Source organism: Sorangium sp. So ce131, from assembly GCF_051519095.1.
Classification (GTDB): Bacteria; Myxococcota_A; Polyangia; order Polyangiales; family Polyangiaceae; genus Sorangium.
On record NZ_CP150455.1, the window covers coordinates 10245573 to 10302906 of the forward strand.

A 57334-nucleotide genomic window follows, 5' to 3' on the forward strand; every position below is an offset into this window, starting at 1 on the left:
ACGCGCCGCACGCCTCGCACGCGGGCGGGGACTCGTCGGTCGTGACCGTGATGTGCGCGCACGATCCGCAGAAGAAGGCCGGGATCCGGTGGCCCCACCAGAGCTGGCGGGAGATGCACCAGTCGAGGATGTTCGACATCCAGTGGTCGTACGTCTTCGCCCACTCCTCGGGGATGATCTTGGTCCTGCCCTCGCGGACGGCGGCGAGCGCGGGCTCGGCGAGCGGGGCCATCTTCACGAACCACTGGGTCGAGATCATCGGCTCGACCACGCTGCCGTTGCGCTCGCTCCGGGGCAGCACGAGCTGGTGCGGCTTCGCGCCGCGGGCGAGGCCCTTCTCCTCGAGGGCGCGCTTCACCGCCTTGCGCGCGGCGAAGCGGTCCATGCCGGCGAAGCTCCCGCCCTCGGCGTTGATGGTGCCGTCGTGGTTCAGGATGGAGATGAGCTCGAGGTTGTGGCGCTTGCCGGTGGCGAAGTCGTTGAAGTCGTGCGCCGGGGTGACCTTGACCGCGCCGGTGCCGAAGCTCGGGTCGACGAGCTCGGCGTCGGTGATGATCGGGATGAGCCGGTCGACGAACGGGTGCCGGACGCGCTTTCCGTGCAGCGCCTTGTAGCGCGGGTCGTCCGGGTGCACCGCGACGGCGGTGTCGCCGAGCATCGTCTCGGGGCGCGTGGTGGCGACGACGATCTCGCCGCCGCCGTCCTCCAGGGGATAAGCGAACTCGAAGATCTCGCCGTTCGTGGGCTCGTTCTCGACCTCGAGGTTGGAGAGCACCGTGCGCGCCTCGCAGTCCCAGTAGATGAGGCGGGTGTCGCGGTAGATGAGGCCCTCGCGGTAGAGGCGCACGAACGCCTCCCGGACGGCGCGCGACAGGTCGGGGTCCATCGTGAACTTCGAGCGGCGCCAGTCGGCGCTCACGCCGAGCACGCGCTGCTGCTCGAGGATCCGGTCGCCGCTCTGCCGGCGCCACGTCCACACGCGCTCGATGAACCTCTCGCGGCCGAGCTCGTGGCGGCTCGTCCCCTCGCGCTGGAGCAGGCGCTCGACCACGGTCTGCGTGGCGATGCCGGCGTGGTCGGTGCCGGGCTGCCAGAGCGCGTTGTAGCCGCTCATCCGGTGGTAACGCGTGAGGATGTCCTCGATCGTGCAGAAGAGCGCGTGCCCCATGTGCAGCGACCCGGTGACGTTCGGCGGCGGCATGGGGAGCACGTAGGCCGGGCGCGTGTCGGCCGGGTCGTCGCTGGCGGCGAAGACGCCGTGCTCGAGCCAGTAGGTGTACCAGCGGGGCTCGACGTCCTTGGGGTCGTAGGCTTTGGCGAGATCGTTGCTCATAGGGCGCGGGATACGTCGGGGTCGTGGGTGGCGGACGGGCGGGCCCGCCCGCGCCGGGGGCCGAGGGTCGGCCCGCGCGATTGCTACACCGCGCGACCGCGGAGATCGAGCGCGGCGCGCTCCGGATCGGTCCGGCGGCCTCAGCGCGCGAGGAGCTGCCACGCCGCCGCGGCGAGCGGGGCCGCCGTGAGCACGGCGACGGCCAGCGCCAGCGCGTCGAGCGCCGCGAGCTCCCCGCGGCCGTCGGCGAGCAACGCCGCCTTCTCGCCCGGGATCACCTCGCCCGGGCCGAGCGGCGCCGGCGCCTCGCCGCGGTAGACGCCGCCCGACGCGCCGGGCGAGGCGCCGCCGCGCGCCGCCGCGGGAGCCTGCCCCAGGACCAGCACCGGCCCCGGCTCGAGCCGCAGCTCGGGCGCCGCGCGCACGGCCGGCTCGCCGCCGTCGAAGGTGATCCACCCGTCGTTGCCGAGCGCCCCGGGCGCCCCCGCGGCCACACGCCCGAGCTGCGCCGCCGCGCGCCGCCGCCGGCGCAGGAGCAGCGCCGCGAGCAACGCCCCGCCGCCCGCGCCCACCATCACGCCGTAGGGCGGGCTCAGGCGGTCGCGCACGCTGCGCACCTGGACGCCGCCGGGCGTCAGCGCCGGGCCCCGGAACGCGACGACATCCGCGCCGACGGCCACCCAGAGATCATGCGCCTCGTCCCGCTTGACGACGAGCGGGCCGGACCGCCTCACCGCGCTGCGGTCCTTGAACCGGCCGTGGTGCCAGGGCGCCGTCTGCGCGTCGGGGCGGATCAGGGCGAACGTGCACACGGGGCCTTCGCAGCGGCGCTCCACGTCGAAGCCGAGGCCCTCGACGGGGTCGCGGTACACCTGCGTCGTCGCGCCCCACGGCTCCCAAGCGAGCTCCGGCGGGACCTCGGAGACGGGCACCCCCGCGACCCGCGGCACCGTCGCCGCCACCGGCAGCGACGCGAGGTAGCCCTCGGGGAGGGGGTAACGCGCCGCGCGGGCGGCGGACCAGGCGAGCAGCGCCGCGGACAGCGCGAGCGCGCCCAGCGAGAGCCAGCGCACCGCGGCGGCCACCGCGGGCCGCCCCCAGGCGACGAACAGCGCCATCCACCAGCCCAGCGTGCCGCTCAGCGCGAACGCGACCGGCGCCGCCAGGGCCAGCACCGCGCCGTCCGGCTCCCAGGACATCTTCCCGGGCGCGGGTATGATCCAGTCGTCCAGCGCGCGCGCCGAGACGAGCCAGAGCAGCGGGGCGACCGCGAGGCTCGCCAGCGCGGCGGCGCCCCCCGCGCGCGGCACGCCCGCCGCGGCGGCGCGGCGGCAGACCGCCGCCACGGTCGCGACCTGCACCCACGCCATGAGCGCGGCGAGCGGCAACGTCTGGCCGGTGACGAGCCAGAGCACGCCGGCGACGACCGGCGCCGCGAGGGCGACCAGGCCGGCTGCCATGCCGAAGCCGAGGAAACGCGCGGGGGACGCGCACAAGTGAGGGCTGAACGGGAGGTCGTCGCTCGAGGAAGAGGACATGACAGGACCGCTCCGCGCAATGGCCGGCGAGCGGAACGCGCCGGCTGGCCCGGAGATCGTAAAGGAACACGACGGCAGACGCGAGCGCGATCCCCCGTCGCCGGCACCGGGCAGACGTTCAGCTGACGCTGGATCTCCTCCTCGGCGGCGAGGGGCTCCTTGCGCGGGTCACCTCGCGGCGGCCTTGTGGACGGGGCAGCCGCCGGTGAGCTGGCCGAGGAACTGGCTGTTGTCGTAGAAATGCTCGACCTCGAGGATGCGCAGGTCGTCGGCCACACGCGCCACGCTGACGCCGAACATCTCGATGCGCTTGCCGGTGGGGGCGAAGCCCTTGTAGGGCCCGGTGAAGGAGCCCCAGTGGCGCCACTTGAACGAGACCACCGGCGGGGGCGAGTAGACCTCCAGCACCTCCCAAAAGAAGCCGCCCGGGAAGGCCTCGTGGAAGACGTCGTGAGAGGACTCGAAGGTCTCTCCCTGCGCGTCGTAGAAGACGCTCTCGCCGATCATGAGGTTATAACTGCCCTTCTCCGCGATGTCCTCGGCGTTGGCCCAGGGGCCGCCGTTCACGCGGGTGCGGAACCGCTCCGTCACCGTGCTGAGCCACTGCGCCGGATCCTGCTTGTGCGAGACCTCCATCTCGAAGACCCGGACCAGATCCTCGACGACGGCCTCCAGCGAGCCGGCCGCGTGCTGGCAGGAGCGCTCCTTCGGGATCGTCTCGTTGGAGAGGTGGTAGTCCGGCGGGGCGCCCTTGCGCCACGCCACGCCCTCGCCGCGGGCGACCACGGCGTCCCGGCCCTGCAGGTACAGCGGCTGCTCCGTCGCGCTCTCGTTGCTCATTCCTTGGCTCTCCTGAGGTGGCGTTGCCACCCTGTAGGGAGGACGAGGCCGCGGGACCTCACGCACCTCACGAGAGGCAAACGCCCCGCCCAGAACACAATGGACCAGGACTCTCTCGCGGTGTCCAGGGGTGGCAAATCACGACGTGGGCACCCCCGGGCGGGCGCCGGCGGCGGGACCTCGTTGCACGAGCGCGCGCGCTCAGCACCGGGGCATGCCGGCTCCCCGCGCGCGTCCAGCAGCTCCCGGCGGTCACGGCGGCGGGGCACGACCGGATCGCAGGATCACGTCGACGAACCGTGGAGAGCTCGCCCCGGCCGACCCGTCCCTCGCGCCGCGCGCCGCACGCCGAAGGCGGTCTACTCCTGCGTTCCTCCGCCCCCTCGCTTGCGGATCGCGCTGGCGAGACCGGCCACGTAGTCCGGCTTGCCGAGCTCGACCCCGTTGTGGCGAAGGATGTCGTACGCCGTGACCAGGTGAAAATAGAACTGCGGGATTGCCCAATCCTTCAGGAAGGCGAGCCCCTTGAGCTCCAGCACCAGATCGTCGCGCAGCGGGACGGAGATCTCCCGGTCCTCCGCGCCCTCGAACGCGGCCGCGGGCGCCGCCTCGAGGCGAGCGATCGCCCTCGTGATCCGCTCCTTCAGCGCCTCCAGCGTCTCCTCGCCGGCGTCGGGGCGCGGCGCGTCCTGGCCCATCAGGCGCGCCGCGCAGTCCTCGGCGCCGTGACAGACGAACTGCACCTGCCTGAAGAGCGGGAACATGTCCGGCGCGAGGCGCGCGTTCACGAGCACGGCGGGATCAAAGCCCTTCGCGCGCGCGTGCGCCTCCCCTTTGGCCAGGATGCCGAGCAGGTTGCGCAGCATCATCACGAACGACTCGACCGCCATCGCATGCATCGGAATTTTCACGAGACCCTCCAGGAGCAGGGGGGCGTCTCCGCACCTGCGTGGAGCCGCCCTGAGCGACGATGACTAGCTCAGAACCGCGTCCACCGCGAGCCTCCGCGACAGGCCACCCGGCGGAGCCTACGTTCGCTGCGCGCCGCAACCACGGCTCTATCTGGTCTTCGGTCTGCCCGGCGGCCACCTCCAACGGGCGGATAAGCTGTTGGCCTGACGTCGCCCCGGAGCGTCAGGCGCGTCCGTACCGTCGCTGTCCGTGCACCACCACGGCGCGCGCCTCGCGCTCGGCGTCTTGCGCCTTGATGGCCTCGCGCTTGTCGTAGATCTTCTTCCCCCTCGCCAGCGCGATCTCCACCTTGGCGAGACCGCTCTTGAAGTAGAGCCGGGTAGCGACGGCGGTCATCCCCTCGCGGTCGATCGAGAGGTCGATGCGCTGGATCTCGCGCCGGTGGAGGAGGAGCTTGCGCGCGCCCTTCGGCAAGTGGCCGAAGGCGGCGTCGGCCATCGCGGCGATGCTCACGCCGTGCAAGAACACCTCGCCCCGAAGGACCGTGCAGAACGAGTCGGTCAAGTCGGCCTTGCCGGCGCGGAGCATCTTCACCTCGCTCCCCTTGAGGACGATCCCCGCCTCGAACCGGTCGCCAAGGTCGTAGTCGAAGCCCGCGCGCTTGTTGCGCGCGATGAGCGTCTCGCCCGGCCTGGCCCTTTCCTTCGGCACGTGTGGATCTTAGCACGACGCGCGCGCGCCGATGGACAGAGTCAATGCATGCGACGCAGGGCGGCGCCTGACGCTCGCTCGGGGTCGTGGTAGGCTCGCGCAGCGACATCATGAAAATCGCTGTTTACGGCTTCGGATCCATCGGCGGACTGCTCGGCGCCCGGCTGGCCACGGCCGGCTGCGACGTCAGCGCCGTCGCGCGCGGAGAGACCCTCGCCGCCTTGCAGAAACGCGGGTTGCGGCTGCAAACCCAGGAGACGATCACCAGCGTTCCTATCCGCGCCGCGCGGGATCCCGCCGAGCTCGGCGCGCAGGACGTCGTGATCATCGCGGTCAAGGCCACCTCGCTGACCGACGTCGCTGCGCGCATCGCGCCGCTGCTCCGCCCGGACACGATCGTCGTCCCCGCGATGAACGGCGTGCCGTGGTGGTTCTTCGCGCCCGACAACGTGCCGTATGCCGGCGCTCGGCTGAAGGCGCTCGACCCGGACGACGTCGTGCCGCGCGCCATCGGGCTCCGCCAGGTGGTCGGCTGCGTCGTGCACCTGTCGGGTTCCAGCCCGGAGCCGGGGCTGGTGCGGGTCGGCCTCGGCAACCACCTGCTCCTCGGCGAGCCGGCCGGCGGACACTCGAACCGGGTGGGCGCGCTGGTCAAGCTGCTGCAGCGCGCCGGCTTCGACGCCAAGGCCAGCGCCGATATCCGGACCGACATCTGGTACAAGCTGTGGGGCAACATGACGATGAACCCGGTCTCGGTGCTCACCGGCGCGACGTGTGATCGGATGCTCGACGACCCGCTGGTGCGCGGCTTCTGCCTCCAGGCGATGCAGGAAGCGGCGGCGATCGGCGAGAGGATCGGTTGCCCGATCGCGCAGAGCGGAGAGGACCGGATGGAGGTCACGCGCAAGCTCGGCGCGTTCAAGACATCGATGCTGCAGGACGCGGAAGCCGGCAAGTCGCTGGAGATCGACGCGCTGGTGACCGTGGTGCATGAGATCGGCAAGCTGACCGGCGTGCCCACGCCGACCATCGACAGCTTGCTCGGCCTGGTGCGCCTGTGCGGCCGCACGCGCGGCCTGTATCCCGGATGATCCGTGAGCGAAGCCCCGTGGCTGCGGGGTGAACGCGGCCGTCGCGCGGTCGCCGCCCGGGCGGGCGCGGCTCCTCGGCCGCGCCCGCCGGGGCCGCCGAGGGTCAGTGGACGCGCCCGATGCCGCGGCGGATGAACGCCGAGCGGCTCGTGGCCACGCCGGACCGCTCCGCGGTCGCGGTCGCGGTGCGCGCGAAGGTCGGGGCGGGCCCGCAGACCAGCGACCTCAGATCCTGGTTCCGGCGCGCGAGATCGTTCAGCTGGCGCGGCTCGCGGGACACGAAATCAGCGACTTCGATGCCGGTCATGAAGCCGGACAGCGCAGACTCGCGCCCGGGGTTCCTCGGGTTCACGTGCAGGAACGGCGTCCCGGTCTCGTCCACGCCGTGGCACCCGTTGCAGGTGTTGAGCGAGAACTTGTGCCGCGCCTCGTTGTCGAGGATGCCTGGAGCGGTCCACGCCGTGAGGTTGTTGATCGACGAGCCGGCGAGGAACGGGACCCCGTTGAGCTGGTCGGGGACCGTGTGCTGCTCCGCGATGATCGACGCCTGGTTCGCGTTCACGAAGGCCGCGAGCTCGGCCGTCCCGTCGAAGCTCAGATCCGGCGTCAGCTTGACCGTCGCCGGCTGCAGGAAGCCGGTCGTCGGCGAGAGGACGAACTCGCGCAGCTCCCACGGCCCCGCCAGCGCGATCTCGTTCGTACGGAGCTGCCCCAGGGAGCTCCCGTTCGGCTTGCCGGGCGCGGCGCTCCGGCCCGCGAAGCGCGTGGTGATCGCCTGGAGCGCGGCGTTGTACTGCTCGGACGGGAAGGGCAGGCTGCCGAGGGCGTGCCAGTCGTTCGCCCACTGGAGCACGTCGGCCTCGGTCGACGCGGGGAGCTTGTACTCGAGGATCACGGTGAACTGCTGCGGGAAGCCCTGGCTGAAGACGCCGAACACGAACCGCCCCTCGCCCGCGTGCCCCTGGTCGAGGTTCCGCACGTCGATCCTGTTGACGATGCCGAGCAGCATCAGCGGCGCCTGCCGGAGGTCGAGCGACCCGTCAGGGCTCCTCGGCCACTCGTCGAACACGACCTGTTGAATGGCCGGGCGCGCCGGCACCGTGAAGCCGTTGACGGCCTGATCGGTCAGCCAGGTGCTGAAGAGCTGCTCGACCATCGCCGGCGCGTCGGCCGGCGTGGGCGCCATGTCCTCCATGAGCCGCGCGAACGTCCACGCGCCCGTCCGGGGATCGCCGGTCGGCCCATCGAACGTCGTGCGGATGGGATCTTCGACCACGCTGAGGTGCTTCACGAAGATCTCGCGGCCCGTCCGGACGAAGCAGCCCGCCGGCTCGCCCATCTCGTAGGTGAGGTTCCCTGACGCGACGAAGAAGCCATCGGGCGAGTCGGGGTTGATCACCTCGTACGGGGTCAGGTAGACCCCGGGGTCCACGGCGACGTTTCCGGTCAGGGTGACCGGGAACGTCGCCGTGCTCCCGGGCTCGACGCCGCGGATGGCCGAGGGGTCCAAGGAAAAGCTGATCCCCGGCTGGCCGGTGATATTGAGGCCGTAATCCCGGGGGCTGCACTCCTCGGTATCGTTGTTGGTGACCGAGACCTGGTACGTCACCGGCGTGCCCGCGGCGACGGGGCCGCTGCTCTCCGGCGTGACGACGACCGTGGAGCGGTGCCTGAGGCAGATGAGCTGGGCGATCTGGGCGTCGGTCAGCGGGCTGGCGGAGAGCCAGACCTGGTCGATGACGCCCGCGAAGCGCTGCCGCTGCGGGTTGTTGCCGATATGGATGGGCGCGTTGATGTCGCGGATCGCGCCCGCCGCGCTCGCCTGGCCGGCCTGCTGGCCGTTGAGGAAGATCCGCACGCGTGTGCCGTCGTAGATGCCCGCGACGTGCGTCCACACGTTGGCCTGGATCGCGGCGCTGGCGGTGACCGTCCGCCCGTTGTTGAGGGTGACGCTGAACCTCGCCTGGTTGTTCTGAACGACGAGCGAGAAGCTCGAACTGCTGGTGTTCCGCTCCTGCACGATCGTGCGCGTCGTCGACCCCGACACCGAGGTGGGGTTGACCCACGCGGCGACCGCGAGGTTCTGCCCGAACGTGAAGCGGGCATCGTCGTTGACGGTGACGGTGTCGTTCGAGTTGTCGAAGGAGATACCGAGGCCGCTGATGCCCTGCGCGCAGGCCGCTCCGGTCGAGCGGGTGGCCGTCGCGCCGTTGCCCGTCGCGTCGAACAGCTCCGTCGTCGAGCCGTCGCATTCGTCGAACGGCCAGAAGCCGAGCGGCTGCGGGGCTTCCTCGAGCGCGGCGGCCAGGCCGGCCGCGCCGTCGCCGTCGCCAGCGCCGTCGCCGCCGCTGTCGCCGGACGCGCTGACCGCGCTCGCCGAGTGGGCCGGCTCGTCGGCCCCGTCGAGCGTGAGCTCCGCATCACCGAATGAGCCGTCGCCGACGCCGTGACTGCCGCATGCCGCGGCGCCCAGGGCGAGCAGGGCGAGGACCGCAGCCGAGCTGGTTTTTGTTACAAGAGGATGGGCGAGGCCGAAGGAGAAGTTCCGCATTGACCGTTCTCGTTGGGTGAGAGTTGACTGCACGAGCGCCAGCGGAGCGCAGCGCGCGCTGCGAGCGGCGACGGGAGCAGGTGTCCGTCTGACTCGACCGGGCTGTCCGGGGTTTGGCGCTTGTCCGAGCCGCGCGCGCAGCACCGCGCCGCGGCCGCGCTGACATCGAGCGCTTCCACCTGGCAGCTCGCGGTCCAGGCGACCGACGATGGCCGAATCCTTAGCGCGCTGAGCTGCTCAATTCAAGACTCCAACCCTCCCTGGAGCAAGAACCTGACACCGTTAACGAATCTTTACAGACCTCCAGTCCGGCGAGCCCCGGCTTGAGGCGAGCGAGCGAACAGCCCGAAGAGGCCACGGAAAAAAATAATTTGAAGGGCCGCGCCCCGTGGCGGCATCAAGCGCGATGAGCCGCCCGATCCGGGCGCTCGGGAGCACGCCAACGGGCAAGATCCGACGCAACCCTACCCCAGATTCTTCGGCAAATTCACGCCGTGGCGTCGTCGACGCCGTCGACACGAAGCAACGCGCCTGAGCTCGCGCTGCGCTCGCGTCGCTCATCCGACACGAGTTCAGGTCTTCTGTATGCGGTCGGTTCAGATGAGCTGCGACGGGTCGAGCGGCATTCAAACGGTCGGTTGTTTGCCGAGCGCGCCTCGCAGGGTAGATGAAGAGGGCTGAGCGATATGCGGTAAACAACAAGCATGGTGTGCCTGCGCCGCCATCGGGCTTCGTGATGTCGAAGCGCGAGCGACCTTCCCGAGCGGGGCGGGTCCGAGTCGGCTCGAGGGCCGAGCTCCCCGGAGGCCCGGCGCCGCGGCGCCGAGGCGGGCCGCCCCGGCGCGCCCAGAAGATGCACCAGGTGTACGAATTTTAGTGCACCTGGTGCATCGATACGATATACCAGGTGCATCATGTCGCCCCGGGCTCGAGATCCCATCGAATTCATCGAGAAATTCGGGGCGCTTTGGAAGTGCCTGATGGCCGTCTCCGACGAGACTTACGCGGACGAGAAGCTGTTCAGCGCGCAGGCCAGGTTCCTGCGCTACATCGGCGAGCACCCCGGCATCTCGCAGGCCGAGCTGGCGCGCGCCACGGACATGGCGGCGACGCTCACGGGGCGGCTGCTCCAGACCTTGCTGGAGCGGGGCTTCGTCGAGCGCGCGCCGAGCCGTGAAGACCGGCGCGAGTACGTGCTCACGCTCAGCCCCGCAGGCGAGCGCATGCGCCGGCGCGTCGTGGACGCGCGCGGGCGCTTCGCGGCGCGGGTGGTCTCCGTGCTCGACGAGCGGGATCTCGACGACTTCGATCGCATCTCCTACAAGCTGTTCGCGGCGTTCGGCGCCGCTCCCTCCCCGGGCGCGGCGACGCGCGGCGCCGAGCCTCGTCCGGGGCGGCCCTCCGGCTCTCAACCACGAAGGAAGGCCCGCAAATGAGCAAAAAAATCGCGATCAACGGATTCGGGCGCATCGGGCGCTGCATCGTGCGCGCCCTGTCGCAGCGCGGCGTTTCGGACATCGAGCTGGTGGCGCTCAACGACCTGACGAGCCCGGAGACGCTGGCTCACCTCTACAACTACGACACGGTGCACGGCCGCGCCGAGCGGCGCGCCGTCGCCGCCGAGGGACGTTTGCTGATCGACGAGCGCTCCGTTCGTGTGCTCGCCGAGAAGGATCCGGCCAAGCTCCCGTGGCGCGAGCTCGGCGTGGACATCGTGCTCGAGTGCACCGGTCTGTTCAGCGATCGCGACAAGGCGGCCGCGCACCTCGCGGCCGGCGCGCGCAAGGTGATCATCGGCGCCCCCGCCAAGGGCCACGACGCGACGATCGTGCTCGGCGTCAACACCGAGGACTACGACGGCTCGGCGCACACCGTCCTCTCGTGCGGGTCCTGCACCACCAACTGCCTCGCCCCCGTGGCCAAGGTGCTCCTGGAGACCTTCGGCCTCGAGCGCGGGCTGATGACGACCACGCACGCCTACACCAACGATCAGGTCCTGCTGGACGTGCCGCACCGCAAGGGCGACTTGCGGCGCGCCCGCGCGGCCGCGCAGAACATCGTGCCCACCTCGTCCGGCGCCGCCAAGGCGCTCAGCGAGTGCCTGCCGGCGCTCGCCGGCAAATTCGACGGGCAGTCGATGCGGGTGCCCACGATGGACGTCTCGCTCGTCGATCTCACGTTCGAGAGCACGCGGCCGCTCTCGAAGGACGGGATCCATGCGGCCATGAAGCGCGCCAGCGAGGGGCCGCTGCGCGGCATCCTCGGCTACACCGAGGAGCCGCTCGTCTCCAGCGACTACCTGGGTGATCCTCGCTCGTCGATCTTCGACGCGACGCTGACGCAGGTGATCGGGGATCGCTTCGCGAAGGTGTTCGCCTGGTACGACAACGAGTGGGGCTTCTCCAACCGGATGGTGGAGCTCGCCCAGCTCGTGGCGGCGAAGCTCTGAGGAGCGCCCCGGCGGCAACGGCGCTCCCCCTCGGCGCCCGGCGTGGGATCGGCCGGTGAGGCTTGAAACGCGAGGCCGCTTGGGGGCAGCATCGGGCGCATGAGTCCTGTCGAGTTTGTCGACGTCGCGACCGCGAAGGCGGCCCGCGGCGTCCGGATGGTCGCGTCGGGGATGGTGCCGAGCCCCTGGTCGGAGGCCGCGAAGGGGCTGTTCCGGCTCCAGGGCGTGCCGGTGCGCGTCGTGCGGTACTCGCGGGACGACGCGGAGCTCGCGGCGTGGATGCGCGCCGACAACGTGCCCGTCGTCTTCCACGACGACGAGCCCCCGCGCGTCCACTGGGCCGCGATCACGACCCTCGCCGCGCGCCTCGGCCCGCCGGGCGCCCTGCTCCCCGACGACCTCGATCACCGCGTCCGCACCGTCGGCCTGCTCAACGAGATCGCGGGCGAGGAGGGCCTCGGCTGGAACGCGCGCCTCCTCATGCTCCACGCCTCGATGACGAGCGGGGGCCAGCGCGGCTTCCCGCTGCCCGTCGCGCACTACCTCGCGGCGCGTTACGGCTACTCCGCCGCCATCGACATCGACCGCGTGCGCGCCCGCATCGCCAGAACGCTCGCCGCCCTCGCCGCCCGCCTCGACGGAGGCCGTGAGTACCTCGCCGGGGACCGCCCGGACGCGCTCGACGTGTACGCCGCCACCTTCCTGACCCCGCTCTGCCCGATCCCGGAGAGCGACTGCCCCCGCCTCCAGCCTTTGCTCCGCCAGGCCTTCGCGACCGCGCACGAGGCGATGGGCGACGCGGTGCCGCGCGCGCTCGTCGAGCACCGGCGCCGGATGTACGAGCGCCACCTCGGCTGGCCGATCGAGATCTGATAAGATCGGGCCCGGGAGGTTCTTCATGCGCACGCATCGACCTGTCTTGCTCGCCACGCTCCTATCGGCCGTCGCCGTTGCGATGTCCGCCGTGCCCGGATGTGGTGACGACGAGACGCAGGCGAGCAGCGGAGACCCGGAGCCGACAAGCAGCGATTTCCCCTCGAGGTATGCGAAGGTCCTCTGCGACCGCACGTTCGCGTGCTGCGACGCGGCGGCCCGGGCCTCGCGTGGCCTGGACGCGAGCTCCGCCGACGCGTGCGCCTCGAAGCTCGAAGCGATCCTCGTGGCCGTCAGCGGAGGCGAGGTGAAGGGCACCTTCGTCCCGGAAAAGGCGGAGGCGTGCCTCGCCGAGGTGGACGCGGCCCCCTGCGCCGAGCTTGAAATCGTGGGCGTGTTCTTGGGGGTGGACCCCAAGGTCACGCCGTCCTGCCTCGATGCGTGGGACGGCTCCGTGCCCGAGGGCGGGACGTGCGACACGGACTGGGACTGCGTCCGGGACCGCTGCGTGCGCACCACCGACGCGAGCGGGCAGACGACGTCGGCGTGCACGGCGTGGGCGGCGGCCGGAGAGCCGTGCACGTCGCCGTTCGACTGCGACGAGGCGCTCCGGTGCGACCAGCCCTCGTCGCCCGACGCGGGGACGTGCGCGCCACGGCTCGCCGCGGGCGGGTCGTGCAAGGGAAGCCGCGACTGCGAGGAGGAGCTTCGCTGTGGTCCGGACGGCACGTGCCAGGCGCGCGAGCAGGCGGGCGATCCGTGCGTGTCGGACGAAGACTGCGCGGCCGGCACGACGTGTGATGGCGGCGCGTGCGCGCCGCTCGGCGCCGCCGGCGCGCCCTGCTCCTACGATTCGGACTGCGCGTCGTTCGCGTGTGTCGATGCGACGGGCACCTGCGCCGACGTCTGCAAGGGCGGCTGATCGCAGGCCAAGACGGCCGCGGGACCAGGAGAGCGCGCCCCCCGCCGCCGCCTGGCGACGTTCAGAGGGTGACGGTGGCGGTCACCAGAAACCGCAGCCGCCGTCGAAGTCGAGGGGGGGCGTGGGCTCCGTGGACGACTGCGATTCACGACAGGCATTCTCGATGTTCTGTCGCAGCATCAACATCAGGTTGTTGTCGTCCTGGATGTCAGTGTCCGCGTACTCCCCGAGCCACCCCCCGACCGACGGCTTCATCATCTCGATGACCCCGAGCGAGCGCTGGCAGTCGCCCGCCTGGTAGAAGTCGAGCGCGCCGCGCAGCGCCAGGTACATGTTCAGCATCATGTACGGCTTGCCCGAGCCGCCGTCGGAGATGTTCCACCACATCGAGTCGGGGTTCTGCCCGGGAGGCAGCGAGTTGAGCAGCGTGGTGTCGACGTTCTGCGCGGCCCCGTCCTCCGCCGAGGTCCAGCCCGCCGTCACCTGGAAGGCCGCCTTGTCCGGCCCGATGTCGTCGCCGAGGGAGGCGTCGGCGAGCAGCTCCACGAACAGACCACCACCGCCGCCGCGGCGGCTGCCGCCCACGTCGGCCGCGCCGTCGCGCTGGCCGATGAACAGCGCCGGCATCTCCAGGGTCGCCCCCGCGGAGTCGGCGGTGGCCCGCTTCGTCCCGTAGATGCGCCCCACCTTGTAGCCGGCGGACGGGGTCACCTCCAGGTTGAAGTCCGTTGCCAGCGGGAAGAGCGTGGTCTTGCCCTCCTCCGAGAGCAGACCGCCGAGGTCGCCCGAGCTCAGCGCGTAGGCGTACGTGCCCGCGCCCATCGAGCCCAGCGCCGACGGGATCTTCACCAGGAAGCTCTCGCCCACGCCGATCACGCCGAACGCCGTGCCGTTCTCCACCAGCGCCTCGCCCAGACCGAGGATGTGGTCGGGATCCGTGATACCGCTGGTCGCGTGCCCGCTCGTGAGCAGGAGCACGCGGCGCGCGCCCTCGAAGCCCGCGGCGTCGCCCTCCTCGAACGCCCTCTCGGCGGCGGCGATCCCCTCGTAGAGGCCGACGAGCTCGCCGGCGCCGCCGCCGAGGCGCTCGTCGGCGATGAGGTTCGTGAGCTCCGCCGACGTCGGCGCTGCGAGGAAGGCGCGGCGCTCGGCCTTCTCGCCATAGCGGATGACGCTGACGCGGTCCTCGGGACGGAGGCTGGCGAGCAGCCCGCCCATTCCCGCGTCCAGCGCGTCCTCGTCGATGCCGGCGAAGCTGCTGCTCTCGACGGCGATCGCCAGGTGAACCGGCGGCCTCTCCAGCTTCGAAGGGTCGACCCCGGTGTTCATCGCGACGAAGGCCATCGTCCAGTTACCCCCGTTGAAGCGCGGCGCCACCGCGAGGAACGGGTGAATGCAGACGTCCTTGCCGCAGTCGGCGTCGGGCAGGTCGATCGCGTGCTCGGCGAAGAACCCGACCGGATCCAGCGTGTCGAGCGTGGGGACCTTCCCCGCCTTCACGAGAGCGCGGAACTGCGAGATGTCCTGCGCCCCGCCCTGGGCCACGTTGACCGACCCTGTGGGGACGTTGCCATCGCCGCCGCTGTCCTGGGCGCCGCAACCGACGGCGGCGACGCAGAGACCGAGTGAGATCAGCGTCATCTTCAACATGTGACTTCTCCTCATTCGTAAGCAATCAACAGGTCCGCGGACGTGTTGGGCGTCTGGTAGCCGGCGTCGCACTCGTCACGTCCGGCGAGCACGCGCTCGGCGCGGCCCACCCGGACGCGGAGGTTCGGCCCTTCGAGGACGTCTCCAGGGCTCAGCAGGGTCCTCGCGCCGCCGTTCTGCACCGCCACCACCGCGTCGGTGACGTAGGCGCCGCAGTCCAGCCGGTCGCCCTCGCACCCGGTCGCCTCGATCGAGGCGGTGAGGCCCGCGAGCTGGAGCTCGAAGCGGTTGCGATAGACCTCGAGCCGCTTCTTCGAGTCGATGGCCGAGACCTCGAGGAGGTCGCCCTGGTCGGACCATTGTATGGTTTCGCCCGTCGAGAACGGGAATTCTTCGATCGGGATGCACAGATAGTGAGCCTGAGGGGTGAAGCTCGGGTCCGGCTCGCCGCCGCCCTCGCCGCCGGCGCCCATTCCACCTTCGCCGCCGGCGCCCATTCCAACTTCGCCGCCGGTGCCGCCGGCACCCGCGCCGCCTGCGCCGCCGACGTCGGCTCCGCCAGCACCCGCGCCGCCTGCGCCCACGCCGCCTGCGCCCCCCGAGCCACCGCCGCCGTCCAACGGGGGATAACTCATGGTCAATTCGATGCAGCCGTCCGGCAGAGCATCGATGTCCGTGATCTCGCCGACCGCCAGCAGCTTCGGCCAGGGGGAGGTCCACTGGAAGGACGATTGCGGCGCGCCAGCGCACACCGAGGGCTCGACGTTCGTCTGCAGCGCGCCCGTCTTCACCTGTCCGGGCGCCACCACCGTGCGCGGCTCCAGCGCGACGCGCCCCGCCACCATCTCCGTGTCGTCCCAGAAATCGCTGTTGTCGTTCACGTTCTCGGGAACCTCGACGTGTTGCAGGTCGGACCACCATACCATCACAGGCCGTAGTCCATCCGTCTCGAGCAGCACCACCTCGCAACGATCTTCCGAGGTTGAGGCCGTCTCCTCGAAGTCGCCTGCGGCACGGCGGGCCGTGGCCCGGTTGAGCGGGAGCGTGTCCTGCGGGTCCAGCCGATACGTGGTGCCGAGGTTGAACGCGCTCGGCCCGAACATGCGTGTCGGATCGCCGGAGGTGACGGCAGCGCAATCGAGCGACGCGTCCACCCAGCGCACACGGACGTCCACGATCCCGGTCGTGACATTGACGAGATAGGCGTCCGTGAGGTAGCCGTCGGGTGGGGCGCTGGTCGCGGCGCAGGCGACGCCCGACACCCCGAGGATCATGCGCTCGAGCACCCAGGCCGTGCGCGAGCCTTCATCGGCGCGCCGGGCCGAGAGCTCCCGCCTGGAAGCAGCACGCGCCGAGAGGCGCCATGCCGGGACGAGGACCACGAGCGCCGCCAGGTCCGTCGGATCTTGCCAGATACGCCACGTGATCCCGGCGAGGCCCACGAGCCCCACGAGGAGCTGCGCGGCGGCGGCCGAGAGCTTGATCGCCGCGAACGGCGCGACCACCGCCGCGAACGCCAGCGCCCGCCCGCGCGACGTGCGCGCGTTCACGAGCGCCGCTGCGAGGACGGGGGCGACCACGAGGCCGGCGAGGTCGCTGAGCTTGCCCGTAAGGGCGCCTGGCAAGAGCCCGGCGCCTTTCAGGAGGTGGTCGTTGACCACCAGGAGCGCCAGGGCGCCAAGGAAGAGGGGGTGGCGGAGGACCACGAATCGCGACGAGGCCGGTCGCCGTGACCGTGACACCAACGTCAGAGCATCCGCGGGGCCGCCGGCGTTTCGCCGTGATAAGTGCAGCATCGCAGCGAGTCGACGGCAACACGCGTGCCACTCGCCGCGGGCGCACGTGTATTGCTCGATGGACGCACATTGCTCGCCGGACGCGCATTGCTCGGCGGATTCGTTTTTGCTTGACGAATTCGTTTTGCTCGTCGGAGGCGCGTTGCCCGCCGGACATGCTTTGCTCGCCGAGGTTGCTCGGGCCCCGGCGTGCTACAGCACCCCCGCGCCCTCGCGCCTCTGCGAGCCGGCGTATCTCCTGCCCGGCTCGTCCCGGCTGTTTTCGGAGCTCTGCGCGCGATGCGATCCGGCCTGCTGCTGCCCGCCTTCTCTTTTCTCGCGTCCCTCTCCGCGTGTGGCCCCACGGACGGTGATCCGTCGATCCCCGCGGAGGCCCGCGATTGTCCCACGTTGTTCGGCAAGGACTTCACCGAGACCCGCGCCGTCGACATCGGCGACGCGTCGTCTGGGACGTTCGTGCCCTACGCCGACGGCACCAGCGTGCACCTGATCCTCGGCAATCAGGGCGCGATGATGATCACGCCCTGGGTCCAGGTGGAGGCTCTGCCCGGCGACGCGGAGGAGACGTGCCATGTGGTGCGCCTCGCGAACGAGTTCGAGGGCCCGCTCGCCGACGATCCCGACGGGCTCGCCTCCGCGCAGTTCAACGTCCAGTTCATCAAGGCCGGTGCTTTCCTGGTCTCGGACGGCGCGTTCTACCACCCTTTCGTATGGGACCGCGAGACCCTCGAAGGTCAGAAGGTGGAGCTCACGGTGACGGTGCGCGGGGACGGATACGAGGGCACGAAGAGCGTGAGCATCGTGCTGGAGTGAAGACCCCTGCCCAGTTGGATCGGGCCGCCATCCCCGGCAGCGGCCCTGCAGCGGGCGGCGGTCAGCGCCGGTTGGCGGCGTCGAGCAGGTGCAGCACGGCCCCGAGTCCCCGCGCTTCCTCCGACGGCGCGAGCCACGACACGACCGCCTCCGCGCCCGGCAGGAGCAGGACGCGGCACCCCACCGCCGTGGCGCCGCCGTCGGCGCCCGGAGTGTCCCCCACCATCAGCGCGTGGCGTCCGTCGACGCCCAGCTTCCGCAAGGCGTGCTTGAAGATCTCGGGGCTCGGCTTGATGGCGCCGACCTCGTACGAGAGCGTCCAGACGTCGATGGTGCGGTCGAGGCCGTGCCGCGCGAACGCGGCGCGGATGTCCCAGCCGATGTTGCTGACGACCGCGATGGGGATCCCGCGCTCGGCGACGCCGGCGAGGACCTCGGCGGTGTCCGCGTACGGCGGCCAGCGCGCGGGATCGGCCATGGCGGCCGCGAGCGGGTCGAGGATCGGGCCGAGCTCCGCGACGCGCGCGATCCAGCCGGTGCGGTACGCCAGGTGGCCCGCTTCGGAGAGGTCGCCGAGCTCCCAGAGCCGGATGACCTCGGGGTGCAGGTGGGCGTCGCCGAGCACGCGCGCGAGCTCCTCGGCGTCGGCCGCGATCTGCGGGTAGCCGTGCTGGGTCGCGATGTCGCGGATCATCTCCGCGGGAGCGACGAGCCGGAAGAGGGTACGGGCGAAGTCGAAGAGGACGGCTTGGATCGGCAGGACGGCGTGGGGCATCTCGGTTCCTCGAGGTGGGTTATACACCCGCCCGGGCCGTACGCCGGCGCTGCGTGCTTACGCGGCAAGCTCGCCAGAGCTCTCGGCGTTGTGGTAGATCCGCTGCCCGGAGGTCTTCCCATGGCACGATCCGGCGGCATCTTCACGGCCATCGTCGCTGCGGCCGCGATGGTTTCCTGTGGGGGGGAGACCCCGCCGCCCGCGCTCGCGCCGGCGGCTCCCGCGTCCGCCGCGCCCGTCGCGACGAACAGCGTCGAGCCCCCGCCTGCGGCTCCGGCGGCGCCCGCGGCGTCCACGGCGGCGCCCGAGCCGCCCAAGCTCGCCGCACCGAGCCCGGTCGTCAAGTACACCGGCTTCGCCAAGCCGGAGAGCGTGCTCTACGACGCGGAGAACGACCGCTACCTCGTCTCGAACATCAACGGCAATCCGGGCGACAAGGACAACAACGGCTTCATCTCCGTCCTGTCGCCCGACGGTCAGGTGACGAGCCTGAAGTGGATCGAGGGCGGCAAGGACAAGGTCAAGCTCGACGCGCCGACGGGCTCGGCGATCGTAAAGGGCGTGCTCTACGTGGCCGACCTGTCGACCGTCCGGATGTTCGACCTCAAGACCGGGGCGCCGAAGGGTGAGATCACCATCCCCGGCACGACGTTGCTGAACGACGTCGCGGCGGCCCCGGACGGCAAGGTCTACGTGTCCGACTCCGGCTTCAAGATCGGCGCGGCCGGCGACCTCGAGGCGACGTCGAGCGACGCCATGTACGTTATCGAGAAGGGCAAGGTGAAGGCGCTGGCGAAGACCACCGACCTGCACATGCCGAACGGCCTCGCGTGGAGCGACGAGGGGCTCGTGGTGTGCTCGAGCGGCGCTCCCGAGGTCTTCCGCCTCGACGAGAAGGGCGCCAAGCACGGCGCGACCACCACGGCGCCCGGCGGCCGCCTCGACGGCCTGATCTCCCTCGGAGACGTGATCCTCGTGACCAGCCACGACGCGTCGGCGGTGCTTCGCGGGAAGCTCGGCAGCACCTTCGAGGTCGCCATCCCCGAGCAGAAGACGCCCGCGGATATCGGTTACGACACGAAGCGTGGACGTGTCCTCGTGCCCCACGTGATGGTGGACACGGTCGACGTCTACGAGCTGAGGTAACCTGCGGGCGAGACATCCCAGGCCACTCTCTCGGTGAATGAAGAAGGGCACCTGGCGAGCGCGGCACCTATACGCGCGTTCGAGGCGGCGCGCTCACCCGCTCAGTCGGCGCGTCGCTCGCTGCGTCGGTTGGCGGTATACGGCAGCACGAACAAGTACAGGCCGGTGAGCAGGAGCACGACGAGCGGGAACAGCGCCAAGAGGCCCACCCAGACGGCAGGCTCCCCCCGCGCCGAGGCGACGAGGTTGGCGATGACGGCCAGCGTGAAAGCAATGGACAGCCAGCGGTGGGTCTGCCGAATCCATTTGTTCCAGTTCAATGGGATCTCCCTATGAAGACGAGCCCGAAGCGGATCGGGCAGATTTACAAGTTCTACGCGACCGCGTCCGGCGAGCGCGTCCTGCTCGCCGGGGTCGAGGTGGATGAGCCGGCGCTCATCGCGGATCTCGCCGTTCGGACGGGGCACGAGCCGCGACCTTCCTTTTGAGTCGGCGAAGATCTATTGAGGAAGTGACCTGCTGCGGAAGTGACCTGCGCGCGTAGCCCCCGCCTGCCTCAGCGGCGCGCCTCGATCATCTTCCACCCGTTGCCCGAAGGATCCCGGAAGCCGGCGTCCACCGTGCCGAAGCGCTCCACGGGCTCCTGCGTGAACTCCACCCCGCGGGCGCGCATCCGGTCGTACGCGGCGCGGCAGTCCTTGACCACCAGCACGAGCGGCGGCATCGCGCCCTTCGCCACGATCTCGCGCAGCGTCTGCGCGGTCGCCGCGTCGAGCACCGGCGGCCCCGGCACGAACAGGCCGAGCTGGAAGGACGGCTGGTCCGGGTGCTGCACGGTGAGCCAGCGGTAGTCGCCGGCCCGCGCGTCGGTGTGGACGCGGAATCCGAGCTTCTCGACGTAGAACTCGAGCGCTTCGTCCTGATCTCGAACGTACAGACCGACCAACTCGACACCCTGGCTCATGGAACCTCCGTTTCGTCTGACCCCTTCGTACCACCCGCCTCCTGCCGTCGCTTCTCCGAAACTGCGATCGTGAGGTCCGGCCGGTGGGCGGCCCGCAGGAAGCAGGCGGGCACGCTCTCCAGGGCGCACGGAGCGGCCCGCTCGCGGTCCCGGATCGCGCCCGGGCTCTCGCCGGTGACGTCGCGGAAGGTGCGCCCGAACGTGCCCAGGCTCTTCCACCCCGTCTGGAACGCGATCTCCGTGATGGACAGGTCGGTGTCGCGGAGCAGCGCCGTGGCCCGCTCGATCCGCCGCGTGAGCAGGTACCGATGCGGCGGAACGCCGAAGGCCTCCTTGAACGACCGCGCGAAGTGGGCCTCGGAGACGCCGCTCACGCGCGCCAGCCGCTGGACGGGCCACTCCTCGTGCGAGGCGGCGTCCATCCGGTCCTTCGCGCGCAGCAGCCGCCGCAACAGCTCGGGGTCCTGGCTCACGCGCCCTCCCCGTCCCTCACGCGAGCTCCACGCCACCGCCGCGCGCCGGCGAGCGCGCGCCGGAGCTCGGAGGCCGTTCGACGGGATCGATCACCAGGAGCGAGCAGCTGGGCACGTCCCCGAGTCTACGACGACGGCCACGTGCTCGTCGCCTGGGACGACCTGACACATGTCGGCAGGCGCTCGTGGACGGGACGTGTCCCACGCGCATCCGTCACCGCGACGCCCCTTCACTCCTCTTCACTCCGAGTCTCGAAGCACAGAGAAAATTCTGGTTTGCGCCTTTGCGCCTTTGCGCCTTTGCGTTGAAATCTCTCGTCCTGGCCAGACGCATGACGCTCGGAACCAGTCCGCCAACGCGGACACCTCCTGGCGACGGCCCGCCCATGATCGGCCGCGGCGAGCTCGAGACCCGTCTCCAGGTCCACCGCTCCCTCGCGCTCGCCGTCCTCTAACACTGCAATATTCCAATGCCACGGTCAGCGTCGGCCGGTGCGGGAACCAGCACGACCGACGCCGCGGACGCCACATTCCCCCGACGCAGCTCCGATTTTCGCCCATGGTGGCCGCGAGAACCGCAGCACCGCGATTTCTCACTTGATTCGCCGTCATGGACGGAAGAGTGAGCCGGCGCTCGCTCCGGCCGGGGGCGGGGCGAGCGAGAGGACCATCACCCGTGGATGCATTGTCGTACCAGTCGATCTTGACGGGCGCCGTGGCGCTCGTGGTTGCACGCACCTTCTACGTGCGTGTCAAGAAGGCCCCCGAAGGCAACGAGACGATGGCGCGCATCGCGCGCTACGTCCGCGAGGGGGCGATGGCCTTCCTCGCGCGCGAGTACAAGGTGCTCGCCGTCTACGCCGCCGTCGTCTTCGCGCTCCTGGCCGCGACGCTCGGGCTGCTCGCCGCGGGCGCCTTCGCTGCCGGCGCGTTCCTGTCGCTCATCGCCGGCTTCTTCGGCATGAAGGCCGCGACGTACGCCAACGTCCGCACGGCCGAGGCCGCCCGCGCCCACGGCAAGCCCACCGCGCTCGTCACCGCGCTCGACGGCGGCGCCGTCATGGGCCTCTGCGTCGCGGGGCTCGGCCTCATCGGGCTGGGCGGCATCTACGCCCTGTTCCGCAACCACGAGCACCTCGCGACGGTCGTCCACTCGTTCGCCGTCGGGGCGAGCTCGATCGCGCTCTTCGCCCGCATCGGCGGCGGCATCTACACGAAGGCCGCCGACGTCGGCGCCGACATCGTCGGCAAGGTCGAGGCGAACATCCCCGAGGACGACCCCCGCAACCCGGGCGTCATCGCCGACAACGTCGGCGACAACGTCGGCGACATCGCGGGCATGGGCGCCGACATCTACGAGAGCTACGTGGCCGCGGTCGTCGCCGCGATCGCGCTCGGCCTCACGATGCCGATCGCCAAGCTGCAGCAGCTCGCCCCGTCGGCGAGCGAGCAGGCGCTCCGCGCGATGGCCGTGTCGCTGCCGCTGCTGCTCGCGACGATCGGCCTCGCGGTCTCGGTCGTCGGCATCTTCATCACCCGCACGCTCAAGAACCTGCCGCCGGCCCGGGTGCTGCGCCTCGCGCTCATCGTCCCGCCGTTTTTGGTCGTGATCGCGGCGGCCGGCATCCTCCCGGAGCTCGGCTTCAGCTTCGGCGCCGTCATCACCCTCGCGGCCGGCGCGGCGGGCGGCGGCATCGTCGGCCTCGTGACCGACTACTACACGTCGATGGGCCCCATCCACAAGGTGGCCCAGAGCTCGGTCACCGGCCCCGGCACCAACGTCATCCGCGGCATCGCGGTCGGCCTCGAGAGCGTCGCGGTCCCCCTCTTCACCCTCTGCGCCGTGGGGTGGATCTCGAACCATTACCTCGGCCTCTACGGCATCGCGCTCGCCGCGGTCGGCATGCTCGCGGGCACCGCGATCGTCATGACCGTCGACGCGTACGGCCCGATCGCCGACAACGGCGGCGGCATCTCCGAGATGGCCGGCCTCGGCAAGGAGGTCCGCGACATCACCGACGAGCTCGACGCGGTCGGCAACACCACCGCGGCCGTCGGCAAGGGCTTCGCGATCGGCTCGGCGGTGCTCACCGTCGTCGCGCTGTTCGCCGCCTTCAACATGGAGGTCGACGCGGTCCGCCGCGCGAAGGGCCTCCCGGAGCTCGTGCTCTACCTGACGGACGCGAAGGTCCTCATGGGGCTGCTCTTCGGCGCCCTCCTCCCCTGCCTCGTCGGCGCGCTCACGATGACCGCCGTCGGCCGCGCGGCCGGCTCGATCGTCGAGGAGATCCGCCGTCAGTTCCGCGAGATCCCCGGCCTGCTCGAGGGCAAGCCGGGCGTCGACCCGCAGCCGAAGGTCATCGTCGACATCGCCACGTCGGCCGCCATCCGCGAGATGATCGCGCCCGGCGCCATCGCGGTGCTCGCGCCGGTCGTCGTCGGCTTCGTGGCCGGCCCCGAGGTGCTCGCGGGCACGCTGGCCGGCGCGCTCGTCGTCGGCGCGGTGCTCTCGCTGATGATGGCGAACGGCGGCGGCGCCTGGGACAACGCCAAGAAGCACATCGAGAAGGGCGGCCTCGACGGCCACGCGAAGGGCTCCGACGCCCACAAGGCCGCCGTCGTCGGCGACACCGTCGGCGATCCCTTCAAGGACACGTCGGGCCCCGGCATCTCGATCCTCATCAAGGTGATGGGCGTCGTGTCGCTGCTCATCGCCCCGCTCATCGCCTGAGCGGACGTGTCGTGTCGGCGTAGCAGGAGGAGGGCCGGGTGAAGAGCAGCCGCCGCTCGCAGGTGCCGCCGTTCGCGGTGATGGAAGTGCTCGCCGCCGCCAACGCGCGGCGCGCGGCGGGCGAGCCGGTCATCAGCCTGTGCGCGGGCCAGCCGGGCTCAGGGGCGCCCGCCGCCGTGCGCGCGCGGGCGGCCGCGCTCCTCGCGCAGGGCGACCTCGGGTACACCGAGGCGCTCGGCATCCCGGCGCTGCGCCGCGCGCTCGCGGAGCACTACGGCCGCTGGTACGGGGTGGACCTCGACCCGTCGCGCGTCGCCCTCACCACCGGGTCGTCGGGCGGGTTCCTGCTCGCGTTCCTCGCGGCGTTCGAGCCGGGCGACCGCGTGGCGCTCGCGCGCCCGGGCTACCCGGCGTACCGGAACATCCTCCGCTCCCTCGGGGTGGAGGTGGTCGAGCTGCCGTGCGGCCCGGAGAGCCGCTTCCAGCCGACCACGGCGCAGCTCACGGCCGCGCACGACGGCGGGAAGCTCGACGGCCTGGTCCTGGCGAGCCCGGCGAACCCGACGGGCACGATGGTCGACGCCGCGGAGCTCGACGCGATCGCGCGCTGGTGCGCGGCGCATGACGTCCGGCTGGTGAGCGACGAGATCTACCACGGCCTCACGTACGGCGCGTGGGCCGGGCGCCAGGCGACGGCGGCGCGCCACGGCGACGCGGGCGCCGTCGTCGTCTCGAGCTTCTCGAAGTACTGGGCCATGACGGGCTGGCGCCTGGGGTGGCTCGTGCTCCCGCCGGATCTCGTCCCGCCGATCGACGCGCTGGCGGGGAACCTCGCGCTGTGCCCGCCCGCCCTGGCGCAACACGCGGCGCTCGCGGCGCTGACCCCGGAGGCGTACGCCGAGGCGGACCGGCTGGTGGAGGGCTACGCGGCCGCGCGCGACCTGCTGCTGCGGCGGCTGCCCGAGCTCGGCTGGAAGGTCGCCCCTCCGGACGGCGCGTTCTACCTGTACGCCGACGTCGGCACGGACGACTCGGTCGCGTGGTGCGAGCGGCTGCTCGCCGACACGGGCGTGGCGCTCACGCCGGGCACGGACTTCGACGGCGTGGGCGGCGCGCGGTACGTCCGGCTGTCCTTCGCGGCCCCGGTCGAGCAGGTCGACGAGGCGGTGACGCGGATCGTCGCCTGGCAGCGCGCGCGCTGACCTCACGACGGCGCGGCATCGACCTCGATGGGTCGGCTGGCCAGGAGGTCGTCCATCAAGGCGCGCAGCGCCACCGATTGGCTGACGGCCCGGGCATACAGGGCGGTCGCTTGAATCGCCGGCAGCTCGAGGTCGGGGAGCAGGCGTACCAGCGAGCCTCGTTCCAGGTCGCGCAGCACGAGGAACTCGGGTACGAGCGCGATGCCCAGCCCGGCCCTCGCGGCGTCGCGCGTGACCATCATGTTGCCGGTGCTCATGCGCCAGGGGACACGCACGGTCTCCCCGCCGACCCTCCACTGGATCATGTCGGGCCGCATGACGACGGCGGTATGCCGGGCGAGGTCGGCGGGCGTCCGGGGCATGTCGTGCTGCTCCAGCCAGCTCGGCGCGGCGACGATGACCATCGTGATGTCGGCCAGCTTGTGGCTGATCAGCTCGCTGTCCTGGATCGCCCCCATGCGAATGGCCAGGTCGTAGCCGTCGTTGACCAGGTTGACGCGCCCATCCGAAAGATGCAGCTGGATGCGAACCGCCGGATAACGCCTCATGAACGAGAGCAGGCGGGGCGCGATCGCCGCCTGGCCATAAGCGACGGACGCGGTGATGCGCAGCAGCCCGGAGGGAGCCGCCTGGTGGCTCTTGACCTCGGCGGTCGCCTGCTGCGCGTCGCGAACGATGGGCCGGACCCTGTCGAAGAGGCGCTTGCCCGTGTCCGTCAGGCTGAGCGCGCGCGTGGAGCGGATCAACAGCGGTGCGCCGAGCCGCTTCTCCAGCAGCGCGAGGTTGCGGCTGATGGTCGCCTTGGGCAGGCCGAGCGCCCGGCCGGCCGCGCTGAGCGAGCCTTCCTCGACGATGCGCACGAACATCGACAGACCAGACAGATCATCGGGCTCCCTCAATGTTCCACTCCTCGAACGCGGCCGTTCCAGGACGCCATCGGACGCCGCCGCGGGCATCTTCGCATACTCCGGACGTAATCCTAGGCGTGGCGGCGCCGGTGCGGCGTCCCTCCCCGCGGCGGTCCGCGTCGCCCTCGGGAGGAGGTGGGGGCCCGGATCGTTCACGGAGCGCTCGGTCGCGAGCGCGCCCCCGCATGGGTCGAACGCGACGAGAACAGCGGCCTGCCGCGCCAGCGGGGGCGCCGCGCGCGACGCCCCGAGATCGGTCGATCGCGCTCAGAGAGAGCCCGCATCGGGATCGACGTCGGGAGCATAGCAGTCCGAGAAGCCGTCTCTGCTCGTCTTGCACACCTCGTCCGCGAAGCACCAGTAATAGTTCACACCGGACGTCGCCTCGCAGTACCGGACCCCGTGGACCCCGTCCTCGACGACGCACGTAGACGCACCGAGCTCGGAGCAGTCGGTGACGACGGTGTCCGGCTGGAACCAGCACCTCGGTCGGGCCCCGGGGCCCGTCTGGCACGCGAACGGGCGCGCTGCTTCTTCACTCGCAGCGCTGTACTCGCCGTACGGCGGCACGAACCCCGGGATCGTGGTCCCCGTTGACTTCACGCTGCACACAGCGCCCGCCACCAGCGTGTCGAGGCGGCACTGGGACGGACCATGGCCCTCCTTGGTCACCGCGACCTCGGTCGTGTCCGGTGTGTCGAATTGCGGGTAGACGATCTCCTTGGGAGCCTGCAGCACGGCCTGCTCCTCGTACAGCCGCCCCGTCTGCAGGCTGGCGAGCAGAATCCGGCCGCAGAGCTCTTGGCTCGCCAGGTCGCTGTATGCCGTCGTGCAACGCTCGCGCGCTGAAGGGTCGAGCTGGGCGAACGCCGCGGCGTTGGCCTCGGTTTCATTCGCCCACAGCCGCGGCAAACAATCCTTGGTGGCGAAGTAGTCCGCCTGTAGCTCGACGGAGATCGACGTGCCCAGCGCGCCGGTGGTGTCCCCGCGGCCGTTGCTCTTGAACGGGAACCCGCCGATGAAGTGCCCCATCTCGTGGCACATCGTGAGCGCGAACACCTCCGGCGTCATGCTCGAGACCGTGAGCCATCCCTTGCTCACATCGATCGTCCAGTCCTCCCCGGCGTTGAGCAGCACATGGGCGCTGACCGCATCGCTGTCCCAGTCGATTCTCCACGAGATCTTGTGGGTGCCTGCCGGATTCGCGGCCGCGGCGTGGTCCTGGTAGAGCGCGACCACGCGGTCGAGGATCGCTTCCGCCTCCTCGCGCGTCGGCGGGCGCTCCCCCGAAGGCGGCGCGCTGTCGGCAGCGCCTCCGAGGATGGCGGCGGAATTGTCGTCCGTCGGATGGGTGGAGCCGTGGTCCGCCTCTCCCATACACGCCGCGAGGAGAACTGACGAAGCAAGAATAGTGTAAAGTTTCATATGAACCTCCGTCGAATGGGATCTCCGAACAAAACCGGACTGAGCCGTGCGGCCGACGTTGGGTGCGGCGCTGGGCGCGCCGAGAAAACCCTACGGAAACAGGGCGACGAGGAGCAACGACGCGACGCGACCGACATCGGCTGTCTGGCGGTGGGAACTTCCGTTCGGTGCTCTTGATGCCGTCACGGGGATCGATCCTTCAAATTAGTTTGTTGCGGCCTGCCCGTTCGCCCGCTCGGCCGCCTCATGTCCCATGATGGTGGTGTGGCGAGTATTTTCTCATCCAGCGCGGTCCGGAGGCCACGGCGTCCGAGCCGGACCTCGCGCCGCTTCGATCTGCCGGTCGCGTTCACCCCAAAGGGCTGCCGATAGCACCGGAGGGGCGAGCATGCCTGGACCGATAACATTGTCGATGCACCTGAAAAATTACGGCAGCTCATCGAGCGGCGGCAGTTCGTCCGGGCCGAACCGCGAGGTAGCGACCCTCGGGAGCGGTGGGGCGGAGTCCGTCACCGGCGCCCGGCCCTGCCGGGTTGGGGCAGTAGTAGCGCGCCACGCACGCCCCGGCCGGCACCTTGCGCATAAGGTGCTCTCCAGTGGAACCCGCACGTGCCCGACTTGCATAGCGGGCACGCCGACAAAGTTGCCTGCTTTCACCTCTCCGCCGTAACGTGCTGTGCGAACTTCAGCGTGGGGGCAAAACACGGCTGCGCCTCATCGGGCCCGCGACGGTGGCCGCCGTCGCGGGACGCTCCCATTCTCCCGCTGGCCCTGCTCAGGCGAGCCCGCCGCGGAAGAGACCGAGACGGTGGGGGACGCGGATTTCGGAGGAGCGATTGGACCGAGCGCACCATCGGATCGATCGTGTTGCCGGCCATGCCTGACGCGTGGATCGAATTCATAGGCCCCCCGCGCAAGGACGTCACGGGCGTCCTCATGCAGGCCGGCGTGCACATAGTACATCGAGGCGCTCAGGATGAGTTGCCTCCTGGGCTGCTCTTTTTCGAGGAGCTGAAGCCTTACACCTTCGAAGCCCTTCGAAAGCTCACCGCGTGCTCCATGTCCCGCGTGCTGGCAGTGGCGGCGTCCAGGGCGGCGCTCGAGGGGGATGCGCACTGGCGCCTGCTGGCGGCGGGAGCGTCGGATGTGATCGCGTGGATCAACTCCCGGGTGCTGGCTGAGCAGATCGCTTCGCGTCTCGAGCGCTGGCAGGCAGTGGATCGGATCATCTCTTCCCCTCCGGTGCAGAGCCGGCTGGTGGGGAGCAGCAAGGCGTGGCGCCGAGCGTTGCGGCAAGTCGTCGAGGTAGCGGCCTTCACCAGCGCCCCTGTGCTCATCCTGGGGGAGAGCGGGACAGGTAAGGAGGAGGTCGCGAGGCTCATCCACGAGCTGGATTGCCGCCCTGACAAACGGGAGTGGATCACGCTGGACTGTACCACGGTGGTTCCGGAGCTGTCGGGCAGCGAGTTCTTCGGACACGAGCGGGGCGCCTTCACCGGAGCGGCGGCGGCGCGCGATGGCGCCTTCGCCCTCGCAGACGGTGGTACGCTGTTCCTCGACGAGGTCGGGGAGCTGCCGCTCGGACTCCAGGCGCAGCTGCTCCGGGTGGTACAGGAGCGATCGTACAAGCGCGTGGGGTCCAACGTCTGGCACCACGCCGATTTCCGGCTCGTATGCGCCACGAACCGCGATCTGGCCGGCGAGGTCGACCGGGGCGGTTTCCGGCGCGATTTCTTCCACCGTATCGCCGGCTGGACCATCCGGCTACCGCCGCTGCGCGAGCGACCCGAAGACATCCTGCCGCTCGTGCACCACTTGATCCGGACGTTCCTGCCCGAGGCGTCTCCGCCAGAGCTGGACGATCCCGTGCGCGAGTACTTCCTCCGGCGGAGCTACGCCGGCAATGTGCGCGAGCTACGCCAGCTCGTGAGCCGGGTCTGCAGGCAGCACGTCGGCCCTGGGCCCATCACGGTGGGCGACCTTCCTCTGGACGAGCTGCCCGCCGTGGCCCCGACAGCGTGGCAGGACGCGGCCTTCACCCAGGCGATCCGCCGGGCGCTCTCGCTCGGCGTGGGGCTCCGTGAGATCAGCCGTATCACCTCGGAGACGGCGATCCATCTGGCCCTCGAGGAGCACGGCAACCTCCAGCGTGCCGCCAAGCACCTGGGCGTGACCGACCGGGCACTGCAGCTGCGCAAGACGCGGACGAGAGCCTCTCGCGGCTGTCCTTGACCCGTCACGCTCCAGCGCGTGTGCGTCGAAGGGTGAGGATCCCTCGGGCCCACACGGAACACGAAGGTTCCGGCTAGACGGGGCCGTGCGGCAGGACCGCAGGGGCGGTGCCCCTCGACCGCGGCCGAGCCTGCTGCCTTGATTCGCGCACCACCGTGATGACCGGATAGTGATCGCTGCCACCGAGTCTGTGAAAGCGAGTTGTGTTGCTGCAGGTGACCCCCTCGTAGATGAAATAGTCGAGCTCCCTATTACCCCTCCTGCCGATGTGGGTCACGGAACCACAGGAAGCAACGTAGACGTCGGCTCCCCGACCTCGCGAGCCAACTCGTATGTGACGCGTCCGACCGGCGAGTCTAGACGGCTCGGCATTGAAGTCACCTCCAAGCACGAAGTTCAGGTTGAAACGCCGGCTGAGCCTGGCCATGGCTGTGGCCGCCGCCCTCCCATCCACGGGCGCGTCGCCGCTGGCGTTGGCGTGCAGCGTCGCCACGATGAGCGCGTCTCTGAATACTCCATAGGAGTAGGAGCGACCATTGGAGCTCATCAGGGTGCCGCTACCGCGACGGGTTAACGGTCCATTCGATATGATGGCCGAGATGCAGCGATTGTTTAACGCGCCGGCATGCGGGGAGATGTACAGGTGGCGGCCGGGCAGCAGGTTCTCTTGTTGCAGCCTGCCGCACTCCTGGAGCAGGATGACAGGGCAATGCTCCTGGAGCCACCTGAGGACCTCACGCTTCGCAGGCGAGTTGTGCGGATTTCCCTGACTGTTCCAGGTCGCGATGCTGATTTGGCAAGGGCCCGCAGGCGGGCGCCGAGGGCGCGCAGGAGGGCGCGCAGGCGGGCGCGGACGGCCGACCATGTATTCCAAGTCGTCGTCCTCCTCGGGCGGCGGATCGACCTGCGGCACGTGGGTTGGAGGAGGAGCGTCCCCCGGGGGGAGGCTGTAAAGGAACCACGGCCACTTCCGGCGGCTGCGCCATCCTCCTCGATCACCGGCGCTCAGCCAGGCAGACGGGCCGAGGAACCCACCGCCCTTCCTCTCGCGCTCGCCTTCCATCTCCGTCTCCTCATTCAAATCGAACCATCGTGCCATGCGGTCCCTCCTGCTCTTCAAGGACATCGGCTGTCGGCCCCGCCGGTGAAACTCCCGAGCCGCCTACGAACGCTTCTGCTGCCGGCGCGTTTGCGCGGCCATCCGGTTGAGCAGGTGCACCGAGGGCGCGAGATAGCGCTCCGCGAGCCGACTCTGATCCGTGACGTCCGCCGCCAGGTCCACGCCCGTCACCGCGCGATACGCGTGGATGTAGCCCTGGATCTCCGGACGCCAGTAGCGCGCCCAGTTGGCGGCCATGCTGGGCTCGTTGACGACGCTCCACCTCCCGTACCGGATTGACAGGAGGATCTGCTCGCCGAAGGCGGCCAGGTCGTGGAAGTGCACCACGCTGACGTCCGTCCAGCCGTAGATCGACTTCAGGGCGTCCACACGGTCCATCCACGGCTCGGGGTACGGCACCATCACCCGCCCGCCGAGGAACTCGCGCATCTCCGGCCGCGCGAGCATCCACTGCTGCATCAGCATCTCCTGCCGCGCTGTCGACGGCATGTCCCCGAACTGGTTGTGCGCCCCCTGCGCCAGCAGGTAATGCGTCTCCTTCGCCGCGTTGAGCACCGGGAAGCCGTCCGCCACCACAGTGGTGTCGTCATCCTGCCGGAAGAACTGGACGCAGCGATGGAGCAGGTTATGGAACGACTCGAGGAACTTCGAGCGCCGGTCCATGGCGCGCACCTCGGCCACCGCCTTGCCTTGCAGCGAGAATCCGTACTGGTGCTCGTACTCGTACGCTCGCCGCGCCACGCTCAGGCGGTGCTGCTCGTCCTGCACGTAGCCCCACAGCAGGTTGTTGAGGGGGCGGAGCGGATCGAGCTCCATGTTGGCCAGCGGGTCGGCGCCCGCGCGGCCGCGCATGTTCTGAAAGCGCCGGCTGATGTGGTTCATCGCCTGGACCAGCATCCCCTCCTCGTGCCAGTAGCTCCAGATGAGCTCCAGGAAGCATGGATAGGTCAGCTTCTCCCGGACGATGGCCACGTGGCGGTCCACGTCCACCCCGTCCAGCATCCGCTCCTGCGCGGGCGAGAGCGGCACGTCGGGCAGCCGGCGACGAACGATGGCCAGGTACGGTATCACCAGCACGTCGTCCCCCGGCTTGCTATCTCCCGCCAACCTCACCCGGTACCGGTTCCAGAGGTGGGTGAGGAGAGGCACCTTCGATCCCTCCCCCAGCGAGCGCCCGAGGCGAGACTCCTCGGCCGTGACATTTACCTCTTCGATGAACGTATCGAACGTGCGGATCGCCTCGCAGTTCACCATCACGAACGACTCGGTGGCCGTCTTGAGCGCGAGGTACGGATCGACGCCCGGGTAAGGCATGCGCTGGCCCGAGGGACGCGCGGGCAGGGCAGACTGCTTCCCGGCGGGGGCAGCGGAGTAGTCGTCCGAGCCGGACGAGCGGAACAGGACGCGATCGACGTACTCGACGTAGCGCGTGAAGCTGAGGCTCTCGGTGCTCTGGCGAAGGACGATCCAGAGGATCTCATCCCGCGTGAGCGGGTGGCTCGTGCGCTGCAGGACCACGGGGTGAGGGGCGCTGCGGCTCAGCGGGGGTGACCCGCCGGGGGAGCCACCGAGCGCATCCAGCGTCTCCCGCACCACGGCCCGCACTGCCTCCGTCGGCTGCACCGAGACGAGGCGGGCCGTCACCGATACCCGCGCCTCGCCGGTGTGCTCGTGCAGCTTCGCTCCGTCGTGGCTCAGCTCGAGCAGGTTGACCCGCACCCAGTAGGTGCTCACCGGCAGCCCCGCGGTGCTCCATTGCGCGCTGCCCGATTCGCTGGAGCGCGGCTCCACCACGCCGCCCTCTACCTCCCATGTATAGACTCGCTGCTTCACTGAAGGATCCAGGTTCACCGGCGAGGCGGTGAGCTTGAGGATGCCCCCCTCGGCGATGCTGTCCGGCGAAACATCGATGTTGACACCTGCCATTTCCTCATCCTCCTCTATGTGTTTCGTTCACCGGGCAGCGCGGGAGCTACCAGACCTGTCGGGGAGGACCGCGCTCGGGCGAGCGAGGCGCAAATCTCCGATGTGTCCAGCGTGCTGCGCAGAGCCCAGTATTTGAGCAGCTCGTCCAGAGCCTCGCTCTCTTCCTCGGGCGTGATTCGTCCATCGGCCCGGGCTTGGCCGAGGACCGCGAACACCAGCGAGGGGCGCGCCTTCCGCAAGCGCGCCCGGTGGGCACGGAGCTCCCCGTACAGGGCTTTCAGCTGCGCAGGCTGGCGCTCCCGAGCGGCCAGCGCCTCCGCGAGCGAGCGCCCTCGCAGCCTATCCGGCCGGTGCGTCACGAGGAAGTCCACGAATCGCGGCAAGCTCGCCTCGAGCAGCTGCGCGAGCCGCCGCGTGTCGGAGCTCACCCCGGTGAGGGGGTAGAGCTCCTCCCAGAGCCGTGAGACGCGGGCCCACTGCGGATGCGGGTACAGGGCCTGGCCGATCGCGCTGCTCAGCTTCACGCGTATCCACGGCATGGGGTGAGGATCGCTCGGGGTCACCCGGAACACGAAGGGCCGCGGAAGGCTCATTACGGCGATGAGCCCCAAGGTCGAGGTGACCCCCAGCCGCGAGATGGACCAGAGGTCCGCGACGATCTCCGAGATCCATCGCTCCCACAGCGACCAGGCCTCGACGTCCCGGCCCGCGTCCACGCCGCCGAGGGCGCTGCGCAGCGACGGGACGAGGTTGAGGAGGGCCGCCGCCTGATGGCCGACCTCGTGGACGAGCGAGGACGCGATGCCGCTGCCGATCATCCGCTCGCGTGGGATGCGGATGATGGACACCGGGTTATTGCCCCCGCCGGGGAGGCGCGTGCGCGCCCTCCGGATGGCTGCCCCGGGGCCGCGGGCCAGGTAGCAGATGACCGGCGGTGCCTGGTAGTAGCCGGGCAGCGCGAGCGCGTCCTGGGACACCACGTCCAAGCCAGATAGCCAGACGCCATTGTTGACCTCGCTGCGCTGGCTCATCGCCTCGCTGAAAATGTCGAACTGGCTGAGCAGCGCGTTGAACAGGAGCCGGATCAGGACAAAGCGCTTCTGCGCGTATGCCGGCGGAGCCGCGCGGCCTTCGGCGCCATCCAGCCACGCAAGGTAGTCGTGTATGCGGGTGCGCAGCTCGCGGCGGCGCACGACGAGATAGCTCTCGATGGCCGCCTGCGCCTCGACAGAGAACGCCGCCGCCGGAACCATCGTCTCCTGCAATGCGAACGACCGGAGGCGATCGAGCCTCGTGAGGAGGGCGCGGGCTTCCTGGCCGATCATCCAGGATGCAAAGGAGCTGGCGGTCATGGCGCTAGAGCGGCGAGCAGGTCCGAGGGGCATGGCTGGACGCGCGGACCAGCCAAAATCAACGTGTTGTGCACGCACCGCATTTACATCCTTTTTTTGAGGGGTTTGATCGCCCCCCCGCCACGATAGATCCCCCTGAGGATGATATTGGCGCCCCGGCGAACCCAGCGACCGCTCGCGGCGAGCGCCACGCGGGGGCGCCGCCTACCGGGTGGAAACACTCTGCCGTCGGACCGGCGAGCCGCGGGCTCGGAAGCAGCTTGCGTCTTCGCGCTTCTCACCGCGTTCTGAACCTGCCGGTTCAAGTTTCCGTCCGACGGGGAACTGAGGACCGAACCCGTAGCATCCGTGGCGACCCGGACGAATTGCTTGGCCACCTCGAACTCGCGGTCCTCATGGCTCAATCCCTCCAGCTCGAGCCCGAGGGCGTGGCCCTCGAGCTCGCCGTCCCCCTTCGCGCGAACCGCGGACGAGACCTGCCGGGTCAGGCGCTTCAGCGCTCGCCCCACGCTCTTGCCCACGACGTTCGACACGTCCGTGCCCAGCTTGGCCCCCACGTGCTGGATGAGCTGGCCCAGGAACTGGTCCATCTCCTGGTCGCTCTGGACCTCGAGCAGCTCGGCGGCGAACTCGTGGATTTCGTCCTCCGAGACGATCTCCTGTTCGTGCGCTTCCCACTCCTCCTCGGCTTCCTGCTCACCTTCCTGTTCAGCTTCCTCCTCAGCTTCCTCCTCGGCCTCACCAGCGAATTCGTACTCGAAGGACTCGTTGTTCAGCTCCTGATAGGTCCGATCCAGATCGTGCATGACCTCACCTCACTTTGCGTCGGCTCGCAATGACGGGCCGATGTTACGCTTCAGGTCTTTATGCAGCGGTGGTGCCAACCTCGGAGGCCAACGCGCGAACCGGCGTTCGCCGCGGTGCCAGGGAGCGCAGCGCGGGCCAGGGCGAGCAGGATTCACGTGCCGCCGGATCGTCGCGCGACAGCACGGCGCCGCGGTCGGGGCGGCGCGTTGCACCCAAGGTCACCGTGAGCCGGAGCGAACTCCTGTTCGGCGCGGGTGAACAGCGGTTCGCGTGTGGCCAGCGCGGAGGTCAGGAGCGCCAGCCGGCGCGCTTCGGACCAGAGCGGTCGCAGGCGGGTGGTGCGGCGGGCGGACGCCGTGCCCGCGAGAAGACGCCGCGTTGGTCCGCGAGGTGCATACGGCCCGCCCATCCTCAAAGCACGCTCGACGTGCGCTTCGCTCAACATCGCCAGAGCTTCGCTCAACGTCGCCAGAGAGGGTGACGCGCATACGCGCGGCGACGAGGATGGGAGCTACAAGCCCACGTCGAACGGACGCTTGAGTACCATGATGAGCGATGCTGGTCGCTGGCACTCGACCTGCTATGCCTCACGGCGGTCCACGGACAGTCGGCGCCAAACCTTCACACGACGGGAGCACGCGCATGCACGACAGTCGTCGTACGTACCAGGAGCCGGAAGGTGAGTCGTTTCACTACGAGTTCGAAGATGAGCCGTTCCACTACGAGTTCGAAGGTGAGCCGCTCCACTACGAGCTCAAAGGCGAGCGATACCCGCAGAGGCCACGATTATGCGGTCAGCCAGAGCCGAAGCCAGGGCAAGGGACAAAGCCGAAGCCGAAGCCGAAGCCGAAGCCAGGGCAAGGGACAAAGCCGAAGCCGAAGCCAGGGCAAGGGACAAAGCCAGTGCCAGTGCCAAGGCCAAGGCCAATACGACCTGGACTAGGTGACGACAGAGGTCAGGACCTCGCTGTAGCCATTGGCGATTCCATCAGGGAAGGCTTCGCGATGAGCAAGAGGAACGACCAGGTACGCTCGGACTTCGTGCGCAAACGCCTCGACGACTATGCCAAGCAGTATCCGGGCTACAACGTAGTCATGTGCCACACCAAGCACAAGGCATATGGCAAATACGTCCACAGGCATGAGGAATGCCCGATCGAGCTAGCGATCGTCGGCAAGGGCTCGATTGGGTTCGAGATCTATCTCGCGCGCAAAGGCGACTGCTTCAAGCTCGTCCGGAAGGGAGATGGCGGTTGGATTAACTGGGGGTACCTGGGCGATTTCGATCGCCTACCCAATGAAAAAGGGAACATCCTCATCGCTCGCACCAAGCAATCCTGCCAATTCCCGCGTGAGCCGACCCCCCGTTCCGACCAGACCAGGCCGCGCGTCCCGACCAGACCAGGCCCCCGATTCCGGTGACCCAGCCGCGCAACGGCCGCCGTGGGTGGAGCGTAAGCCGTCCACGAAGGGCGTGTAGGTACTGGCCTCGTCGGACGCGCCCGGAGGGCCGCTGCGCTCGGACCTCAACGAGCAGGCCCCATTGCGAGGACGATCTTGCCCCGCGGGCGGGGGCGGGTGCCGTCGAGCATCTCATGCGCGCCGCGGACCTCGGCGAGCGGCAGCACGGCGCCGATGTCGACCGAGAGCTCGCCCGAGTCGAGCAGGGCGGCGATGCGGTCGAGGTGGGCCGTCGTGACATCGACGAGAAAGAAGCTCGCCCGCACGTCACGACGGGCGGCCTCCTCCTGCTGAGGGGTCGACACCGCCGAGACCAGGGTGCCACGCGGCTTGAGCACGGCGAAGGACCGCGCCTGTGTGTCGCCACCGACGAGGTCGATGACGGCATCGACGTCCTTGGCGGCATCCTCGAAGCGCTCGCTCCGGTGGTCCACGACGACGTCCGCGACGAGACCGCGGACAAAATCGCGATCCTTGGCCGAGGCCGTCGCGATCACACGGGCGCGGGCCCGGCGCGCGAGCTGCACCGCATACGCGCCGACGCTGCCGGCCGCGCCGTGCACCAGCACCGTCTGTCCGGCTTCGAGCTGGGCGTGATCGAACAGCGCCTGCCACGCCGTGACGGCGACGACCGGCACGGAGGCGGCCTGCACGTCGTCGAGCCGGAGAGGCTCGCGCGTCACCATGCCCGCCTGCGCCACGGCATAAGCGGCGTGCGCGCCGGTGAAGCGCTTGTTGGTGACGCCGAAGACCCCTGCGCCCGGCGCGAGGCCAGTCACCCCGGGGCCGATCGCGGCCACGACACCAGCGAGGTCCGAGCCGAGCGTCAGCGGCAGCGGCTGGGGCAGCGCGCTCTTGCCGGCACGGATCCAGCCGTCCCACGGCCCGACCCCGGCCGCCGCGACGCGGACCAGCACCTCGCCTGGGCCGGGCAGCGGGAGCGGCACCTCGTCGATGGTGATGACCTCGGGACCGCCGAACCGGTGGACTCGGGCGGCGTCGGTGGAGCTGGGAAACATCGCCGCGAACATGGAGTGGACCTCGTGAGCGTCGAGGGAGGCGCCGGCGGAAGACACCGCGAGGGCAGCCATGAACGGGGTTGTTTCACTTTTCCTCACCTCTATCTTCCCATTCTTCCCGGCAAGGCACGGGCGGGCCTGGTGAACAGCACATCGGGTGTGCAGTTGACCGAAGCTGGCGGATCCTTCTGATGGTGGTCGCGCCGGGTCGCCCGCAGGTTCTTCGGCAAGAAGGGCGCTCGGCGCCACACGAAGAAGAGAGGACCGTGAAGAACGAGATCGCTGGCATCCACATCCCTGACAGCCACCTGGCCGTGGCGGCGACCGAGCTCGCGCGGGAGATGTCGGCGCCCTTCCTCTTCAACCACGTCATGCGCACGTACCTCTTCGGCGCGCTGCTCGCGAAGCGGCGCGGGCTCCAGCTCGATCTCGAGCTGTTCTACCTCGGGGCGGCGCTCCATGACCTCGGCCTGACCGAGAGGTTCCGGGGCCCGGAGCGGTACGAGGTCGACGGCGCAAACGCGGCGAGCGAGTTCCTGAAGCAGCACGGCGTGCCCGAGGAGGCAATCGGCGTCGTGTGGGACGCCATTGCGATGCACACCGTGAGGGGGGTCCCGCCATACAAGCGGCCCGAGGTGGCGCTGCTTCACGTCGGAACCATCATGGACATCCTTGGCAACGACTTGAAGGAGCTCGCTGCGGACGAGGTAGACGAGGTGCTCCAGGCGTACCCGCGCCTCGATTTCAAGCGCGCATTTCCGCAGGCGATCGCTGACATGCTCGCCGGCAAGCCGGAGACCGCCTTCTACAACTTCACGGCCGACATCGCCGAGCGCCTGATCCCGGGCTTCCATGCCCCCAATTTCTACGACGTGATCCTGGCGGCGCCGTTCAAGGAGTGACCGGACCCACGCGTCGAGGACTGTGGCCAGCCGATCACAGCGAGGCTCGCCGCGGCGCGCCGCGGATCTCGCGCGCGGCGCGCCTCGGTTGACAGATTCCGGGCGGCGGGGCATCGAGAGCTCGGGGGCGGGCGCCAAGGCGCCCCGCCCGTTCGACGCAGGCACGGGCGGCGTGACGGTGACCCGAGAACTCGTTCTTCAGCTCGGCGCGGCGGGTCAGGGGCCGCTCTTTCTGCAGATCGCGCGCGCCGTCGTCGAAGACATCGAACGGGGCCGCCTGCGCCCCGGCGAGCGGCTGCCCTCCAGCCGCAAGCTCGCCACCCAGCTCGGCGTGCACCGCAAGACCGTGGTCGCCGCGTTCCTCGAGCTCGCGCGCCAAGGTTGGATAACGAGCGCGCCCGCCACCGGCACCTACGTCTCGAGCGACCTGCCCGCCAAGCTGCCCCCCTTCCGCCGACGAGCCCTCGCCGACCGGGCCGGGTTCGACCTGCCCGGACGCCCCTTGCCGGCCCCGTCCTCGACCCCGCGCGCCGGCCTGCTCCTGCTCGGCGGGGTGCCCGAGCTCGGCTTCGTGCCGAGGCTGGAGCTGTGCCGCGCCTACCGCCGCGTGCTGCTCGGCGCCGGGGCGCGCGCGCTGATGGACTACAGCGACCCCCGGGGCGAGCCGCGCCTACGCCGGGCGGTCGTCGAGTTGCTGACCCGGGCGAGGGGCGTGCGGGCGAGCGTCGAGTCGGTCAACATCGTACGCGGCAGCCAACAGGGCCTCTACCTCGCGGCGCGCGCGCTGCTCGAGCCGGGCGACTGCGTGGCGATCGAGGCGTACAGCCACCCCGCCGCCCGCGGCGCGCTCGAGCTCTCGGGCGTGGAGCTCATGCCCGTGCCGCTCGATGGCGAGGGGCTCGACGTCGCCGCGCTCGAGGCGCTCTGCGCGGCCAGGCGGGTCAAGGCGGTCTACACAACGCCCCACCACCAGCTCCCCACGACCGTCACCTTGACCGCGGCGCGGCGCGTGCGCCTGCTCGAGCTGGCGCGGCGCCAGCGCCTGCTCGTGCTCGAAGACGACTACGACCACGAGTTCCGCTATGAGGGGCGGCCGGTGCTGCCCCTTTCGTCCGCCGACCGCCACGGGGTGGTCGTTTACCTGGGCACCATGTCGAAGATCTTGGCCCCAGGGCTGCGGCTCGGCTTCGTCGTATCCACCCCCGACGTCGCCGAGCGCATCGCGGCCTACCGGGCCTTCGTCGACCACCAGGGCGACCACGCGATCGAGCGCGCCGTCGCCGAGCTGCTCGAAGACGGCGAGATCGATCGGCACACGCAGAGGGTCCGGCGCGCCTACCGCGCCCGCCGCGACGCGCTCTGCGAGGCGCTCGCGCGCCACCTGCCCGGGCTCGAGTTCGACCCTCCCCGCGGGGGCATGGCCCTCTGGGCGCGGGCCCCCGGCGTCGACATCGACGCGTGGGCCCGGCGCGCGCACGCGGCGGGCGTCTCCTTCCAGCCTGCGAGTCACTTCGCGCTCGGTCGCTGGCCGCTCGACTTCGCTCGCTTCGGCTTCGCCGCGTGCGACGAGGCCCAGCTCGCGGATGCGGCGCGGCGGCTCGCGCAGACCCTGCCGAAGGCCCGGTCGAGGCCCGCGGGCGATCGCCCCTGACGCGCGCCTCGCTCCCCGCGGCGCGCGGGCGACTGGACTACTCGACATCGACGATCTGGCCCCAACGTAGGGTGCCTGCGTGGGCTAGGGTCTGACCGGACAGGAGACCCGAACATGGTCAAAGCTTTCTTCGCCAGCATGATATTCGGTGCGGCATTGCTCGGCTGCGCCCAGACCGGGGCGCCGAGCCCGCCCCCCGCGGAGGCGGAATCGGAGAGCCAGGCATCGCTCACGACGCACACGCAATGGCTGGTGCAGCCGGGCGCACGCCTGCTCTTGCTCGGCGTCACCAGCGACAACCACGCCCTCTATCAGGAGGGAGAGCTCGTGTACGCGACCGCGCTCAAGCCGGGCGCGACGAGGCAGCCAGTCGCCCAGGTGCCCCCCGGGAACACCGCGTTCGTCTACACCGTCGGCAAGGTCGCGTTCTGCTGGACCAACCCCGACCGGACCTTGCCCGGCTTCGGGATCAGCCCCCTCGTCGTGTGGAGCGCGGCGTCCGGCCCGCACGAGGCGTCCGCCGCCTCGCCCATCGGGACCTTCGCGACCTCGGCGAGCGCCGACGGCCGCTGGGTGCTCTTCCCCACCCATAGCAACGCCGATGGCAGCGTCGGCGACGTCGAGCTCGCCTCGACCGACATGAGCGAGCGCACGACGCTGCTCGGCGCCGTGCCGATGGGCTTCCCCCTGGGGTACTGTCGGCCCTTCGCCGCGTTCGTCGGCCGCCACGGCCGCTCGCACCCGGTCGCGCTGCACTGCGAGGGCGGCACGAGCTCTGCCACCTTGTCGAGCTGGGAGCGGGGCGAGAGGGTCGACCTGTTCGGCGGCGTCGCGACGCCCCCCTTCTTCAGCGCCGACGCCGACCGCGGGTCGTTCTTCACGACGCTGGCGGGCTCGGGGCACCCCGTCGTCGTCTCCGACGACGGCGAGGTGAGCGCGCTCGACGAGGTGCGCTCGAGACTAGGCTTCTTCACCAGAGACGGCGTCGTCGTGTACACCGCGCAAACGGAGGCCGGCCTCGAGCTGCGCCGCGCCACGCCGGGCGACTGTCCGTCGACCGAGACCATCGCCGACGAGGTCGGGGGCATTCTCACCGTCCTGGCCGGGTCGAAGGTCATCACCGACGCGTGGGCGTCGCCGGACGGCAGCAAGGTGCCCTTCTTCACCCGGCGCGACCCGGCGACCGGCCTCTCCGATGTGATGCTCGCCGACGCGCGCGGCGGTACCCCGCCCCTGTCGGTCGACCCGCAGGCGCGGAACGTGCTCGGCGGCCCGCCCTTCAGCGCCGACTCGAAGCACTTTCTGTTCGCCCGCATCGTCGACCTGACGACCGGCACCGCCCCCCTCTTCGCCTCGGCCGAGGGCGGCGTGCGGCAGTTCAGCGACGACGGGGGCTGGAGCTACCTGCCGGCCGTCCGCGGCCTCGTGTCGTTCAACGACAACACCCACTTCGACGCGGAAGACTTCGCGAAGTCGACGGCCGACCTGAAGGTCGTCGACCTGTCGCGCGAGCGCCTGGAGCCTCGGCTCATCGCGCCGGGGGCGAACCTGACCTACTTCAGCAGCCACGGCGGCCGCCGCCTCGCCTTCACGACGGACCTCCCCGGTACGACGGCCGGCCTCTATTCGGCCGAGGTCGGCAGGTAGGCGCGCCGAATCGGCGGGTCGGGCCCCGGCCGGCGCGGGCGCTCGGCGGCGCCGGGGCTCCCCGGGCCCGACGCTCGCCGGTTGGGCCCGGGTCGGGTCCATGCCTTCCAGACGGGTGCGAGCGGTGGTCGAATCACGTGCTCGGCTTCGCCTGCGCGCGCGGCCCCTCCCGAACGCGGCCAAGCCGCGTGGGAGGGGACCGAACGCCGTCAGCGGCGCGCCTCGCTTCGCGCTTCAGCGGCTCAGAGCTTCGTCACCACGATCGACTCGATGTTGTCGTTCATGTCGTCAATCTTCTGCCGATCACCCCGATAGGTGTGCCTCGTCCCCGAGAAGTTATCGTCCGCGTACACGGTGACGTTGAAGCCGGCGGGCACTCGCAAGGACGAGATCCAGTTCGTCTTCACGCCCATGTTGCGCATGTCTGCCGAGGTGTACTCGCCCGGCCCGAACGTGCTCAGCGCCTCCACGAAGTCCACATGGCGATACACGGTGATGCCTTGGCCTTCGGCTGCCGGGATCTTGGCCACCCCGCCGGAGTAGAGGTGCCACAACGTGTCGACGTCCGATCCGGTCAGCTCCGTCCACATCTCCGGCGAGTAGGTGCGCTCCCGCAGCAGGTCGTCGAGCGCATCCACGACCGGCGTCTGGCCGACGCGATAATTGGCGTCGATCCACTTGAAGAACGCGGCCGTGGTTCTGTAACTGTTGGTGTAGTGCGTCTCCGCCTGCCAGCCGCCGGGGAGCGCCCAATCCGTGTCTGGCAGCTTGTAGGCGTCTCGCACGTAGTCGGCTGAACCCTCGATCACCCACGACGGCACGCCGCCCACATAACCGCTCTGCACCACGTGCATGGCCTCATGCACGAAGGCGTCCAGGTCGTCCGGGTGCTCCATCATGTAAATCGTGTTGTAGTAGATGGTGTTGCCGCCGGTCGCGAGCAAGCCCGTCGTGCGATTCACCAGGTGCACGGTGCTCGCGGCGTCCGGGTTGAAGCGATTCACGAGCAGCGGATAGGTCTCGTACATGCGGCACTGAATGCGCTCCAGGAGCTCCGGGTCGAAGTCCTCGCTGGTCTGCACCGTCAACTCGAACGGAGCGTTCTCCGCGCAGGCCAGCCCCGGCGCGACAGCGACGCCCTCGAAGCGCAGGTTGTCAATCAAGGTGGCCGCCGCGGAGCTCGGCTGATTCACCTCGATTTGAAAGCGCACGTCCACATTTTGCTGCAGCGCTGCCTTCACCGCGGGCGTCACTGGAAACGAGAGCGTCTGGAAGCTGCCGGCTGAGAGCCCCTGCAGCGACGCTTGGCCCAGCCAGATGTTGTTCAAACCCGCGCTCACGCTGCTCGCGTAGAGCTGCACGTAGCCCCAATCCGGAGTCGCAGGGAGCTGGACGTCGAGCAGCAGGGTGTCGCTCACGTCCGACACTGTTCCCAGCTCCTGAGACTGGAGAAAGACGTGCCCCGCACCCTGGATGCTCAGCGACGACGATCCCTCGCTGTGGTCCGCGCTGAGCGCCGCAGTTCCGGCAGAAGCGCTCCAGGATGCCGCACTCTCGAACCCAAAGACAGCGCGCTGTTGCTCGGAAGCCAAGGCACTCGAGACCTCCGCCGTGTCCTCCACATCCTGAGCGTCGACGCTGCAAGCACTGAGCGTCCATAGCGCGAGCAGACCGACGCATCCGAGCCGAGTTCCACGCCATGCATTAAAATTATTCATCACCAACTCCTTACATTCGATTCAATCGTTTGATTTGGACACGGCGCCCGCGTCTCGCGGCATTGGCAATGCACATCCGCAAGCCAAACCCCGACACCACCAGCAGCCGCCCCATTCACGTCACATCAAGCCGCGACAACCTTGGCGCGACCTGCATCACAATCCATTAGAGAGAAGCCCCTCAACCAGCCTTCACCCCACCCGGTCGACTTCACGACACTCCCCAACAACTACGGTCGGATGCCTTCCGCCTGGTGCTATGCCGCGGTAATCCCAGGCGCTTCAGGCGTGGAAGACCTGCCTGATCGCCAGTAGGGTACAGCGATACGGTCGGATGCCTTCCGCTTGGTGCTATGTCGCGGTAATCCCAGGCGCTTCAGGCGTGGAAGCCCCGCCTGATCGCATAAGGCCCGTTCTGTCAATGAGCTCGCACAGTCGGACTGCACGAGTCAGGAACGGCTCCGAGAATCCTGACTTTGCGGAACGCGTTTGTTTGTCCTATCCGAACGAGGCTCCTGGGCGGCTGGTTGGCGGTGCCCAGGACCTCCGCTTGGATGTATTGCTCCACGACTCCATGAATGCTGGCGGCCTGGGTTTCCTTCAGCAAAACGTGACCCCCATGCCCCCAAAGATCGCGCCCGCGACCGCCGCCTGCTCGAAGCCGGTGGGAAGGTCGCCCTGGAGCACGAATCTGTCTCGCGTGACCCGAACGAGCAGGTGCTGGTTGGCGCTGCCCAGGACCTCCGCTTGGATGTATTGCTCCACGGCTCCATGAATGCTGGAGGCCTGGGTTTCCTTCATCAAAACGTGCCCCGCCCATGTCCCCGAAGATCGCGAACGCGACCGCCGCCTGCTTGAAACCAGTGGGGAGGTCGCCCTGGAGCACGAATCTGTCCCGCGTGACCCGAACGAGCAGGTCGAAGCCGGCCTCGACGCGGAGCGGCCCGACGACGCGGAGGCCGAGGCGCGCCCCCGCGCCCAGGCTGGCCCACGCGCGGGCGCCGGGGTCGGTCGGGCGGATGTCCGTGCTCTCGTAGATGAACGCGTGGATGGCGCCGGCGAGCACCCGCCCGCAGAGCCCGAGCGCCACTGAAGGGCGGCGGGGGCGCGGGGCGCGGCGGCGGAGCGGCGGCGGGCGGCGCTCGAACGTCGGCACCATTCACGACGGCCCGCGCTCCAGGTTCTCGCGCAGCTTACGCAGTCCGTCGCGCGCTCGGCCGCGCATCACGCGGCAGGAGTGGGACCACAAGCCAGCGAAACCACCACCGCTGATTGCGGCTGACCATGCGCCACTCGACGCGCGTCGAGCCGTCGGCGAGCGCCGCGAAGTCCACGCTCATGCGGGCCAAGAGGAAGCCCTCACCTTCGGTCACCAGACGCTCCCCGACGCGCGCCTCCTTCACCTCGATGTCGATCGTGCCGGTGCGCCCGAAGGGCATGCGCACGGTCTCCCGGTAGCGCTTGCCGACCTGCCCGTGCTCCAGCGTGTCGAGCTCGCGCATGGCTGCGACGCCCGGGAACCAAGTCGGGAAGTTCTCCATGTTGGACACGTACACGAACGTTTCGTGCAGGGGCCGGCCGATCTCCACCGAGCCCTGCGCCAGAAGCTCCGGCTGCGCGCCGCTCACGAGCGCCTCCTCGGTGCCGTCTTGATCTCCATCGGCCTGAGCAGGCTCTGCTCCACACTCCGACGCATCGCGCGGACGTAGCGCGGCCGGGACCAGCTCCGCTCCTCGATGAGCTCCTGCCAGTTCCCGATCGACAGGATGGTGGCCAAGAAGTCCGCCGCATCCGACGCCGACCATTCGTCGACCAGCGCGCCTTCGGCCTGAAGCCGCGCCACGAAGCCCGCGCAGACGCTCGTGAAACCGCGCATGCGATCGCGCCACGCGAGCTCCGCGTCCTCGTCCGTGGCCCGCGCCGCCCGCATGGCCCGCGCCACGTCGGTGATGTGGGCGACGTAGCCCGCCCACGCACCGATGAACTCGGAGAGGCTCGCGCGCGCGTCGGGGGCGCGCTCGCACCTTCGGACCAGGTCGGCGAACCCATGCACCTCGTCGACGTGACGCACCAGCGCGACCAAGAGCTGGGTCCTGGTCTCGAAGTGCAGATAGATCGCTTGGCGCGACACCCCGGCCGCCGACGCGATCTCCGCCATCGAGACTCCGCGACGCCCCGGCTCCGTCACCAGCCGGCGCGCGGCCTCGAGAATCACGGCGCGGGTTTCCCCGTCCTTGCTTGACATGGTGTCAACATGGGGCGTAGTTGACACTGTGTCTAGCAAGGACGGGCGCGCCGGTGGTACGGTGCGCGCGGGCGACCGCGAAGGGCTCGGGGGACTCTGCCGCTAGAGCGCAGAACAGGTTGAACCGTCATTGATTCTCGGCATTTATGCGGCCTCCGCTCTCCAGGCGGTGGAGCGCCTCGGCCGGCCGGTACGTGCACGCGGGAGAGGTTCGAGGCCGGCAGCGGCCAGCACTGCCGCAACCCGCGTGCGCTCATCCGCGTCGGCGTCACGCCGTGACTCCGGCTCACTGGCCAGCGCCCGAAGGTGGCAACGAACGCTCCACGTTCGACCAAGCGCAGCTCGCCGAGCTTGGTGACCGGCAGGGGAGGGCCCGGCGCGCGGATCGTGTCGAGGAAGACGCGCGGCGGGATGCCGGTGACCGACTCGACGTTCTTCTGCGAGAGCATCTCCGGCAGCGGCGCCGTGATCGTGAGCCCGTCCAGCGGGATCGCGAGCTTCGCCGTCGCCGTCGCGGACTGGTCGCGCGCTCTGGGGCTGCACGATCCGCTGGCGAGCGCCTCCGGGAGATTTCTCTCGACCACTCGGACGACGTTGCCTGCCTGACGAAGAGCAAGGGGTGCCGAACCACGCGCGAGATCCGCTCGTGCCATGCCGTACCTCCATCGTGTTAGGTTGGCGAGCAACCGTGACCGAAGCCGCCGAAAGCGGCCCGAAAAGGTGATTCTGCGCCTAAGGTAATTCGACTCGAATTACCCGGAGATGCGCCTGGGAAAAACATGGCGTCCTGTTGCGGAGTTAGGTGTTCTGGGAAGCGCCGCTGAGGGGCCGAAAAGCGGGGAAACAAAGGGCGCGATTTGGTAATTCTGAGCGCCCGTAGGCGTCGCGCATGAAGGCGACACGAAGGGGGGCGCCACGGTAGGGGCGTCGGGCAGAACGCGAGCAGCACCCGCGCTCGTCGAGCCACGCTATGAGCAGAAGGGTTTCGTCCTGACGCGTCCGGGGCGCTCGCGTAGGACGTCTGGCCACTCGCGCATGGCGGAGCGGATGCGGCGTCGAGGAGGATGCCGGCGAGTTCGGAGCGGTCACGCAGGTCGAGGGCGACATCGGGCGCTGGTGACTGGACACCGGCGCTCAGCGCCGGCGAGCTCGGGGCCGTCGCCGTCCACCTGGTCGAACTCTGCCACGTCGCGGCGCTGGACACCGGCGAGCTCGCCGTCGTAGATGGCACCCGAGCAGAGGGCGAGGCCGCGGCGTCGAGGACCACCGCGACGTGGTCCGCACCTTCCGGCGGACCGGAAGGGGTGGTTGATGAAAGGATGGGCTGCCTGATGAAAAGAGCGTGTTCTCCCGGGTGCGGCGCGGTGGCCATCTCCTTCAGCTCGGATCCCCTGGATTGGGTGTGGGTCGGCGTGGTCCTGCTCGTGCTCGTCGGCATGGGCGCCGCGCTCGTCCTCCGCTTCCGGCGCCGCCGCTGACCTGGTAGGCCGGCTTTACCCCGCAGAGGTGCGCAGCTCGCTTGGGGCGGCGCCAGGCGGGGGAGCGGCTGCGGGGGCGAGGTGAACGCCCGCAAGCCTCGGGCTCAAGCCGTCGAGGTCGCCTGGCCGGGCCGCGGAGCGGCCGCGAAGGTCGAGGAATGCATCGGGCGCTGGTGACCGGCCGTTCATCGACCAGCTCGTTGGCGACACCCCCGCCGCGTAACCGCGTGCGCCCCTGCGCACGCCCGGAGCGGGCCGTTCCGCATACATCCCGATCTGAGCGCGAAATTTATATTTGACGCCCACGCCACGCTCAGAGAAATGGCCCGCGGTTCTCAGCGCGCTGCGCGCGCAGCGGCCGCAGGCTTCCACCCGGGGGGAGACGGTGAGGGCGTCACAGCGACAACTCTCATGGGCAGCAGGGGTTGTCCTCCCGCTCCTTGTTGTCCCGGCGCGCGTAGAAGCGTACGAGCTGAGCGCCGGTGTGAGCCTCGGGTGGTTCCAGGCCGGTACCGTTCCGCGCCTCGCGGTGGGGCCGCACGCGGGCGTAGCGTGGCCCATCCAGCGAGACATCCTGTTCACGGTGCACGACCTGTGCACGATCCTACCCCCGACCCAGGAGGGCGGACCCGGGGTCTACAACCAGGCCTCGGTTGACATCGGGTACGCATGGAAGGACGGCAACGTCAGCGCGGGGCCATCGGTCGCGCTCTACCTCGTGCCGGCGTGCGGCATCACCTTGTGCGGCCGGGTCGGTGGCTTGGCCGTGGGCGGCCACGCGCAGACCAACGCGTACGTTGCCGGACCGCTGGGCGTGTCGGTGAGCGTCAATGTGGATTGGGTCGGCAGGGGTAGTCTTGTGCTCCCGGGCTACGTGTCCGTCGTCGTTGTTGCTGGTCCTGTGCTTCGATGGAGTGCCAAATGAACGCGAAGAGATTTCTGTTGCTGATCGTGGTCATATCAGTTTGGACGCTGGCGGCGTGCAACTGGACGATAGGAGACTGCTATCCTGTCGGGGACAGAACTTCAGGCGCAGGTGCCGGTCCAGGCTCGGAGCCCCGCCCGGTCTACACCTCCGCCGGATCCGGTGACTTCGGGGCGGAGCCGCCGGAAGACCCGTACGACGGCAGCGAGCGCAAGATCGCGTGCAACGAGTCGGACCTCGAAGACGACGAGGAGGAGGAGGACGCGCGTCCGACGAACAGCCCGGAGAGCCCGCGAGATCCGTGCCCCGGAGTCGGCGACATAGCCGGCGACGGAGCGGCCTTCTTGACCTGCAGCGAGGCATGCAGCGAGAAGTGTCCGTCGCCTGGAATGGCCTCATTCAGATACGTAGATTTTGATCTGTCGGACTTCCCGTTTGTCACCACCGTCGAGGACGACGGACGGGGCAAGGGCGGCGGGTGGCAAGTGGCTAAGGCCAACCTGAGGTTCACGCATATCGTTGTTGAGCGCGGCGGCCGCAGCACTAACGAGTGGCACTGCCCTATCACCATCCAAATGCCGCTTCGGACTGAGTTGATGGGAAAAGTCGATTCGATCCGTGCAGCCATCCTCAGCGACGAGATCTCAGAGGAGGTCGCAAACCGCTTGGACTACAACCTTCCGTCGGGAATCTTTTGCAAAAAGTTTGCCGGCGAGGCGGACGCTGCGTTCAAGTTAAAGTATCGGGGCCTCGGCGCCACGGTGACGAATCCATGAAGATAACTCGCTCGGAGCTGCTCGACCTCGTCTACCGCTTCTACCCGCGGGGTATGCATAAAATTTCACGCATCCATGTACCTCCGGGCGAGCTCGTCTACGTCGACACGGAGGAGCACCGCCGCCTGGTGGAAGCCGCAAACCGCGGACGAGCGGAGTACCCAACGTGGGAAGCGATGATCCACCTCCTGGGGGATCGATACGGCCTTCAGAACGAGTCGCTCAGCCTGGTGTCGGGAGGGGCTGACCCGGCCTACTCGGCCCGCATCTATCGCCCCAAGGACTTGGAGCCCGTTCCCTCGCCCAACAGCAGGGCTTCGCTCAGCTTCCACGTGAGCCTCCTCGGCCCGTATTATGGGATCCACGATGCGGGCGAGCCCGATGAGATACCGGCGGCGGTCGCCCAAGAGATCGAGGCCACGTACCCAGGCTACCAACCGATCCCGCCGGAGCTCGGGAACGAGGTGGTGCCGGATGTGGACATGGACGGCGTGAAGATGATGGGCGAGGCGACGATCTACATGTGCCTCTTCTCGCCCAAGTGGACTTGGGTGGATCCGTAGCCATTCCCTTGGGCGGCCGCCGTCCACTTGACCGGGCTCGGGCGCTTCGCCGTCGAGGCGCTCGAGGCAAGCTCGGGGCCCTCCCCCTCCGCGGCGGCGTTGGTGGCGGTACGCCGCCGGAGGGAAGCTCGGGCGACTTGGTCCCGTGACGGGATCGTAGCGCGAGCGCGGCGCGGAGGCGCACGTTAGGCGGTGGCGCCGGCGTCGAGGCGGACATCCGCGAGTTCGGCGCGCTCGCCGTCGTCCCCTGGCCGAGCTCGGGGCGCGACCGCATCCCCGTCGCGGTGAAGGTCCGGGTCCAGGAGGATAGGGCGATGCTCGTCTCAACGGTTGCAGCAGAGCACATGCGTGTCACCGGGTTCGACCTTCCCGCTTACCACCTTGGACTCTGTCGAGGGGGCGCAGCTAGGCTCGTCCTTCGTTAAGATGGACCGCACCGCGCCGATCCGCCCCTGGATCGTGTCCGTGCAGAGCGGCTCATCCAGCCCGGAGATGAGAACGGATCCGATCTCGCCGGAGCATCCTACCTGCCGGTACAACGTGGTCTGCATGCGGCAATCGCCGCCGCTCGGCTCCCCACAGGAGCACGGGCTGCACGTACGCGTGTCGTTGTAGAGGGGGAACTCCCGCCGTGTCTCGTGGGACGCCCAGCACTCTCCGCTCGGCTGCGGCTGGTAACATTGAAGGAAGTCCGGCCAAGCGAAGTCGACATCTGGACCACAAGCCCGGACGAAGCGCATGCCCGTTCGCCGCAGCGCAGGAACCTCGGGGATAGCTTGGCAGTCCGTCACAAGGGGCGGGTGGATGGTCACAAAGGCATAGGAGTCGCTCGGAATGGGCTCGGGAAGAGGAAAACAGGTCCCATCCCAGGAAGTGCCCGGATCGATCCTGCTTACGAGGTCGCTGAGGGCGCACACGGACGAGGAGTGTACATCCACCGTGTGCGAAAGCACACATCGCGACGGTCCACACGTGCAGGGCTCGCATTCCTCGTGCCCAGGTGTCCCTACCCACCCTTCCCACAAGAGATTGCTGTCGCCGTGCGGACCGCATCGCGGAGCGTTCTCGGGCCGGCCGACGAAGAGCAAGATGAGCTGGCTCGGATCTGGCTCCGGCAGGTTGTCGGGCGGCACCGGCGAAGAGCAGCCGATGGTCCCCCACGTAGCCAGCATGGAGAGCACAACCGAGCGCAGCGCGGCTGTTATCCCACGGCCTGGGTCAATCGTCAGCATTGGCATGAATTACCTCCATCAGGTCCGCGCTGGAGCAGCAGAAAGTTCGGGTTTCGCCGCTCTCGATCGTGCCATCCACCAGGGAGATATCGGTTGTTGGCGGGCACGTGCCCGGCTCATCCTGCGCGAGCACTACACGCGCCCCTGCCAGAGGCGAATCTTCATATGTAACATAGCAGGCCTGCTCGCTTGTACCGATTCCATTGCCCGAGTACAGCATGAGAGAGCAGCTCGCGTCGCTGAAGAGCAGCACGTCCGCCACGCAGCTTCCACCGACGGGTGCGCCGCACGTACAGGGCGTGCAGGTACGCGCGTCTCGGATCTTCTCCTGAAACTCGAAGCGCGCGGAGAAGCCCGGCCGGCACGAGCCGTCGTCTTCGGGTGCGATGCACACCAGCCCGTTGAAGGCTGACTCATACTCACCGGTCCACGGGCAAGCTCGTGCAAAGGTCCCGCTGAGGGGCGGCAGAGCAAGCTGCGCCGAGGACTTGCACTCGGTAGCCATCGTAGGCGACTTCAGGGTGACCGCGGCGAAGGCGTCGCCCGGGATAGGGGACGAGAGCTTGACGCAGTGCCCCGACGGGTTGGCTGCACCAGAGAGGTCGACCTCGATTCCTTCGCCCGCGCAGAGAGGCGCCTCGTGCACCAGCATCCTGTCCGGTAGCGCGCACGCGGCGGAGCCGCACGTGCACGTCCCGCATTCGTTCTGGTACTGAGGATCCGTGCGCACGCCGGCCCAGCCATCCCAGTAATCGAGCCGACCATCCGGACAGATCGGATAATCTAGCGTTTTGCCCACCCACAGCAGCATCGGGTTGTCATCGGTCCGGGGCCGCGGAATATGGAGCTCATCACCGCAACCGAGCAACGCAGCCATGCTGAAGGCAAAACAAGATATAGACCGCATGAGAACCCCTCGCGCTGCTCAGTAAAAGACCTTCTGACTCTGGCAAGGGAGCAGACCGTCACAAGGATCAGGCTCCTGGGCCGGTGTCTTCATGGCTTGCCGCATTGGAGCGGCGGACGGGGTCGTGCGCGGCCGCGCCGCGACGGGCGGCGGGGAGGCCTCTGGGACCGGCTCAGGGCATCGCTCGAGCGGTCGAGCTGAGGGCGGCGGGATGGCTCGAACCGCGGCGGCTTGGACGACTGACTCCAGGCGCGGCACGGCTCGACGAGGGGGCTCCCACCACAGCACCGCGGCCGCGCTGCCTAGCACGAACGCCAGCGCGAGCACCGCGCCGAACCACCGCGCGGGGGAGCGTCGCCCTAGAGGGCCGCTTGGACGCGTGGAGGGCGGGGGTGAGGGCGCCGGCGCCGCGGGCAGCGTCGGCTCGAGGTCCGGCAGATTGGGCACTGGAGGCGACGGCGGCGCGACCGGAGGCGCGGGGGTGGCGTAGCCCCGCGCGTCGCGCGGCGGTACCGCACTCTTGAGCGTGTCGGGCGTTTCGGGAGGGCGCGGTGCGGCGACCGGAGGCGCGGGGGTGGCGTGGTCCCGCGCGTCGCACGGCGACACACTCTTGAGCGTGTCGGGCGCTTCGGAAGGGTGCGGCGTGGGGAACTCGCCGACTCGCCCCTCCCCTTCATTCCAGGCGAACGGCTTTGCTTCCTCGGCGGAGATCGGCGCTTGCTCGTCCGGCGTGTGCCGAGCGCCGGACGGCGCCGCGAAGATACCCGCATCGGGAAGTTCCGGCGGTCCGCCAAGCGCCTCCCACGCACGGTCAAAGCGAGTCAGGACAGAGAGCATCTCTCCGATGCTTGGCTGCCGTCGCTTGGGGTTCTCCGCAAGGGCCCTTTGCATCATCAGCTGGAGCACTGGAGGGATCCCGCTGGGAAAACTCGGGGCTGGGGTCCACGGCGAGAGGGCACGCTTGCACAAGAGCTCGTACATGATCGTGCCGAAGCCGTAGACGTCCGCGCGAGGTCCCAGCCGTCCACCGGAGAGGAGTTCCGGCGGTGCGTACCCGTACGGATCTTGACGAGCGTCCTCCGGGCCGAGCTGAAAAAGACGGGCAAACCCGAAGTGGGTGATCGCGTATCGGCCATCGCCCCCGATGAAGACCCGGTCCGGACTGAGGGCGCCGTGGATGAAGGAGAGCTCATGAGCACGCACGAGACGACGGCCGACGTCGATCAGCACCTTAAGATCCGCCGGCCCGAGGTCGTTTCCGCGCGTGGCGTCGAGGAGCGGGATCGCGTCGCCGAGCACGGGTGACGCTGCCCAAGCCACGGCGCCGTTCACTCCTCCGTAGAGCACGGGGACGACCTCCGGGACCTCGTCGGAGAGGCGCTGCAGGCGCGCGATCTCCTCAGCGAACAGGCCCGCATCGAGGCGCGCGCCCTCGTGGACGTGCAGCCAGACCAGAGCCCCCGTGTCGCCGACCTGCCGCGCGAGGAAGTGACGGAGCAAGCCGCGCTCCTCGTTGAGGAGCTCGTGGCCTTCCCAGACGTCGCCGGCGGCTACCATACGAGCTTGACCTCCGCGCCGGCGCCTCTCGTGCGGATCTCGGCCTTCCGCGGCCAGACGACGTACACGACCGTTGCGGTACCGACCACTGCCCCGACGACGAGCGCAGCCGAGCCGAAGCCATGGAACAGGCCCGCTCGTGTGTTCGCCGCGTGCGCTTCGTCGTAGGTCTTGCGGAACTGCGCGCTGCTCGGGAGCATCGAGCCGTCCGAAAGGCGCGACACCTTGGCGGCCGTTTCACTCTCCGCGGCGTCGCCGGCCAGGTGAAGGCCGATGCCGGCGCCGAGCAGGGCCGCCGAGGCGGCCGCGCCGGTGCCGATGGTCCACGGGTTGCGCGCCCGCGCTGGCGGGCTTGCGGCTTTCGGGGCCTCGAAGGCGAGGGCGACGCGCCGCGACTGCCCCGCCGTCACCCTGACGAGCGCACGGGCGACCTGCCCCTGCTTGCCCGTCGCGGTGACCTCGTGCTGTCCAGGGGCGACGAAGACGGGGCCGCCCGCGCGCACCTCGCGACCGTCCACCAGGAGCCGCGCCGTGCCCGGCGGGGCGCTCACGTGGAGCTCGGCCACGCGTTGCCGGACGGCCGCGAGGTCGGCGCGTCGGACCTCGTAGCGGCGGCGCTCGATGTCGTTGGTCGGCGCGGGCATCTGCGCGACGCACGTGGAGAGCTCGGCCGCGGCCTCCTCGATCCGGCCGAGGCGCAGGTCGAACACGCCGAGCTGACACACGGCCATCGTCGAGGGCTCGAGCTCGTTGATCCGCACCCAGAGCTCGCGGGCGCGAGCGAGGTCGAGTCGCTTGGCGGCCTTCTCCGCCTCCTCGATGAGCTCCTGGACCTCGCGGGACCGGGGAGGAGGGTCCGCGGCCGCGGCCTGTACGGGGAACGCGGAGGCAAGGACGAGGGCTAGGGCCGCCGCTTGCCGCGGCTGGAACGGTAGAATAGAAGCCCGCACGGTTCACCTCGGGGCAAACGAGGGGGACCACAGCGCCGCGCTGGCCCATCCAGCGCGGCGCTGCTTTTCATACCACCGCGACGACGCGGTCGAGCGTGCAGAAGTGCCACGTGTTCCGTGGAGAGCATTGCGATCGAGCGATGAAATTTCTCGTTTGCGACCTGAAAAAGCGCCGCGACCGGTGACGATTCTCGCGGCGGTCCATGACCGTGAGAGCGGCCAGGCGCGCTGCACCGGTCCGGTACGCTCGGAGCGTGCGTCCCGCCCGCCATCGCGGAGATGGGTGCCACCTGTCGTTTGATGGCGGCACGTCCACCGGGAGATGGGTGTCACCCATCTCCGGCATGGACGAGCCACTTCACCCGAATGGGCTCACGGCGTTCCGCCCGCCCCGCACGGGGGCGCGGGGACGGCTTCGGACTTCCTGGCGGGGGCTCCTCCAGGGGATCGCGCGAGTCGTCGACCGTGTCGAGGTGGCAGGGCGCTAGCAGGAACGCGGCGGCGCCTCGCGCCCCGGGATCCGGGCCCGCGGGAAGGACCACCCACGACGTCGCAACCTTGCTGGACGCTCGGGACGGCAGCAAGCACCTCGGCCGGCGCCTCCCGCGCATCCGCGCCTCGCCGAGCGTCTCGACGTACGCTCGCATCACGTGGACGAACAGCACGTTGGCCATGCGGGCGAGCACCAGATCGGAGCCGAACGGCCTCGACGCGATCTCGCGCGCCGGAGCGTGCTACGACGACGCTACGGGCTCCGAGTTCACGGGCCAACTCGCCAGGAAGCTCCAGGCCCAGGCGACCATGGCGGCCGGCGGCTCGCCTTCACCGTCCCACGAAGCGACCAGCGCTTCGAGCTCGCGGGTGGCAGCTTCGAACTCGCGCTTCGCAGCGATGCCCCATGGAGTCATCGGCGGCTCGAGGAGTACGCGAATCTTCGCGAGCGTGTCGATCAACTCGTCCTTGCGAAGGACTCCATCCGTCTCCACCACGCAGTAGCAAGAACCGCTCTGCAACTCTGGCCTCAGGGGCCACAAGATGCAGTAGAGCGCCGCGAGCACCGTGAGCACCGCGATGAGCGGCTGTGTCAGGTTGCTCGCTTCGATCCGGACGCCGGGTGCCGGCTCATCAGACGGCGATGGCTCCACCCACGTGTGCTGGTCCGTGAACAGGCAGTCGTAGAGTCTAGCCTCCCCGGGGAGACGCAGGCCCGGCATCACATCGGGCACGAGCACGGTCCCGATCTCCGGCGGCATGCGTTTGCAACCGAAGGTCGCTTCAATGTCGCCGGAAATCCACTCCGCGCATAGCCGCTCATCGGGCAACAGATCGAAGGTGGCAACTTCTTTCCTGACGATAGCGAAACTTAGTCCATGGTCCGGACGAGCGACGAACCTCGGATCGGATGGGCTTCGCGGAACGATAAAATGTAGCCCTAGAAACTTGACCGAGAACGAGTCCCTCGTTCGCTTCACGATATCGACCGTGCGTTCGCTATGGGCGATGTAGTAAGGAACCAGAAAGCTCACATGGAACCACAGCGTTCGCCCCGTGGACTCCGGCATGTCGATCGAGAAAGAGTAACAGGCGTCGCAGTCTCCGCCGGGGAGATACAGCGAGTGGTTCATGAACCTACCAGGGAATCCGTCTCGGAGGCGACGCCGCAGGTCGCGCCATCGGTCGCTCTTCGATGCCTGGATCCGCGCGCGCACGAGCCGGTCGTGCTCTTTGGTCTCCATGCATCGCTGAACGTCGATATCGCCGTCATCGGTCATCCCAACACCACGGGGATAGTATCGATAGACGACGTCGAGCAGCTCATCAATGGTGTGCTTCATGAATTCCCAATCCTTGGGTCGATGTGTCCGTACGGCCGCGGATGGCCCGATGCGGTTCCGCGGGCCCCGCAGCCCGGACGATCTCGCAGGCCGCACCGCTGCTCAAGGGCGTCGCCGCTGTTGCCCCGGCGGCCTCTCGGCATCGTCGAGCTGCTAAGCCGCGCCTGCGCCGATCACCTCGCGCATGCGTTCCAGGTCGCCCGGGAACGCCATCTCCTCGATCACCGCGTGCGGTACTCCGGCGAGCGGAGCGGGAGAGCGAACGGATCAAGCGCTCGACCACGCCGCTGACCAGCCGCGGGTCTTCGATCGACGGCACCCGCGCGGTAAGGGCCGCGCCGCGCGGCTCACGACCTTGCCGTGCGACGACCACGAGCGGCTTGCACCCCTGCGATCGCAACGGGCGACGGCCGGGCCCGACGCACTCGAATCGGGAGCCGTGCCTTCGGGCGCCGCAGCGGTACGCGGCGGAAGCTCCCGGCGTCCGGCTCGGCGCCGCCGTAGCTCCTGCCCCGTGCGCAGCGCGTTCCGAAACCGCACCCCCGATGGTCCACGGGTTGCGCGCCCGCGCTGGGGCACTGGCGGCCTTCGGGGCCTCGAAGGCGAGGGCGACGCGCCGCGACTGCCCCGCCGTCACCTGGACGAGCGCACGGGCTACCTGCCCCTGCTTGCCCATCGCCGTGACCTCGTGCTGTCCAGGGGCGACGAAGACCGGGCCACCCGCGCTCACCTCGCGACCGTCCACCAGGAGCCGCGCCGTGCCCGGCGGGGCGCTCACGTGGAGCTCGGCCACGCGTTGCCGGACGGCCGCGAGGTCGGCGCGTCGGACCTCGTAGCGGCGGCGCTCGATGTCGTTGGTCGGCGCGGGCATCTGCGCGACGCACGTGGAGAGCTCGGCCGCGGCCTCCTCGAGCCGGCCGAGGCGCAGGTCGAACACGCCGAGCTGACACACGGCCATCGTCGAGGGCTCGAGCTCGTTGATCCGCGCCCAGAGCTCGCGGGCGCGAGCGAGGTCGAGCCGCTTGGCGGCCTTCTCCGCCTCCGCGATGAGCTCTTGCACCTCGCGGGACCGGGGAGGAGGGTCCGCGGCCGCGGCCTGTACGGGGAACGCGGAGCCAAGGACGAGGGCCAGGGCCGCCGCTTGCCGTCGAGGGACCCGTAGAATAGAAGCCCGCACGGTTCACCTCGGGGCAAACGAGGGGGACCACAGCGCCGCGCTGGCCCATCCAGCGCGGCGCTGCTTTTCATACCACCGCGATGACGCGGTCGAGCGTGCAGAAGTGTCGCGTGTTTCGCGGTCGCTCATTGTGATCGAGCGACGAGATTTCTCGCTTGCGGCTTAGAAAAGCGCCGCGACCGGTGACGGCTCCCGCGGCGGTTCATGACTGCGAGAGGGACGAGGCGCGCTCCACCGGACACGCGCGTCCACGCCGTCCGCCCGCGTCGTCTGGTACGCTCGGAGCATGCGTCCGGCCCGCCGCCCCTGCTCGGCCGCGGAGATTCTCCGCTCCATGCCGCTGCAAGACCGTCGCTCAGCGACGATCGTCTCCAGCGATGAGCGCTTCCAGAGTTTTCGCACGGTAGGCGAGCGGCGAACCCTGTTCCGTGGGCGCTTCACCCGCGCCTCGTGTGATCCTGCGGGTCACCGCTGACCGGCGGACCGGTTTGCGGGGCGGACAGCGGACGTGCGGGGGCCCGTCCCGAAGGCGGATCGGAGCGTTGGGCCGCTGGCGGGCGTCAGCATACGACGGACACGTCGGACCTCTCGCTGCTCGACGTTGACGAGCGTCTGGGCATCGACGCCCGCCACACCTCGGTTCCGCTGCCACGCTTCCGCGAGGACGTCGCACCTCGCGACGCGGTCGTACAGCGCGTGGAACCGGCGCCCTGGATGCCGTTTGGCCGCGACCCACAGCGGGCGTTGAAGT

Annotated in this window: 49 protein-coding genes (1 of these 49 running past the window's edge); 21 read left to right on the forward strand and 28 right to left on the reverse strand. The window is 69.5% G+C overall.

Annotated elements, in window-relative coordinates; all coding sequences use genetic code 11:
* The 5 genes from WMF43_RS37195 to smpB all read right to left on the reverse strand — a co-directional run.
* On the reverse strand, nt 1–1333 hold the start of the coding sequence (locus WMF43_RS37195) for a valine--tRNA ligase (RefSeq protein ID WP_437672145.1). Its footprint begins 1457 nt before the window's first position; 1333 of the gene's 2790 nt are visible here — the first part of the coding sequence; the start codon lies at nt 1331–1333; its stop codon lies beyond the left edge, outside the window.
* Between the two features lie 140 nt (nt 1334–1473).
* Nucleotides 1474–2871 (reverse strand): hypothetical protein, encoded by a 1398-nt coding sequence (locus tag WMF43_RS37200; protein ID WP_437672147.1) that lies wholly within the window; start codon nt 2869–2871, stop codon nt 1474–1476.
* 168 nt (nt 2872–3039) lie between these two features.
* Nucleotides 3040–3711: an ester cyclase gene (locus WMF43_RS37205; protein ID WP_437672149.1), complete on the reverse strand. Its 672-nt coding sequence runs from the start codon at nt 3709–3711 to the stop codon at nt 3040–3042.
* Between the two features lie 359 nt (nt 3712–4070).
* The gene (locus tag WMF43_RS37210; RefSeq protein ID WP_437672150.1) at nt 4071–4610 is read right to left on the reverse strand and encodes a DUF1993 domain-containing protein; all 540 of its coding nucleotides are present in this window, start codon (nt 4608–4610) and stop codon (nt 4071–4073) included.
* Nucleotides 4611–4845: 235 nt separating this feature from the next.
* The gene (gene smpB / locus WMF43_RS37215; RefSeq protein WP_437672152.1) at nt 4846–5334 is read right to left on the reverse strand and encodes an SsrA-binding protein SmpB; all 489 of its coding nucleotides are present in this window, start codon (nt 5332–5334) and stop codon (nt 4846–4848) included.
* Nucleotides 5335–5444: 110 nt separating this feature from the next.
* On the opposite strand from smpB, the gene WMF43_RS37220 reads away from it, so the two are divergent.
* Complete coding sequence (locus tag WMF43_RS37220) at nt 5445–6425, forward strand: 2-dehydropantoate 2-reductase (RefSeq protein WP_437672154.1); 981 nt, start codon at nt 5445–5447, stop codon at nt 6423–6425.
* Between the two features lie 103 nt (nt 6426–6528).
* On the opposite strand, the gene WMF43_RS37225 is transcribed toward WMF43_RS37220, so the two are convergent.
* A complete protein-coding gene (locus tag WMF43_RS37225) occupies nt 6529–8976 on the reverse strand; it encodes a LamG-like jellyroll fold domain-containing protein (RefSeq protein WP_437672156.1) in 2448 nt (815 codons plus the stop codon).
* 980 nt (nt 8977–9956) lie between these two features.
* On the opposite strand from WMF43_RS37225, the gene WMF43_RS37230 reads away from it, so the two are divergent.
* From WMF43_RS37230 to WMF43_RS37245, 4 genes are all read left to right on the forward strand, one after another.
* Nucleotides 9957–10412: a MarR family winged helix-turn-helix transcriptional regulator gene (locus tag WMF43_RS37230; RefSeq protein WP_437672158.1), complete on the forward strand. Its 456-nt coding sequence runs from the start codon at nt 9957–9959 to the stop codon at nt 10410–10412.
* A complete protein-coding gene (gene gap, locus WMF43_RS37235; RefSeq protein WP_437672159.1) occupies nt 10409–11425 on the forward strand; it encodes a type I glyceraldehyde-3-phosphate dehydrogenase in 1017 nt (338 codons plus the stop codon). Before WMF43_RS37230 ends, gap begins: the two co-directional genes overlap by 4 nt.
* Before the next feature lie 99 nt (nt 11426–11524).
* Nucleotides 11525–12298: a glutathione S-transferase C-terminal domain-containing protein gene (locus tag WMF43_RS37240; protein WP_437672161.1), complete on the forward strand. Its 774-nt coding sequence runs from the start codon at nt 11525–11527 to the stop codon at nt 12296–12298.
* 25 nt (nt 12299–12323) lie between these two features.
* A complete protein-coding gene (locus WMF43_RS37245) occupies nt 12324–13220 on the forward strand; it encodes a hypothetical protein (RefSeq protein ID WP_437672162.1) in 897 nt (298 codons plus the stop codon).
* Nucleotides 13221–13301: 81 nt separating this feature from the next.
* Here the strand turns inward: WMF43_RS37245 and WMF43_RS37250 are convergent, their stop codons facing one another.
* Both WMF43_RS37250 and WMF43_RS37255 read right to left on the reverse strand, forming a co-directional pair.
* Complete coding sequence (locus WMF43_RS37250) at nt 13302–14870, reverse strand: hypothetical protein (RefSeq protein WP_437672164.1); 1569 nt, start codon at nt 14868–14870, stop codon at nt 13302–13304.
* A gap of 11 nt (nt 14871–14881) precedes the next feature.
* The gene (locus tag WMF43_RS37255; protein ID WP_437672166.1) at nt 14882–16576 is read right to left on the reverse strand and encodes a hypothetical protein; all 1695 of its coding nucleotides are present in this window, start codon (nt 16574–16576) and stop codon (nt 14882–14884) included.
* A gap of 369 nt (nt 16577–16945) precedes the next feature.
* Between WMF43_RS37255 and WMF43_RS37260 the strand changes: the two genes are divergently transcribed.
* Complete coding sequence (locus tag WMF43_RS37260; RefSeq protein ID WP_437672168.1) at nt 16946–17479, forward strand: hypothetical protein; 534 nt, start codon at nt 16946–16948, stop codon at nt 17477–17479.
* A 61-nt stretch (nt 17480–17540) separates the two neighbouring features.
* On the opposite strand, the gene WMF43_RS37265 is transcribed toward WMF43_RS37260, so the two are convergent.
* Complete coding sequence (locus tag WMF43_RS37265; RefSeq protein WP_437672170.1) at nt 17541–18254, reverse strand: HAD family hydrolase; 714 nt, start codon at nt 18252–18254, stop codon at nt 17541–17543.
* A 120-nt stretch (nt 18255–18374) separates the two neighbouring features.
* Between WMF43_RS37265 and WMF43_RS37270 the strand changes: the two genes are divergently transcribed.
* The gene (locus WMF43_RS37270; protein WP_437672171.1) at nt 18375–19400 is read left to right on the forward strand and encodes an SMP-30/gluconolactonase/LRE family protein; all 1026 of its coding nucleotides are present in this window, start codon (nt 18375–18377) and stop codon (nt 19398–19400) included.
* Nucleotides 19401–19501: 101 nt separating this feature from the next.
* Here WMF43_RS37270 and WMF43_RS37275 read toward each other — a convergent pair whose 3' ends face one another.
* Nucleotides 19502–19720 (reverse strand): hypothetical protein, encoded by a 219-nt coding sequence (locus WMF43_RS37275; RefSeq protein WP_437672173.1) that lies wholly within the window; start codon nt 19718–19720, stop codon nt 19502–19504.
* A 12-nt stretch (nt 19721–19732) separates the two neighbouring features.
* On the opposite strand from WMF43_RS37275, the gene WMF43_RS37280 reads away from it, so the two are divergent.
* Nucleotides 19733–19888: a hypothetical protein gene (locus WMF43_RS37280; RefSeq protein ID WP_437672175.1), complete on the forward strand. Its 156-nt coding sequence runs from the start codon at nt 19733–19735 to the stop codon at nt 19886–19888.
* Nucleotides 19889–19956: 68 nt separating this feature from the next.
* Here WMF43_RS37280 and WMF43_RS37285 read toward each other — a convergent pair whose 3' ends face one another.
* Nucleotides 19957–20364 (reverse strand): VOC family protein, encoded by a 408-nt coding sequence (locus WMF43_RS37285; protein ID WP_437672177.1) that lies wholly within the window; start codon nt 20362–20364, stop codon nt 19957–19959.
* Nucleotides 20361–20786 (reverse strand): helix-turn-helix transcriptional regulator, encoded by a 426-nt coding sequence (locus tag WMF43_RS37290; protein WP_437684167.1) that lies wholly within the window; start codon nt 20784–20786, stop codon nt 20361–20363. The genes WMF43_RS37285 and WMF43_RS37290 overlap by 4 nt, the downstream gene beginning before the upstream one ends.
* Nucleotides 20787–21513: 727 nt before the next feature.
* Here WMF43_RS37290 and WMF43_RS37295 point away from each other — a divergent pair.
* Nucleotides 21514–23568 carry a sodium-translocating pyrophosphatase gene (locus tag WMF43_RS37295; protein ID WP_437672179.1) on the forward strand — a complete coding sequence of 685 codons (2055 nt, stop codon included), beginning with the start codon at nt 21514–21516 and terminating at the stop codon, nt 23566–23568.
* A 38-nt stretch (nt 23569–23606) separates the two neighbouring features.
* A complete protein-coding gene (locus WMF43_RS37300; protein WP_437672181.1) occupies nt 23607–24770 on the forward strand; it encodes a pyridoxal phosphate-dependent aminotransferase in 1164 nt (387 codons plus the stop codon).
* A 2-nt stretch (nt 24771–24772) separates the two neighbouring features.
* On the opposite strand, the gene WMF43_RS37305 is transcribed toward WMF43_RS37300, so the two are convergent.
* Nucleotides 24773–25669, reverse strand: a complete 897-nt coding sequence (locus tag WMF43_RS37305) for a LysR family transcriptional regulator (RefSeq protein WP_437672183.1) — start codon at nt 25667–25669, stop codon at nt 24773–24775.
* Between the two features lie 276 nt (nt 25670–25945).
* Nucleotides 25946–27103, reverse strand: a complete 1158-nt coding sequence (locus tag WMF43_RS37310) for a hypothetical protein (protein ID WP_437672185.1) — start codon at nt 27101–27103, stop codon at nt 25946–25948.
* 864 nt (nt 27104–27967) lie between these two features.
* Here WMF43_RS37310 and WMF43_RS37315 point away from each other — a divergent pair.
* On the forward strand, nt 27968–29335 hold the full coding sequence (locus WMF43_RS37315; protein ID WP_437672186.1) for a sigma 54-interacting transcriptional regulator: 1368 nt from the start codon (nt 27968–27970) through the stop codon (nt 29333–29335).
* A 73-nt stretch (nt 29336–29408) separates the two neighbouring features.
* Here the strand turns inward: WMF43_RS37315 and WMF43_RS37320 are convergent, their stop codons facing one another.
* The 4 genes from WMF43_RS37320 to WMF43_RS37335 form a co-directional block, all read right to left on the reverse strand.
* A complete protein-coding gene (locus WMF43_RS37320) occupies nt 29409–30461 on the reverse strand; it encodes an endonuclease/exonuclease/phosphatase family protein (protein WP_437672188.1) in 1053 nt (350 codons plus the stop codon).
* 36 nt (nt 30462–30497) lie between these two features.
* Nucleotides 30498–32381, reverse strand: a complete 1884-nt coding sequence (locus tag WMF43_RS37325) for a hypothetical protein (protein WP_437672190.1) — start codon at nt 32379–32381, stop codon at nt 30498–30500.
* A 14-nt stretch (nt 32382–32395) separates the two neighbouring features.
* Nucleotides 32396–33706, reverse strand: coding sequence for a hypothetical protein (locus tag WMF43_RS37330; protein ID WP_437672192.1), 1311 nt, complete (start codon nt 33704–33706; stop codon nt 32396–32398).
* A 110-nt stretch (nt 33707–33816) separates the two neighbouring features.
* On the reverse strand, nt 33817–34539 hold the full coding sequence (locus WMF43_RS37335; protein ID WP_437672194.1) for a hypothetical protein: 723 nt from the start codon (nt 34537–34539) through the stop codon (nt 33817–33819).
* Nucleotides 34540–35545: 1006 nt separating this feature from the next.
* On the opposite strand from WMF43_RS37335, the gene WMF43_RS37340 reads away from it, so the two are divergent.
* Complete coding sequence (locus tag WMF43_RS37340; protein WP_437672195.1) at nt 35546–35962, forward strand: hypothetical protein; 417 nt, start codon at nt 35546–35548, stop codon at nt 35960–35962.
* 104 nt (nt 35963–36066) lie between these two features.
* Here the strand turns inward: WMF43_RS37340 and WMF43_RS37345 are convergent, their stop codons facing one another.
* A complete protein-coding gene (locus WMF43_RS37345; RefSeq protein ID WP_437684168.1) occupies nt 36067–37032 on the reverse strand; it encodes an NADP-dependent oxidoreductase in 966 nt (321 codons plus the stop codon).
* Nucleotides 37033–37286: 254 nt separating this feature from the next.
* Here WMF43_RS37345 and WMF43_RS37350 point away from each other — a divergent pair, with 254 nt between their 5' ends.
* The 3 genes from WMF43_RS37350 to WMF43_RS37360 all read left to right on the forward strand — a co-directional run bounded on the left by WMF43_RS37350 (nt 37287) and on the right by WMF43_RS37360 (nt 41220).
* Nucleotides 37287–37922 (forward strand): HD domain-containing protein, encoded by a 636-nt coding sequence (locus WMF43_RS37350; RefSeq protein ID WP_437672197.1) that lies wholly within the window; start codon nt 37287–37289, stop codon nt 37920–37922.
* An 88-nt stretch (nt 37923–38010) separates the two neighbouring features.
* On the forward strand, nt 38011–39573 hold the full coding sequence (locus tag WMF43_RS37355; protein WP_437672199.1) for a PLP-dependent aminotransferase family protein: 1563 nt from the start codon (nt 38011–38013) through the stop codon (nt 39571–39573).
* A gap of 114 nt (nt 39574–39687) precedes the next feature.
* Nucleotides 39688–41220 (forward strand): hypothetical protein, encoded by a 1533-nt coding sequence (locus WMF43_RS37360; RefSeq protein ID WP_437672201.1) that lies wholly within the window; start codon nt 39688–39690, stop codon nt 41218–41220.
* A 242-nt stretch (nt 41221–41462) separates the two neighbouring features.
* Here WMF43_RS37360 and WMF43_RS37365 read toward each other — a convergent pair whose 3' ends face one another.
* Together WMF43_RS37365 and WMF43_RS37370 are read right to left on the reverse strand one after the other, a co-directional pair.
* Nucleotides 41463–42938, reverse strand: a complete 1476-nt coding sequence (locus WMF43_RS37365) for a basic secretory protein-like protein (protein WP_437672202.1) — start codon at nt 42936–42938, stop codon at nt 41463–41465.
* A gap of 600 nt (nt 42939–43538) precedes the next feature.
* The gene (locus WMF43_RS37370) at nt 43539–43703 is read right to left on the reverse strand and encodes a hypothetical protein (protein ID WP_437672204.1); all 165 of its coding nucleotides are present in this window, start codon (nt 43701–43703) and stop codon (nt 43539–43541) included.
* 10 nt (nt 43704–43713) lie between these two features.
* Here WMF43_RS37370 and WMF43_RS37375 point away from each other — a divergent pair, with 10 nt between their 5' ends.
* On the forward strand, nt 43714–44031 hold the full coding sequence (locus tag WMF43_RS37375) for a hypothetical protein (RefSeq protein WP_437672206.1): 318 nt from the start codon (nt 43714–43716) through the stop codon (nt 44029–44031).
* 100 nt (nt 44032–44131) lie between these two features.
* Here WMF43_RS37375 and WMF43_RS37380 read toward each other — a convergent pair whose 3' ends face one another.
* A complete protein-coding gene (locus WMF43_RS37380) occupies nt 44132–44566 on the reverse strand; it encodes an SRPBCC family protein (RefSeq protein ID WP_437672208.1) in 435 nt (144 codons plus the stop codon).
* On the reverse strand, nt 44563–45183 hold the full coding sequence (locus WMF43_RS37385; RefSeq protein WP_437672210.1) for a TetR/AcrR family transcriptional regulator: 621 nt from the start codon (nt 45181–45183) through the stop codon (nt 44563–44565). Before WMF43_RS37385 ends, WMF43_RS37380 begins: the two co-directional genes overlap by 4 nt.
* A 387-nt stretch (nt 45184–45570) precedes the next feature.
* On the opposite strand from WMF43_RS37385, the gene WMF43_RS37390 reads away from it, so the two are divergent.
* The 5 genes from WMF43_RS37390 to WMF43_RS37410 all read left to right on the forward strand — a co-directional run bounded on the left by WMF43_RS37390 (nt 45571) and on the right by WMF43_RS37410 (nt 48925).
* The gene (locus WMF43_RS37390; protein WP_437672212.1) at nt 45571–45789 is read left to right on the forward strand and encodes a hypothetical protein; all 219 of its coding nucleotides are present in this window, start codon (nt 45571–45573) and stop codon (nt 45787–45789) included.
* 725 nt (nt 45790–46514) lie between these two features.
* Complete coding sequence (locus WMF43_RS37395) at nt 46515–46661, forward strand: hypothetical protein (protein ID WP_437672214.1); 147 nt, start codon at nt 46515–46517, stop codon at nt 46659–46661.
* Nucleotides 46662–47145: 484 nt separating this feature from the next.
* Nucleotides 47146–47586, forward strand: coding sequence for a hypothetical protein (locus WMF43_RS37400; RefSeq protein ID WP_437672216.1), 441 nt, complete (start codon nt 47146–47148; stop codon nt 47584–47586).
* The gene (locus WMF43_RS37405) at nt 47583–48362 is read left to right on the forward strand and encodes a hypothetical protein (RefSeq protein ID WP_437672218.1); all 780 of its coding nucleotides are present in this window, start codon (nt 47583–47585) and stop codon (nt 48360–48362) included. Before WMF43_RS37400 ends, WMF43_RS37405 begins: the two co-directional genes overlap by 4 nt.
* Nucleotides 48359–48925, forward strand: a complete 567-nt coding sequence (locus WMF43_RS37410) for a hypothetical protein (RefSeq protein ID WP_437672220.1) — start codon at nt 48359–48361, stop codon at nt 48923–48925. The genes WMF43_RS37405 and WMF43_RS37410 overlap by 4 nt, the downstream gene beginning before the upstream one ends.
* A 1218-nt stretch (nt 48926–50143) precedes the next feature.
* On the opposite strand, the gene WMF43_RS37415 is transcribed toward WMF43_RS37410, so the two are convergent.
* From WMF43_RS37415 to WMF43_RS37435, 5 genes are all read right to left on the reverse strand, one after another.
* Entirely contained in the window at nt 50144–50968 is an 825-nt protein-coding gene (locus WMF43_RS37415) for a hypothetical protein (RefSeq protein WP_437672222.1), read from the reverse strand.
* Between the two features lie 114 nt (nt 50969–51082).
* Nucleotides 51083–52621 (reverse strand): protein kinase domain-containing protein, encoded by a 1539-nt coding sequence (locus tag WMF43_RS37420; RefSeq protein ID WP_437672223.1) that lies wholly within the window; start codon nt 52619–52621, stop codon nt 51083–51085.
* Nucleotides 52615–53571: a hypothetical protein gene (locus WMF43_RS37425; RefSeq protein ID WP_437672225.1), complete on the reverse strand. Its 957-nt coding sequence runs from the start codon at nt 53569–53571 to the stop codon at nt 52615–52617. Before WMF43_RS37425 ends, WMF43_RS37420 begins: the two co-directional genes overlap by 7 nt.
* 734 nt (nt 53572–54305) lie before the next feature.
* The gene (locus tag WMF43_RS37430; protein WP_437672227.1) at nt 54306–55406 is read right to left on the reverse strand and encodes a hypothetical protein; all 1101 of its coding nucleotides are present in this window, start codon (nt 55404–55406) and stop codon (nt 54306–54308) included.
* Entirely contained in the window at nt 55390–56466 is a 1077-nt protein-coding gene (locus WMF43_RS37435; protein ID WP_437672229.1) for a hypothetical protein, read from the reverse strand. Before WMF43_RS37435 ends, WMF43_RS37430 begins: the two co-directional genes overlap by 17 nt.
* Nucleotides 56467–57334 lie beyond the last annotated feature (868 nt).

Excerpts from the sequence above, each read along its gene's own strand:
- WMF43_RS37200 (WP_437672147.1), bottom strand. The coding sequence starts at position 2,871 with ATGTCCTCTTCCTCGAGCGACGACCTCCCGTTCAGCCCTCACTTGTGC.
- WMF43_RS37205 (WP_437672149.1), bottom strand. The coding sequence starts at position 3,711 with ATGAGCAACGAGAGCGCGACGGAGCAGCCGCTGTACCTGCAGGGCCGG.
- WMF43_RS37210 (WP_437672150.1), bottom strand. The coding sequence starts at position 4,610 with ATGCATGCGATGGCGGTCGAGTCGTTCGTGATGATGCTGCGCAACCTG.
- WMF43_RS37220 (WP_437672154.1), top strand. The coding sequence starts at position 5,445 with ATGAAAATCGCTGTTTACGGCTTCGGATCCATCGGCGGACTGCTCGGC.
- WMF43_RS37225 (WP_437672156.1), bottom strand. The coding sequence starts at position 8,976 with ATGCGGAACTTCTCCTTCGGCCTCGCCCATCCTCTTGTAACAAAAACC.
- WMF43_RS37230 (WP_437672158.1), top strand. The coding sequence starts at position 9,957 with ATGGCCGTCTCCGACGAGACTTACGCGGACGAGAAGCTGTTCAGCGCG.
- gap (WP_437672159.1), top strand. The coding sequence starts at position 10,409 with ATGAGCAAAAAAATCGCGATCAACGGATTCGGGCGCATCGGGCGCTGC.
- WMF43_RS37240 (WP_437672161.1), top strand. The coding sequence starts at position 11,525 with ATGAGTCCTGTCGAGTTTGTCGACGTCGCGACCGCGAAGGCGGCCCGC.
- WMF43_RS37245 (WP_437672162.1), top strand. The coding sequence starts at position 12,324 with ATGCGCACGCATCGACCTGTCTTGCTCGCCACGCTCCTATCGGCCGTC.
- WMF43_RS37250 (WP_437672164.1), bottom strand. The coding sequence starts at position 14,870 with ATGTTGAAGATGACGCTGATCTCACTCGGTCTCTGCGTCGCCGCCGTC.
- WMF43_RS37260 (WP_437672168.1), top strand. The coding sequence starts at position 16,946 with ATGCGATCCGGCCTGCTGCTGCCCGCCTTCTCTTTTCTCGCGTCCCTC.
- WMF43_RS37265 (WP_437672170.1), bottom strand. The coding sequence starts at position 18,254 with ATGCCCCACGCCGTCCTGCCGATCCAAGCCGTCCTCTTCGACTTCGCC.
- WMF43_RS37270 (WP_437672171.1), top strand. The coding sequence starts at position 18,375 with ATGGCACGATCCGGCGGCATCTTCACGGCCATCGTCGCTGCGGCCGCG.
- WMF43_RS37280 (WP_437672175.1), top strand. The coding sequence starts at position 19,733 with ATGAAGACGAGCCCGAAGCGGATCGGGCAGATTTACAAGTTCTACGCG.
- WMF43_RS37285 (WP_437672177.1), bottom strand. The coding sequence starts at position 20,364 with ATGAGCCAGGGTGTCGAGTTGGTCGGTCTGTACGTTCGAGATCAGGAC.
- WMF43_RS37290 (WP_437684167.1), bottom strand. The coding sequence starts at position 20,786 with ATGGACGCCGCCTCGCACGAGGAGTGGCCCGTCCAGCGGCTGGCGCGC.
- WMF43_RS37310 (WP_437672185.1), bottom strand. The coding sequence starts at position 27,103 with ATGAAACTTTACACTATTCTTGCTTCGTCAGTTCTCCTCGCGGCGTGT.
- WMF43_RS37320 (WP_437672188.1), bottom strand. The coding sequence starts at position 30,461 with ATGTCCTTGAAGAGCAGGAGGGACCGCATGGCACGATGGTTCGATTTG.
- WMF43_RS37325 (WP_437672190.1), bottom strand. The coding sequence starts at position 32,381 with ATGGCAGGTGTCAACATCGATGTTTCGCCGGACAGCATCGCCGAGGGG.
- WMF43_RS37330 (WP_437672192.1), bottom strand. The coding sequence starts at position 33,706 with ATGATCGGCCAGGAAGCCCGCGCCCTCCTCACGAGGCTCGATCGCCTC.
- WMF43_RS37335 (WP_437672194.1), bottom strand. The coding sequence starts at position 34,539 with ATGCACGATCTGGATCGGACCTATCAGGAGCTGAACAACGAGTCCTTC.
- WMF43_RS37340 (WP_437672195.1), top strand. The coding sequence starts at position 35,546 with ATGAGCAAGAGGAACGACCAGGTACGCTCGGACTTCGTGCGCAAACGC.
- WMF43_RS37345 (WP_437684168.1), bottom strand. The coding sequence starts at position 37,032 with ATGTTCGCGGCGATGTTTCCCAGCTCCACCGACGCCGCCCGAGTCCAC.
- WMF43_RS37360 (WP_437672201.1), top strand. The coding sequence starts at position 39,688 with ATGGTCAAAGCTTTCTTCGCCAGCATGATATTCGGTGCGGCATTGCTC.
- WMF43_RS37365 (WP_437672202.1), bottom strand. The coding sequence starts at position 42,938 with ATGAATAATTTTAATGCATGGCGTGGAACTCGGCTCGGATGCGTCGGT.
- WMF43_RS37375 (WP_437672206.1), top strand. The coding sequence starts at position 43,714 with ATGCTGGAGGCCTGGGTTTCCTTCATCAAAACGTGCCCCGCCCATGTC.
- WMF43_RS37385 (WP_437672210.1), bottom strand. The coding sequence starts at position 45,183 with ATGTCAAGCAAGGACGGGGAAACCCGCGCCGTGATTCTCGAGGCCGCG.
- WMF43_RS37395 (WP_437672214.1), top strand. The coding sequence starts at position 46,515 with ATGAAAAGAGCGTGTTCTCCCGGGTGCGGCGCGGTGGCCATCTCCTTC.
- WMF43_RS37405 (WP_437672218.1), top strand. The coding sequence starts at position 47,583 with ATGAACGCGAAGAGATTTCTGTTGCTGATCGTGGTCATATCAGTTTGG.
- WMF43_RS37410 (WP_437672220.1), top strand. The coding sequence starts at position 48,359 with ATGAAGATAACTCGCTCGGAGCTGCTCGACCTCGTCTACCGCTTCTAC.
- WMF43_RS37415 (WP_437672222.1), bottom strand. The coding sequence starts at position 50,968 with ATGCTGCTGTGGGTGGGCAAAACGCTAGATTATCCGATCTGTCCGGAT.
- WMF43_RS37420 (WP_437672223.1), bottom strand. The coding sequence starts at position 52,621 with ATGGTAGCCGCCGGCGACGTCTGGGAAGGCCACGAGCTCCTCAACGAG.
- WMF43_RS37430 (WP_437672227.1), bottom strand. The coding sequence starts at position 55,406 with ATGAAGCACACCATTGATGAGCTGCTCGACGTCGTCTATCGATACTAT.